This window comes from Piscinibacter defluvii (assembly GCF_004011805.1).
GTDB classification, from domain to species: domain Bacteria; phylum Pseudomonadota; class Gammaproteobacteria; order Burkholderiales; family Burkholderiaceae_C; genus Piscinibacter; species Piscinibacter defluvii.
The window spans coordinates 283606-339231 of the sequence record NZ_ML137197.1 but is presented as its reverse complement, the minus strand read 5'-3'; the positions used below and the strand labels follow the sequence as shown (position 1 = coordinate 339231).

The following is a 55626-nucleotide window of genomic DNA, read 5'->3' as shown; positions in this document are numbered from 1 at the left end:
GAGTCGGTCAGCGTGTAGTACTGGCCGTAGGCGTCGTGGAAGGCGTCGCCGGTGCCGTCGCCGAACAGCAGCACGCTGCCGTCGGCGAAGCTGACGTTCTCGAAGTTGAGCTGGCCCCAGCTCAGGCCGTCCAGCCAGACGGTCTTGCCGGCGGCGGTCAGCGACAGGTTGCTGCCCGAGGCTGCCAGGCGCACCTCGCCGGCGCTGATCGACGGCGCGTCGAACTGGAGGACGTCGGCGTCCGGGTCGAAGTTCAGGTGCGTGCCGTCGGCCAGCGCGCTGAAGACGAAGTTGCTCATTCGGATCCCTCCTCCGGCGCCTCGCGCCGCTTGAGGAAGGTTGTACCCACGCCCGCGTTATGCCGGCGTTATGGCCGGCCCGGGGTCCCCCGCGCTCAGGGGAGGGGCGCGTCGTCCGGGCGCTGCCAGCGACCGTCCAGCAGCAGCTCGTGCGGGCCGAACTGCGCCTTGTAGGCCATCTTGTCGCTGCCGGCGATCCAGTAGCCGAGGTAGACATGCGGCAGCCGCAGCGCCCGGGTCTGTTCGATCTGCCACAGGATGTTGTAGGTGCCGTAGCTGGTGCGCGGCTCCGGCTCGAAGAAGGTGTAGACGGCCGACAGCCCGTCGTTGAGGATGTCCAGGATCGAGACCATCTTCAGCGCGCCGGGGCCCTGGGCCGAGGGCTCGCGGAACTCGACCAGGCGCGAGTTGACCCGGCTCTGCAGCAGGAACTGGGTGTACTGGTCGATCGAGTCGTGGTCCATGCCGCCGCCGCTGTGGCGGCCGGCCTGGTAGCGCAGGTAGAGCTGGTAGTGCTCCGGCACGAAGCACAGGCGCAGCACGCGGGCCTGCAGCCCGGCATGCTGCTTCCAGGCGCGGCGCTGGCTGCGCGTGGGTTCGAAGCCGGCCACCGGCACGCGCAGCGGCACGCAGGCGCGGCAGCCGTCGCAATAGGGCCGGTAGGTGAACATGCCGCTGCGCCGGAAGCCGTTGGCCACCAGCCCCGAATAGGCGTCTGCGTGGATCAGGTGGCTGGGCGTGGCCACCTGCGAGCGGGCCATGCGCCCGGCCATGTAGCTGCACGGGTAGGGCGCAGTCGCGTAGAACTGGAGCGAGGCGAGCGGAAGCTCTTTCGGGTGCGTCACGGGCCGGGGTCCTGCGCGGCGGCGGGGCCGAGCCCCAGGTGCCGCCAGAGGGACACATGATAGGTCCAAGGGGTCACCTCACCGGCCCCCAGGGCATGGGACAGGCGGCGCTCGAACTCGGGGCGCGGCAGCTCGCGCCCGCCCAGCGAGGCCAGGTGCCCGGTGCGCTGCTGGCAGTCGATCATGCCGATGCCGTGCTCCCGGCAGAAGCACACCAGCGCGGCCAGCGCGATCTTGGAGGCGTCGGTGCGGTGCGAGAACATCGATTCGCCGAAGAACATGCGGCCGAGGCTGACGCCGTACAGCCCGCCGGCGAGTTCGCCGTCGATCCAGGTCTCGACGCTGTGCACCGCACCGAGCCGGTGCCAGCGCAGGTAGGCCTCGACCATCGCCGGCACGATCCAGGTGCCGTCCTGGCCCTCGCGCGGGGTGTGCGCGCAGGCCTGGATGACGCGCCGGAAGTCGTGGTCGATGCGGACCTCGCAGCCGGGCGTGCGGATGAACTTCGCGATCGTCTTGCGCAGAGAGCGCTTCAGGCGGAACTCGTCGGTCAGCAGCACCATGCGCGGGTCCGGCGACCACCACAGCACCGGCTGGCCCTCGCTGTACCAGGGGAACACGCCCTTCGCGTAGGCCTCGGCCAGGCGCTGCGGGGTCAGCTCACCGCCGGCGGCCAGCAGGCCCGGCGCGTCGGATCCGGCCGGCAGCGCGCGGCGCGTGTCGGGCAGGGTGTCGAGCGGGCTGCGCAGCCAGGCGATCACGTGGGCGGGACCGGAAAATGCTGTGGGGCCATGGTATCGCGCGACAATCGCGCCCGTCTCCCCAGCGAAGGAACGACCATGCAAGGTGACGCCAAGGTGCTCGAGTACCTGAACAAGCAGCTCAAGAACGAACTCACCGCCATCAACCAGTACTTCCTGCACTACCGCATGCTGAAGAACTGGGGCTTCGAGCGCATGGCCAAGCACGAGTACGAGGAGTCGATCGAGGAGATGAAGCATGCCGACAAGCTGGTCGACCGCATCCTGATGCTCGAGGGCCTGCCCAACCTGCAGGACCTGGGCAAGCTGCTGATCGGCGAGTCCGCGGTCGAGATCCTGTCCTGCGACCTGAAGCTCGAGCAGGGCTCGCAGGCGGTGCTGAAGGAGGCCATCGCGCACTGCGAGAGCGTGCGCGACTACGTGTCGCGCGAGATCCTCGAGCAGATCCTGGAGGACACCGAGGAGCACATCGACCACCTCGAGACGCAGATCGAGCTGGTGGCCAAGGTTGGCGAGCCGAACTGGCTGCAGTCGCAGATGGGCAGCGGCAGCTGAGGTTGCGCATTGGTGCGCGGCGCGCGCCGCGCTACAGTGTCGTCCGGCGCAGGCAGTATCGGTTGTCAGGATGTCCTGACAAAACCGTGGCCAGGGAGCAGGGCGATGGGCTGGACCTTTCCGTTCTCGGCGATCGTCGGGCAGGACGAGATGAAGCGCGCGATCCTCGTCGCGGCGATCGACGCGAGCGTCGGCGGCGTGCTGGTGTTCGGCGACCGCGGCACCGGCAAGTCCACCGCGGTGCGCGCGCTGGCGGCGCTGCTGCCGAAGATGAACGCGGTGGCCGGCTGCCCCTACCACTGCGACCCGCTCGGCAACCTGTGCAGCGACTGCGCCGCCCGGCGCGGCGCCGGCCGCGCGCCGAAGGCCGAGAAGGTCGGCGTGCCCGTGGTCGACCTGCCGCTCGGCGCGACCGAAGACCGCGTGGTCGGCGCGCTCGACCTGGAGCGCGCGCTTGCGCACGGCGTCAAGGCCTTCGAGCCCGGCCTGCTGGCGCGCGCCAACCGCGGCTTCCTCTACATCGACGAGGTCAACCTGCTGGAAGACCACCTGGTCGACCTGCTGATCGACGTGGCCGCTTCCGGCGAGAACGTGGTCGAGCGCGAGGGCCTGTCGGTGCGCCACCCGGCGCGCTTCGTGCTCGTGGGCAGCGGCAACCCGGAGGAAGGCGAGCTGCGCCCGCAGCTGCTCGACCGCTTCGGCCTCTCGGTCGAGGTGCGCACGCCCACCGACCTGCCCACGCGCATCGAGGTGGTGCGCCGGCGCGACCGCTTCGAGCGTGATCCCGCAGGCTTCGTCGCACAGTGGCAGAAGGAGGAGGACAAGCTGCGCCGCCGCATCGTCAAGGCGCGCGAGCGGGTCGGCGGCATCGACACGCCCGACGCGGTGCTCGAGGCGGCCTCCAAGCTGTGCCTGGCGGTCGGCACCGACGGCCTGCGCGGCGAGCTCACGCTGATCCGCGCCGCGCGCGCGCTGGCCGCCTTCGACGGCGACGCCGCGGTCGACGCGGGCCACCTGCGCCGCATCGCGCCTTCGGCGCTGCGCCACCGCCTGCGCCGCGACCCGCTCGACGAAGCCGGCTCGACCTCGCGCGTGGAGCGCGTGCTGGCGGAGCAGTTGCCCGCATGAACATCGCGCCCGGCTGGGCCCTGGCGCAGCACGCGGCGGCGCTGCTGGCGGTCGATCCGGCCGGCCTGGGCGGCGCGCTGCTGCGCGGGCTCTCGCCCGACCTGCGCGAGCGCTGGGAGGCCCTGCTGCGCGGCCTGCTGCCGCCCGATACGCCGTGGCGCACGCTGCCGCCGCACATCGGTGACGAGCGCCTGCTCGGCGGCCTGGACCTCGGCGCCACGCTGCGCCAGGCGCGCCCGGTGGCGCAGCGCGGCCTGCTGGCCGAGTGCGACGGCGGCCTGCTGCGGGTGCCGCAGGCGCAGCAGCTCGGCGCGGCGCTGGCGGCGCGCCTGGCCGCCGTGCTGGACGACGGCGAGGTGCGGCTCGCGCGCGAGGGCTTCGCGCGCTGCGATCCCGCCCGGCTCGCCCTGCTGGCCTACGACGACGGGGTCGAGGGCAACGACCCGCCGCCCGCCGCGCTGGCCGACCGGCTGGCGCTGCAGCTGGACCTGAGCGGCCTGGCCTGGCGCGACGCCGGGCCGTCCGCACCATGGACGGCCGAGGCCGTCGCCGCGGCGCGCGAACGCCTGCCGCGGCTGCGCACCGACGAGGCCGCGCTGGACGCCCTGTGCGCCGCGGCCGAGGCGCTCGGCATCGCCTCGAGCCGCGCACCCTGGTTCGCGTTGCGGGTGGCGCGCGCCGCCGCGGCGCTGGACGGGCGCCTGACGGTTGCGCAGGCCGATGCCGAGCTCGCCGCCCGCCTGGTGCTCGCGCCGCGGGCCATGCGGCTGCCGCCGGGCCCGCCGCCCGACGAGGCGCCGCCGCCCGAGCGGTCCGAGGCGCCCGAGCGCGAGAACGCTGGCGACCAGACGGTCGAGGCCGGCACGCTGGAAGACCGCCTGATCGAGGCGGCGCGTTCATCGATCGACCCGCGCCTGCTTGCACAGCTGCAGATCGCGCGCCTGGGTGGCGCGCCGCGCGGCGGGGCCGGCAAACGCGGCGCGCTGCAGCGTTCCCTGCTGCGCGGCCGGCCGATCGGCACGCTGGCCGGCGAGCCGCGTCGCGGCGCGCGGCTGAACCTGATCGACACGCTGCGCGCCGCGGCGCCGTGGCAACCGCTGCGCCGGCGCGAGGCACGCTGCGCCGCCGCGGTGCAGGTGCGGCGCGAGGATTTCCGTGTCACGCGGCACCAGATGCATCGGCGCACGACGGCCGTGTTCGCGGTCGACGCCTCGGGCTCGGCCGCGCTGCACCGGCTGGCCGAGGCCAAGGGCGCGGTCGAGCTGCTGCTGGCCGACTGTTATGTGCGGCGCGACCAGGTGGCGGTGCTCGGCTTTCGCGGCGCCGGCGCCGAACTGCTGCTGCCGCCCACCCGCTCGCTGCCGCGTGCCAAGCGCGCGCTCGCCGGCCTGCCCGGCGGCGGCGGCACGCCGCTGGCGGCCGGGCTGGACGCGGCCTGGGTCGTCGCCGACGCGGCGCGCCGGCGCGGCGACACCCCCCTGGTCGTGCTGCTGACCGACGGCCGCGCCAACATCGCGCGCGACGGCTCACCCGACCGCGCGCGCGCCGAGCAGGACGCACTGGCCAGCGCCGCCCGCTGGCGCGGTGCCGGCATCGCCGCGCTGTTGGTCGACACCTCGCCGCGCCCCGACCCACGCGCCCGCGCGCTGGCCGAGCGCATGCAGGCGCGCTACCTGCCTCTGCCGATGGCCGAGGCGGCGACGCTGTCGGCCGCCGTGCGCCAGGCGAGCGCCGTGCTTGTGCGCGGCTGAGGGCATGGGGCGCCCGCTGGACTGGGCGCGCGACGGGCCCGGCTGGCCGCACCACGCGGCCAGCCGTTTCGTCGCGCTGCCGGGCCTGCGCTGGCACGTGCAGCAGATCGCCGCGCCGCCCGGCGCGCCGACGCTGCTGCTGCTGCACGGCACCGGCGCCTCGACCCATTCCTGGCGCGGCGTGATGACGGCGCTGGCAGGCCGCCTGGGTCTCGTCGCGGTCGATCTGCCCGGGCACGCCTTCACCGGCGCGCCGGCGGACCCCGAACGGCTCAGCCTGCCCGGCATGGCCTCGGCGCTGGCTGACCTGCTGCGCGAGCTGCGCTGCGCACCGGAGCTGGTGGTGGGCCACTCCGCCGGCGCCGCGGTGGGCGCGCAGCTGTGCCTGGACGGCGCGCTGCAGCCCGCCGCGCTGGTGTCGGTCAACGGGGCGCTGCTGCCGCTCCCGGGCCTGGCGGGCAGCGTCTTTTCGCCGGTGGCGCGGCTGCTGGCGCGCAGCACGCTGGTGCCGCGGCTGTTCTCCTGGCGCGCCAGCGACCCGGTGGTGTGCCGCCGCCTGCTCGACGGCACCGGCTCGCGCATCGACGAGGACGGTGCCGCCTGCTACCGCCGCCTGCTGCAGGACCCCCGGCACGTGTCCGGTGCGCTGGGCATGATGGCGCGCTGGGACCTGCAGACCTTCGCGCGTGCGCTGCCGCGCCTGGCCGTGCCGCTGCACCTGCTGGTGGCCGAGCGCGACCTGACCCTGCCACGCGACCATGCGCGCCGACTGCACGAGCACCTGCCGCGCGCGAGCCTGCTGCGCCTGCCCGGGCTCGGCCACCTCGCGCACGAGGAAGACCCGGCCCAGGTGGCGGCCATCCTTGAGAACTTGACGAAACTTATTGTCAAGTCAAGTTGACATGTCTAGGATGCGCCGCATGTGGAGCGACGAACGATCCGTGCCGCCGCCCGTGGGCGGTCCGCGCACCGGCACGCCGGGGCGTGCCCATGCGGTGGTGATCGGCAGCGGTTTCGGCGGCCTGGCCGCGGCGCTGCGCCTGGGAGCGCGCGGTTACCGCGTCACCGTGCTGGAGCGGCTCGATGCCCCCGGCGGCCGCGCCTGCGTGCACCGGCAGGACGGCTACACCTTCGATGCCGGGCCGACCGTCGTCACCGCGCCCTGGCTGTTCGAGGAGCTGTGGGCGCTGTGCGGCCGCCGTCTCGCCGACGACGTCGAGCTGCGCCCGGTCGACCCGTTCTACCGCGTGCGCTTCGACGACGGCATGTCGATCGACTACCGCGGCGACGCCCAGGCCATGCGCGAGGCCGTCGCCCGCCTCGCGCCGGGCGACCTGGCCGGCTACGAACGTTTCCTCGCCGCCAGCGAGGCGATCTTCAAGGTCGGCTTCGAGCAGCTCGGCGACCAGCCCTTCGACCGATGGGCCGACATGGCGCGCTGCCTGCCCGACCTGATGCGCCTGCAGAGCTGGCGCACCGTCTGGGGCATGGCCTGCAAGCACGTCAAGGACGAGAAGCTGCGCGTGCTGCTCACGTTCCAGTCGCTGCTGGTCGGCGGCAACCCGTTCACCACCACCTCGGTCTACTGCCTGATCGCCTTCCTCGAGCGGCGCTGGGGCGTGCACTTCGCGATGGGCGGCACCGGTGCGCTGGTGGCCGGCCTGGTCAAGCTGATCCGCGAGCAGGGCCATGCGCTGCGCCTGAACGCCCCGGTGGCGCAGATCCTGGTGGAGCAGGGGCGCGCCTGCGGCGTGCGCCTGGACAGCGGCGAGACGATCCGCGCCGACGTGGTGGTCTCCAACGCCGACTCGGCCTGGACCTACCGCCACCTGCTCGCCCCCGAGCACCGCCGGCGCTGGACCGACCGGCGCCTGGCGCGCGCGCGCTACTCGATGAGCCTGTTCGTCTGGTACTTCGGTACCCGCCGGCGCTACGAGGACGTGGCGCACCACAGCATCCTGCTCGGGCCGCGCTACCGCGGGCTGCTGGACGACATCTTCCGCCGCAAGCACCTGGCCGAGGACTTCAGCCTCTACCTGCACCGGCCCACCGCCACCGACCCGTCGCTCGCGCCGCCGGGCTGCGACGCGTTCTATGTGCTCTCGCCGGTGCCGCACCTGGGCAGCGGCACCGACTGGGTGGAGCAGGCCGAGCCCTACCGCCGCGCCATCCAGGCGCGCCTGGAGGCCACCGTGCTGCCCGGCCTGGGCGAGAGCCTGGCCAGCTCGCGCGTGATGACGCCGCTGGACTTCCGCGACCGGCTCTGCTCGGTCCACGGCGCGGCCTTCGGCCTCGAGCCGGTGCTGACGCAGAGCGCCTGGTTCCGCCCGCACAACCGCAGCGAGGAGGTCGAGCGGCTCTACCTGGTCGGCGCGGGCACGCACCCCGGTGCCGGGCTGCCGGGTGTGCTGTCTTCCGCCAGGGTGCTCGACCGCGTGGTGCCGCATGCCGACGAACTGGTCTGAGGCCGCCGGGGTCGCCGAGGTCGATCTCGCCGCCTGCCGCGCGCAGCTGGCCAACGGCTCGCGCACCTTCCTCGCCGCGTCGCTGCTGCTGCCGCGGGCGGTGCGCGGGCCGGCCTGCGCGCTGTACGCGTTCTGCCGCCTGGCCGACGACGCGGTCGACGGCGGCGACGATCCGCATGCCGCGGCGCAGATGCTGCGCGGCCGCCTCGACCGGCTCTACCGCGGCGACGCCTGGCCGGTGCCGGCCGACCGCGCGCTCGCCGCGGTGGTGGCGCGCTTCGGCATCCCGCAGGCCCTGCCGGCCGCGCTGATCGACGGCTTCGAGTGGGACGCCGCCGGGCGGCGCTACGACACGCTTGCCGAGCTGGAGGACTACGCCGCGCGCGTGGCCGGCACGGTGGGCGCGATGATGTCGCTGCTGATGGGCACACGCGACGCGGCCGCGCTGGCGCGCGCCTGCGACCTGGGCGTGGCGATGCAGCTGTCCAACATCGCGCGCGACGTCGGCGAGGACGCGCTGGCCGGGCGGCTCTACCTGCCGCGCCGCTGGCTGCAGGAGGCCGGCATCGACCCCGAGGCCTGGCTGGCCGCGCCGCGCTTCGACGAGCGCCTGGCCGGCGTGCTGGAGCGCCTGCTCGCGCACGCGGACATGTTGTACGCACGTGCCGGTGCCGGCGTGGCGCGCCTGCCGCTGGCCTGCCGGCCGAGCATCAACGCGGCGCGTTTCCTGTACGCCGCGATCGGCCACGAGGTGGCGCGGCGCGGCTACGACTCGGTGTCCACGCGCGCCGTGGTGCCGCGGCGCCGCAAGCTGGCGGGCCTGGCGCGCGCCCTCGTCACCTGGTGGCCCGACCCCGAGGCAGCGCGCGAGCCGCCGCTGGCCGCGACGCGTTACCTCGTCGACGCGGCCGCCGACCGCCACGCCCCGCCGCGTGGCCTGGCGGAGAAGGCGCTCTGGGTGCTCGACCTGTTCGAGCGCCTCGAGCGGCGCGACCGGCTGCAGCGTGCCGCCTGAGCGTGCCGGTCGAGCGTGCCGTGAGCAGCCACTGGTTCGGCCTGATCGAACTGTCGATGTTCCTCGGCCTGCCGCTCGTCTGGGGCGTGTGGGAACTGGTCAAGCTGCGCCGCGAGCAGCGGCGCGATCGCGCGCGTGAGCGCGAAGGCACCGCCGACGACTCGGAGTCTGCCGCGCAGACTCCTAGCCCCGCCGCGGCATGCGGAACGGCAGCAGTGCCTGCACCCAGCGCGCCGCGAAGCGGTCCAGCGACAGGCTCTCGTGCACCGCGGTGACCGGCTCGCCGCGCCAGCGCGTCTCCACCAGCGAGCGGGCGTAGAACGGCCCGTCCTCCAGGCGCCGCTGCAGCGCCGGCCGATGCCCTGCATCCGCGCGCACCATGCCGGGCATGCGCCAGCGCGAGGCCGGCAGCGCATGCGGCGGCGGGGCCTCGACGGACCCGATGGCACCGTCGTTCGCGATGTGCAGCGCGAGCCCCAGCGTCGAGCCGTCGCGGCGCTGCACGTCGTAGTGCACGCCGGTCGCGCCGCCGGGCAGCGCGGCGCGCGACCAGTCCCAGCGCACGAAGTCCTGCTCGAGCGGCCGCGCGCCGTGGTTGCCGTCCAGGTAGGCCTGGCCGCGCCAGCGCCAGCCGGGCCGGTCGAGCTCGACCTCGATGCGTGCCGACGGCGCCAGCGGTGTCCAGCGGTGCCGCCCGGCGGCATCGAGCGGGAAGTCCGCGCCGGTGCTGGACAGCGGCTCGAGCAGCAGGCGACCGCGCACTCGGGCGGGCCAGGGCACGGCCCATTCGTCGAGCTCGACCTGCAGCCGGCCGTCGTGCCAGGCCAGCGTGCTCGGGCCGATGCACAGCGTGCGCGCATCGCGCTGCAGCCGGTCGGCGCCGCGTTCGGTCATGGTCCAGCGGTGCAGGCCGGGGCCGTACAGCGCGACGTTGATCGCCACGTGGCGGCGCGGGTCGGCGTCCGCCACGCTGCGCCGGCGTGCCGCCGCGTACCAGGGCGAGAACACACTGCCGACGAAGGCGATCAGCGCCAGCGCATGGCGGCCATCGTCGCTCAGGGCGTCGAGATACTACCAGGCATAGCCGCCGGGCGGGACAGCGAGATCGAAACGCGCTGCGCCCGCCACTGGCGCCGCAGTTCCGCGGCCGCCAGCCGGCCCGACAGCGCGGCCATCGGCACGCCGGGCCCCGGGTGGGTCGTGCCGCCCGCCAGCACCAGCCCCGGGATCGGCGTGCGCTGCGTCGGACGCCGGAACGAGGCCTGCCAGCCGTGCGACGCCTCCCCGTACAGCGCCCCCGCCGAGCCCGGGAACATGCGCGCGAAGTCCATCGGCGTCGTGCGGGCCGTCGTGCCCTCGATCGCGCGCAGGCTCAGCCCGCAGCGTGCCAGGTGTCGGAAGGTTTGCTGCTCGCATTCGTCGATCTCCTCGTCCGACAGGTTGCGCCCGGCCGGCGCGTTGACCAGGCAGAACAGGCGCTGCGCCGCGGCGGCTCCGCCGGCATCGGGGGCGCACACGTAGGTGGTCGGCACGCCCGGCAGGCGGGCGTGGCGGAACAACGCGTCGAACTCGTCGGCATACGACGGCCCGAAGAACACGTTGTGGTGGGCCAGCGGCAGGCCTTCGGTGCATGCCGCCAGGTTCCAGGTCAGCGCCGACAGCGAGCGCTGGCGCGGCGGCGGCGCGGCCTGGCGCAGCGCGGGCCCGAGCAGCCCGGCGGCCAGCGCCGCGCTGTCGCCGGCCCACACCACGGCGTCGGCGGCCAGATGCTCTCCGCTGCCGAGCTCGACCCCCGCGATGCGGCCGCGCGCCAGGTGCAGCCGCCGCACGTCGGCGCCGCAGCGCAGCAGCGCGCCGCGCCGGGCCAGCAGGCGCTCGAGGTGGCGGACGATGCCGTGCATGCCGCCCTCGACGCGCCAGACGCCGGCGCGCTCCACGTGCGCCACCAGCATCAGCGTGGCCGGGCAGGCGTAGGGCGAGGCGCCGCAGTAGGTGGCGTAGCGGCCGAACAGCTGGCGCAGCCGCGCGTCTCGGAAATGCGTGCCGAGCGAGGACCACAGCGTCGCGAACGGCGCGATGCGCAGCAGCCCGGGCAGTCCGCGCCAGCCGCCGCGCAGCAGCAGCGACAGCGGATTGGGCCGGGTGGCGCGCAGGAACGGGCCTTCCAGCGCCGCGTAGACCGCCTGCGCGCGCGCGGAGAAGTCGCGGTAGCCGCGGGCCTCGGCCGCACCGGCGAAGCGGCCGATCGCGTCGGTGCTGTGCTCCAGGTCGGCATGCAGGTCCAGCACGCTGCCGTCGGCCCAGGCGTGGCGCGCCAGCAGCGGCAGCGGCGCGAGCGGCAGGCCCTCGGACTCGTCGAGCGCCTCGAACAGCTCGTCGAACACCCAGCGCATCGTGAACACGGTCGGGCCGGCGTCGCCGCGGCTCGCGCCGTCGCCCGCCTCGCGCAGCTTGCCGCCGGCCTGCGCGGCGCGCTCCAGCACCGTTACCGCCGCGCCGTGCTGGGCCAACTCGGCTGCGGCCACCAGCCCGCCCATCCCCGCGCCCACCACGAGCACCCGGGGTGCGGCCCTGCAGTTGTGTTGACTGGACACTTGCATGTGTCTATTCTAGTTGACACATGCGACCGATCGGGTGGGTCGCCGCGGCCACTGGAGGGCGTGATGGGTGCGATGCCACGGATCGAGCGGGCCCTGGAGAGCGCGCTGCAGTCGGCCGATTCGGCCGGTGCGCCGCCGACGCTGGCGGCGGCGATGCGGCACGCGGTGTTCCCCGGCGGAGCACGCATCCGGCCGCAGCTGCTGCTGGCGGTGGCGCGTGCCTGCGGCGACGGTGACCCGCTGCTCGCCGATGGCGCGGCCGCCGCCGTCGAGCTGCTCCACTGTGCCTCGCTGGTGCACGACGACCTACCCTGCTTCGACGACGCGCTGACGCGCCGCGGCCGGCCCTCGGTGCACTGCGCCTACGGCGAGCGCATCGCCGTGCTGACCGGCGACGCACTGATCGTGCTCGCGTTCCAGCACCTCGGGGCCTGTGCGGAGACCTCGCCGCAGCGCCTGTCGCGCCTGCTGGCCACCTTGTCGGCCGGGGTCGGCATGCCCTGGGGCATTGCTGCCGGCCAGGCCTGGGAATGCGAGTCGCGCACCGTGCTGCGCGATTACCAGCGCGCCAAGACCGGCGCCCTGTTCGCCGCCGCCACCGCGGCCGGGGCCGAGGCGGCCGGCGCGGAGTCGGGCCGCTGGCGCACGCTGGGCGAGTGGCTCGGCGAGGCCTACCAGGTTGCCGACGACATCCGCGACGTGCTGGCCGATCCGCTGATACTCGGCAAGCCGGTCGGGCGCGATGTCGCGCTGGGCCGGCCGAGCGCTGCGCGCGAGCAGGGCCTGGGCGGCGCGCTCGACCGCTTCGACACCCTGGTGGAGCAGGCCGTCGAGGCCGTGCCGGCCTGCCGCGGCGCAGAGGGCCTGCGCATGCTCGTGCGCGCCGAGGCGCAGCGCCTCGTGCCGCGCCCGATGCGGGCCGAGTTGGTGATGTGATCCCCCCCCGGAGCGCCTCTGGCGCTCCCCCCCAGGGGGGCGCCGCGGGCGGACCGGCGGAGCCGGATCCGCCGCGGCTGCTCGGTCAATGGCGGGTGCTTGACTGGTGGCGTGGGTGGCGCGATCGGCGGCTGGTCGATCCGGGGTTCCGTTCGTGGGCGGAGCGCTTTCCGCTGACACGGCCGATCGCACGCCGGCGTGCGGCGCAGCTGTTCGACGTGGTCGCGGGGTTCGTCTACTCGCAGGTGCTGGCGGCCTGCGTACGCCTCGGGCTGTTCGAGCTGCTGGCCGACGGGCCTCTTTCGCTCGAGTGCATCGCGGCGCGTGTCACGTTGCCGCACGACGGGGCCCGGCGCCTGCTCGATGCGGCGGTGGCGGTGCGCCTGCTCGAGCGGCGCGCCGGCGAGCGCTACGGCCTCGGGCCGCTGGGTGCGCCATTGGTCGACAACCCCGGGCTGGTTGCCATGATCGAGCACCACGCGGCGCTGTACCGCGACCTGGCCGACCCGCTGGCCCTGCTGCGCGGCGGCCGGGCCGACGGGGCGCTCGCGCAGTACTGGCCGTATGCCACGGCTGCCGAGCGGCGCGGGCTCGATGCCGCGCCGCTGGCGCGCTACTCGGGCCTGATGTCGGCCTCGCTGCCGCTGGTGGCCGAGCAGGTGCTCGACGCCTATCCGGTGGCGCGCCACCGCTGCCTGCTCGACATCGGCGGCGGGGAAGGTGGGTTCCTGTGTGCGGCGGCTCGGCGCGCGCCCGGGCTGCGCCTGATGCTGGCCGACCTGCCCGGTGTCGCCGCGCGCGCGGCGGAGCGTTTCGCGCGCGAAGGACTCTCCAGCCGCGCCGAGGTGTTCGGTCTCGACTTCCATGCCGATGCCCTGCCGCGCGGTGCGGATCTGGTGTCGCTGGTGCGCGTGGTTCACGACCACGACGACGCCCAGGTCCGGGCGCTGCTGCGTGCCGCCCATGCGGCCCTGGGGCCCGGCGGCACCCTGCTGCTGGCCGAGCCGATGGCCGGCACCGGCGGCGCCCAGGCCGTGGGCGACGCCTACTTCGGCCTGTACCTGCTGGCGATGGGCTCGGGGCGCCCGCGCCGCGCCGACGAGCTCGCCACCCTGCTGCGGGCGGCCGGTTTCGCGGCGGTGCGCCGGCTGCCCACGCGCATGCCGCTGCAATGCGGACTCCTGATCGCACGCAGGCCGGCGCACCCTTCGGGTGTAAACAATGCTTGACACATACGCGTGTCCGCGTACGATGACAAAAAACGGGGCGGGCATCGGATGCCGAGCTCCGGACCGGAGGCTGACCATGGACACCACCGCCGTCGTGCTGGAACAGCCGGAGCAACTCCGGCTGGCGTGCCTGGCGCTGGACGCCGCGAAGGACGACGATGTCGTCGTCGCGGTCGACTGGAGCGGCATCAGCACGGGCACCGAACGCCTGCTGTGGACCGGCCGCATGCCGGCCTTCCCGGGCATGGGTTACCCGCTGGTGCCGGGCTACGAGTCGGTCGGCCACGTCCTTGCCGCCGGGCCGGCATCGGGTCATGCCGTGGGCACGCCGGTGTTCGTGCCGGGCGCCCGCTGCTTCGGCGAGGTGCGCGGCCTGTTCGGCGGTGCCGCCTCGCGCCTGGTGGTGCCCGGCAGCCGCGTGGTCGAACTCGACGGCGGGCTCGGCGAGCGCGGCGTGCTGCTGGCGCTCGCGGCCACGGCCTATCACGCGGTGGCCGGGGGCGGCAAGCGCGCCGACATCCATCCACCCGACCTGATCGTCGGCCACGGCGTGCTGGGCCGGCTGCTCGCGCGCATGACAGTGGTGGCCGGCTACCCGCCGCCCACGGTGTGGGAACGCGAGGCCTCGCGGCGCGACGGCGCGCTCGACTACCCGGTGCTCGACCCGGACGACGACCCGAAGCGCAACTACCGCGCGATCTACGACGTGAGCGGCGATGCCTCGGTGCTGGACACGCTGATCGCCCGCCTGGCGCCCGGCGGCGAGATCGTGCTGGCCGGTTTCTACAGCCAGCCGCTGCACTTCAACTTCGCCCCCGCGTTCATGCGCGAGGCGCAGATCCGCTGCGCGGCCGAATGGCAGCGCCCCGACCTGCTGGCGGTGCGCGAACTGGCCGAAGCCGGCCGGCTCTCGCTCGACGGCCTGATCACCCACCACGAGGACGCCACTGCGGCGGCCTCGGCCTACCGCACCGCCTTCGGTGACCTGCAATGTCTGAAGATGGTGCTCGACTGGAGAACGCTGCAATGAACGCGCCCACGTCTCCGGTCATCTTCATGAGAGATGAACGGCTTAAGGCCGAAGCCGCCATCGAGCCCGAGAGCGTCTCGACCGCGCCCGTCACCAAGGCCACGCAGATCATCGCGATCTACGGCAAGGGTGGCATCGGCAAGAGCTTCACCCTGGCCAACCTGAGCTACATGATGGCCCAACAGGGCAAGAAGGTGCTGCTGATCGGCTGCGACCCGAAGAGCGACACGACCAGCCTGCTGTTCGGCGGCAAGGCCTGCCCGACCATCATCGAGACCAGCTCGAGGAAGAAGCTCGCCGGCGAGGCGGTGGCGATCGGCGACGTCTGCTTCAAGCGCGACGGCGTGTTCGCGATGGAGCTCGGCGGCCCCGAGGTCGGCCGCGGCTGCGGCGGGCGCGGGATCATCCACGGCTTCGAGACGCTCGAGAAGCTCGGCTTTCACGACTGGGGTTTCGACTACGTGCTGCTCGACTTCCTCGGCGACGTGGTGTGCGGCGGCTTCGGCCTGCCGATCGCGCGCGACATGTGCCAGAAGGTCATCGTGGTCGGCAGCAACGACCTGCAGTCGCTGTACGTGGCCAACAACGTCTGCAACGCGGTCGAGTACTTCCGCAAGCTCGGCGGCAACGTCGGCGTGGCCGGCATGGTGATCAACAAGGACGACGGCACCGGCGAGGCGCAAGCGTTCGCCGCGAACGCCGGCATCCCGGTGCTGGCGGCGATCCCCGCCCACGAGGACATCCGCCGCAAGAGCGCCAGCTACGAGATCATCGGCCGGCCCGGCACGCCGTGGGCGCCGCTGTTCGAGGAACTCGCGCGCAACGTGGCCGAGGCGCCACCGCTGCGCCCGAAGCCGCAGACGCAGGACGAGCTGCTGGGCCTGTTCTCCAGCGACACGGTCGGGCGCAACGTCGTGCTCCAGCCCGCCAGCCTCGCCGACATGCTGGGCAGCGAGCAGCTCGTGAAGCCGACGCTCGAAGTCATCTACGACGCGGCCTGAGCCTCCCATGAGCGCCTGCCATTCCCATACCGATCACCAGCAGGCCGCGGCGGCGGCCGGCAAGGGCGAGGTGCTGACGCGCTACGCGGCGGACTACCCGAAGGGCCCGCACGACCAGCCGCAGAGCATGTGCCCGGCCTTCGGCTCGCTGCGCGTGGGCCTGCGCATGCGCCGCACCGCGACCATCCTGTCCGGCTCGGCCTGCTGCGTCTACGGACTCACCTTCACCTCGCACTTCTACGGCGCGCGGCGCAGCGTCGGCTACGTGCCGTTCAACAGCGAGACGCTGGTGACGGGCAAGCTGTTCGAGGACATCCGCGAGGCCGTCTACGCGCAGGCCAGGCCGGCCGAGGTGGATGCGGTCGTGATCATCAACCTGTGCGTGCCGACGGCCAGCGGCGTGCCGCTGCAGCTGCTGCCGAAGGCGATCGACGGCGTGCGCATCATCGGCATCGACGTGCCGGGCTTCGGCGTGCCCACGCACGCGGAGGCCAAGGACGTGCTGGCCGGCGCGATGCTGAAGTACGCGCGCGGCGAGGCCGAGCAGGGCCCGGTGGCGGCGCCGCGCGGCGGCGTGCGCAGCAAGCCGACGATCACCCTGCTGGGCGAGATGTTCCCGGCCGACCCGGTGGGCATCGGCATGATGCTCGAGCCCATGGGCCTGGCCGCCGGCCCCGTGGTGCCCACACGCGAGTGGCGCGAGCTGTATGCGGCGCTGGACTGCGCCGCGGTCGCCGCGATCCATCCCTTCTACACCGCCAGCGTGCGCGAGTTCCAGACCGCCGGCCGCAGCGTGCTCGGCTCGGGCCCGGTGGGCCACGACGGCACCGAGGCCTGGCTGCAGGCCGTCGGCGACGCAGCCAACGTGGGCCAGGCGCAGATCGATGCGGCCAAGAACCGCTTCCTGCCCGCGATCCGCGGCGCGCTGGCCGGCAGGCCGGTGAAGGGCCGCATCACCTTGTCCGGCTACGAGGGCTCGGAACTGCTCGTCGCGCGGCTGCTGGTCGAAAGCGGCGCCGACCTGCGCTACTGCGGCACCGCCTGCCCGCGCACGCCGTGGAGCGAGGCCGACCGGCAGTGGCTCGAGGCGCACGGCGTGAGGGTGCAGTACCGCGCCTCGCTCGAACAGGACCTGGCCGCGATGCGCGAGTTCGCGCCCGACCTCGTGATCGGCACCACGCCGGTGGTGCAGGCCGCCAAGCAGGCCTCGACGCCGGCGCTGTACTTCACCAACCTGATCTCCGCACGCCCGCTGATGGGCCCGGCCGGGGCGGGCTCGCTCGCACAGGTGGTCAACACCGCGATCGCCAACAAGGGCCGCTTCGACGCGATGAGCGAGTTCTTCGGCGAGACCGGCCTCGGCGACCGCGCCGGCGTCTGGGAGGGCGTGCCCGAGCTGCACCCCGAGTTCCGCGCCGACACGCGCCGCCAGGTCATCAAGATCCAGAAGCGGCTCAAGGCGGAGCAGATGGTATGAGCTTCGTCCTCGACCACGATCGCGCCGGCGGCTACTGGGGCGCGGTGTACGTGTTCAGCGCGATCAAGGGCCTGCAGGTCATCATCGACGGACCGGTGGGCTGCGAGAACCTGCCGGTGACGAGCGTGCTGCACTACACCGACGCGCTGCCGCCGCACGAGCTGCCGATCGTCGTCACCGGGCTGGCCGAAGAGCAGCTCGGCCGCGAAGGCACCGAAGGCAACCTGCGCCGCGCGCACGCCACGCTCGACCCGGACCTGCCGAGCGTCGTCGTCACCGGCTCGATCGCCGAGATGATCGGCGGCGGCGTCACGCCCGAGGGCACGACGATCCAGCGCTTCCTGCCGCGCACCATCGACGAGGACCAGTGGCAGAGCGCCAACCGCGCGCTGCTGTGGCTGTGGCAGCAGTACGGCCTGCGCAAGGTGCCCGAACGCGTGCGCAAGGAGGGTGAGCGGCCGCGCGTCAACCTCATCGGCCCGGCCTACGGCATGTTCAACGGGCCGAGCGACCTGGCCGAGATCCGCCGCCTGGTGCAGGGCATCGGCTGCGAGGTGAACCTGGTGTTCCCGCTCGGCAGCCACCTCGCCGAGGTGTCGCGCCTCGTGGAGGCGGACGTCAACATCTGCCTGTACCGCGAGTACGGCCGGCTGCTGTGCGAAGCGCTCGAGCGGCCCTACCTGCAGGCGCCGATCGGCTTGCACAGCACCACGGCCTTCCTGCGCACGCTGGGCGAGCTCACCGGGCTGGATCCGGAACCCTTCATCGAGCGCGAGAAGCACACCACCATCAAGCCGATCTGGGACCTGTGGCGCTCGGTCACGCAGGACTTCTTCGGCACCGCGAGCTTCGCGGTCGTGGCCAACGAGACCTACACGCGCGGGCTGCGCCACTTCCTGGAAGACGAACTCGGCCTGCCGTGCCGCTTCGCGGTGCCGCGCGTGGCCGCCGCGAAGACCGACAACGCGGCCGTGCGCGCGCTCGTGCACGAGCAGACGCCACTCGTGATGTTCGGCAGCTTCAACGAACGCATGTACCTCGCCGAGACGGGGGCGAAGATGGGCATGAGGCCGAGCTTCATCCCGGCCTCCTTCCCCGGCGCGATCATCCGCCGCGCCACCGGCACGCCCTTCATGGGCTATGCCGGCGCCACCTACGTGGTGCAGGAGGTGTGCAACGCGCTGTTCGACGCGCTGTTCCACATCCTGCCGCTGGCCGCCGACCTGGACCGCGTCGACCCGACGCCGGCGCGCACCCACGTCGAGCTGCCCTGGGACGACGCCGCGAGCGCCTTGCTCGAGGAACTGCTCGAGGCCCAGCCGGTGCTGGTGCGCATCTCCGCGGCCAAGCGCCTGCGCGACCGCGCCGAGCGCGCGGCGCGCCGGGCCGGCGAGGCGCGTGTGAGCGCGGAACGACTGACGCGTGTCCACGAGGGCTCGCCCGAGGAGGAGCCCGCATGAGCCGGCGCCTCCGCACCCCTGTCCGCGGCGGCCTCTCGCCGCGGGAGTCCCTGCCGCGCGGGAGCTGCGCGGTGACGACGGTCGAAAGGCCGAGTTGAAGGAGCCAATCCATGGCTGACAAGAGAGAGGGCTCGCTGTCCGGATTGACGGAGAACGAGGCGAAGGAGTTCCACGGTGTGTTCATGAGCAGTTTCATCGGCTTCACCGTGGTCGCCATCGTCGCGCACATCCTAGTCTGGGCCTGGCGTCCCTGGCTGTAACCCCCGGAGGGCAAGGACATGCCTCATCACATCGCCCGAGAGGCGGCGGCTCAGGTCCTGAAGAGCGAGTCCAAGGCGTTCTTCACGATCTTCGTCGTCGCGTTCACCTTCTTCCTCGCGATCGCACTGGTCGCGCAGCTGCTCACGTGGCAGTGGCGCAACTGGCTGCCGGGCGCCGAGGGCGGGAAGTCGCTCGTGGGCGGCGTGAAGTCGGCCGTCTACACCTTCATGTCGCACCTTACCTAGGAGAGAGCAAACATGTGGAGAATCTGGCTGCTGTTCGACCCGCGCCGCGCGCTGGTCGCACTGTTCACCTTCCTCTTCGTGCTGGCACTGCTGATCCACTTCATCCTGCTCAGCACGGCACGTTTCAACTGGCTCGACGGCGGCAAGAGCGCCCAGGCCGCAGCTGCCGCCGTACCGGCGGCCGCACCGAAGTAGCGGAGAACCACCACCGCTCGCACGACGGGCGAGCGCGGGGGTTCCCGCGCGCGCGCCCGTCCCGAATACGAAAGTCGCTGCGCAACGACGCGGCGCGTGAGGGGCTACCATGTCCATGCTGAGTTTCGAACGCAAGTACCGGGTACGCGGCGGCACGCTGATCGGCGGGGACCTGTTCGACTTCTGGGTGGGGCCGTTCTATGTCGGCTTCTTCGGGGTCACGACGGCGTTCTTCTCGCTGCTGGGCACCCTCCTGATCATCTGGGCCGCCTCGCAGGGGCCGACCTGGAACCTCTGGCAGATCTCGATTGCGCCGCCGGACCTGAAATACGGCCTCGGCCTCGCGCCGCTGATGGAAGGCGGCATCTGGCAGATCGTCACCATCTGCGCGGTCGGCGCCTTCGTGTCGTGGGCGCTGCGCGAGGTGGAGATCTGCCGCAAGCTCGGCATGGGCTACCACGTGCCCTTCGCCTTCGCCTTCGCGATCCTGGCCTACGTGACGCTGGTGGTGTTCCGCCCGCTGCTGATCGGTGCCTGGGGCCACGGCTTCCCGTACGGGATCATGAGCCACCTCGACTGGGTCTCGAACACCGGCTACCAGTACCTGCACTTCCACTACAACCCGGCGCACATGCTCGGGGTGAGCTTCTTCTTCGCCACCTGCTTCGCGCTGGCGCTGCACGGCTCGCTGATCCTCTCGTGCACCAACCCCGCGAAGGGTGAGCCGGTGAAGCAGGCGGAACACGAGAACACCTTCTTCCGCGACGCGATCGGCTACTCGATCGGCGCGCTGGGCATCCACCGGCTGGGCCTGTTCCTCGCGCTCTCGGCGGTGTTCTGGAGCGCGGTGTGCATCATCATCAGCGGGCCGTTCTGGACACGCGGCTGGCCCGAGTGGTGGAACTGGTGGCTCAACCTCCCCGTGTGGAAGTAGCACCCCATCAAGGAGAGCCAAATGGCCGAATACCAGAACATCTTCACCCGGGTGCAGACGGTCTACACGCCGCACCACGGCGTGCCGCTGGCCGTCAACGCGCGCGAACGCGGCGAGCCCGGCGGCCTGTGGCACCTGCTGGGCCGCTTCGGCGACGCGCAGATCGGCCCGATCTACCTCGGCGGGCTGGGCATCGCCTCGCTGATCTTCGGTTTCCTCGCCATCGAGATCATCGGCCTGAACATGTGGGCCTCGGTCGGCTGGGACCCGGTGCAGTTCGTGCGCCAGCTGCCCTGGCTCGCGCTCGAGCCGCCGCCGCCGGAATACGGGCTGACACTGCCGCCGCTGAACCAGGGCGGCTGGTGGCTGCTGGCGGGTTTCTGCCTGACCACCGCGATCCTGCTGTGGTGGGCGCGCATGTACCGCCGCGCCCGTGCGCTGGGCATGGGCACGCACGTGGCCTGGGCCTTCGCCGCGGCGATCTGGCTCTACCTGGTGCTGGGCTTCATCCGCCCGCTGCTGATGGGCAGCTGGAGCGAGGCGGTGCCCTTCGGCATCTTCCCGCACCTGGACTGGACGGCCGCGTTCTCGCTGCGCTACGGCAACCTGTTCTACAACCCCTTCCACATGCTGTCGATCGCGTTCCTGTACGGCTCGGCGCTGCTGTTCGCGATGCACGGCGCCACCGTGCTGGCGGTCAGCCGCTTCGGCGGCGAGCGCGAGCTGGAGCAGATCGTCGACCGCGGCACCGCGAGTGAACGCGCGGCGCTGTTCTGGCGCTGGACGATGGGCTTCAACGCGACGATGGAATCGATCCACCGCTGGGCCTGGTGGTTCGCGGTGCTGTGCCCGCTCACCGGCGGCATCGGCATCCTGCTCACGGGCACGGTGGTCGACAACTGGTACCTGTGGGCCGTCAAGCACGGCGTGGCGCCGTCGTACCCGGCGGTGTTCCCGACCGTCACCGACCCGGCGCTGCTGCAAGGAGTGAAGCCATGAGACGCCTCTCCACACTGCTGGTCGCCGCCGCGGCGCTGCTCGCGGGCTGCGAGCGTCCGCCGGTCACGATGGTGCAGCACGGCTACCGCGGCACCGGCATGGACCAGGTCTACAACCCGCGCACGCTGGCCACGCAGGCGGCCTTGAACACGGCGCCGGAGGCCACGCCGCCGGTGCCGGCCGACGGGCCCAAGGCCTCCGAGACCTTCAAGAACGTCAAGGTGCTGGGCGACCTGAGCGCCGGCCAGTTCACGCGCCTGATGGTCGCCATCACGCAATGGGTCGCGCCGCCGGAGCAGGGCTGCAACTACTGCCACAACCCGAACGACCTGGCCGACGACAGCGTCTACGCCAAGGGGGTGGCGCGGCGCATGATCCAGATGACGCAGCACATCAATGCGGACTGGAAGTCGCACGTGGCCGAGACCGGCGTCACCTGCTACACCTGCCACCGCGGCAAGCCGGTGCCGGCGCAGGTGTGGTTCCGGCCGGCGCCGGCCAAGAAGGGCGGCGACTTCGCCGGCTGGCGTGCCGGGCAGAACGTGCCGGCGATGAACGTCGGCCTGACCTCGCTGCCGGTCGATCCGTTCTCGGCCTACCTCGCGGGCGACGCGCCGATCCGCGTCGCGGGCACGCAGGCGCTGCCGGCCGGCAATCGCAGCTCGATCGCCGCCACCGAGGGCAGCTACGCGCTGATGATGCACATGTCCCAGGGCCTGGGCGTGAACTGCACCTACTGCCACAACACGCAGAACTTCGGCAACTGGAACGAGAGCACGCCGCAGCGCGTGACGGCCTGGCACGGCATCCGGATGGTGCGCGACCTGAACAACGCCTACCTCGAGCCGCTGAAGAGCGCCTACCCGGCCAATCGCCTGGGCCCGACGGGCGATGCGCCCAAGGCCAACTGCGCCACCTGCCACCAGGGGGCCTACAAGCCGCTGTACGGCGCGGCGATGGCCAAGGACTACCCGGAGCTGCAGGGCGTGAAGGTGGCGCTGGCCCCGGCCGACGGCCTGCCGCCGACCGAGGGCTCGCCCACCGGGGCGATCCTCTACTTCGCCGTCGGCTCGGCCGATCTGGCCGGCGACGCCGTGCCGGGCATGGCGCAGCTGGTCGCCTCGCTGAAGGCCAACACGCAGGCGCAGGCGGTCATCTCCGGTTTCCACTCGGCCTCGGGCGACCCGGCGGCCAACGAGGAGCTGGCCAAGCGGCGGGCCTTCGCGGTGCGCGACGCGCTCAAGGCCGCGGGCATCGAGGAGGTGCGCGTGCTGCTGGAGAAGCCGCAGGTCACCGCCGGCAACGTCGCCGGCGAGGACCCGAAGGCGCGCCGCGTCGAAGTGGCAATGAAGTGATCCGGATCACTTGATCAGACCACCGGTGGTCGATGCGGGGAGGTGCCCAGAGCCCGCTGGACGAACGCATCGACCATCCGGTTGCACGCCTTGTCGAACAGCGCACTGCGGCGCACCTGCATCGCGCCGGGCTCACAGCGGGGCGACGCGGCCTTCCGCCACCAGCGGGCGGTACAGCGCATCGTCGGCCGCGACGCGGTCGCGCACGGCCTGCGGTGTCGACGGCGTGATCTCGAAGCCGGCCTGCGCGGCACGCGCGCCCACCTCGGCGCTGTGCAGCGCGGCCAGCAGGTCACGCTGCAGGCGATCGAGCAGCGGCGCCGGCGTCGCCGCCGGCGCGATCAACGCGGCCCAGGGGTGCATCTCCACCGGCGGGCCGCCGGCCTCGACCAGCGTCGGGATGTCCGGGTGGTCGCGCAGCCGATCGCGCGCCGCCACCGCGAGCGGGCGCAGCTTGCCGGCCTGGTACAGCCCGGTCACCGTGTTGACGCCGAAGGCGGTGACGTCCACCTCGCCGGCCACCAGCGCCGCCATCAGCGCGCCGGCCTCTTTGAAGGGCACGTGCAGCAGGCGCAGGTCCGCGGCGCGTGCCAGGCTCTCCAGCGCGACATGGCTGGCATGGCCGTGGCCCAGCGTCGCGTAGCTGACGCGTCCCGGCGCACGGCGCGCAGCCTCGAGCAGCGCCGCGAGGTCGGCATGGCGGCCCTTGGCGCCGGTCCACAGCACGAAGGTGGCGCGGAACAGCAGGCTCAGCGGTGCGATGTCGCGCACCGGGTGGTAGGGCAGGCTGGCGTGCAGCAACGGGTTGACCGCGAGCGTCGCGGTGTCGGCGAGGAACAGCGTGTGGCCGTCGGGGGCCACGCTGCGCAGCTCGGAGAAGGCCACGATGCCCGAGGCCCCGGGCTTGTTGTCAACCAGCACCGGCTGCGACCAGGCACGCGACAGCTGGTCGGCGACGCTGCGCGCCACCACGTCCGGGCCGACACCCACCGAATAGGGCACGACGATGCGCACCGCGCGGGCCGGAAAGCCGGCCGCCCGCAGCGGGCGCGCCAGCGGTGCGGCGGCCAGTGCGCCCAGCGCCGCGAGCAGGGGACGTCGTGCCAGGCTCACGCGACCATCCTCCCCAGCAGCGCGCCCAGCGAGAGCAGTGCCGCGAACCACAGCTCGAGCTGGAAGGTGCGGAACAGCACCTCGTTGAGGGCGGTGCCGCGCGGGCAGTGCACGAAGTCGTGGCGCAGCCGCAGCGCCGCCGGCAGCAGGGCCAGCGGCAGCAGCAGCCCCGCGCTCGGCCCGAGCCAGGCCATCGGCGGCAACAGTGCGAAGGGCACGAGCAGCAGCAGCGTGTACAGGCGGCGCGAGGCGTGCTCGCCGAAGTGCACGGCGAAGGTACAACGGCCGACCAGCCGGTCGTGCGCGATGTCGCGGTGGTTGTTCACCGCCAGCGCGGCGGCAGCGAGGGCGCCGATCGCCAGCGCGGCCACCAGCGTCACCGCGCCGACGCTGCCGGTCAGCACCCAGTCGGTGCCGAGCACCGCGACCAGGCCGAAGAACACGAACACCGTCAGCTCGCCGAACGGCGTGTACGCGATCGGCCGCGGCCCGCCCATGTAGGCCAGCGCCGCCAGCAGCGAGGCCCCTCCGATCGCCAGCACCGGCCAGCCGCGCCAGGCCACCAGCGCCACGCCGATCGCCGTGGCCAGCAGGGCCGCCAGCACGATGCCGGCGCGCACGTGGCGCACGCTCAGCCAGCCGTTGGCGGTGGCACGCGGCAGCCCGGTGCGCGTGCCGCTGCTGTCGCCGCCGCGCACCGTGTAGCCGACGTCGTTCTGCATGTTCGTCACCACCTGCATCAGCAAGGCCGCGGCCAGCACCAGCGCGGCGGCCAGCCCGTCGAGCTGGCCGCTGCGCGCGAAGCCGAGCGTCGCGCCGACGAGCACCGGGCTGATCGCCACCGGCAGGCTGCGCGGCCGCACCGCCACGGCCCAGGCCGCCAGCGAGCCGCGCGGCACGGCCTGCGCGTCGTCCTGGTGGCCGCGGTCGATGAGTCTCATGCGTGGATTCTGTGAGCGGGGGGGCGGGGTCGGTTGCGTGGCGTCAAGCGGTGGGCCTGTCGGGCCCGGCGGGCGTCGTGTGCCGAGGGCATGCGGCAAGGCCGGTGCGGGGCCCGGGCCGTCCGCATCCGTGGGCCGGCGCGTTGAGTGCACTCAACGGGGCCTCGGTGCCGCGATCGCAGACTGGTTCCGCAGGGGCCGGAATTCCCGTCGGGGAGTTGCACTTCGATCCACCCAAGGAGCATGACATGGGCATTCGCAGGAGTCAGACCCGCGCGCTCGTCGCGACAGAACAGGCACTCGGACATGCGTTGATGGCGGTGCGGCGCGCCTGGGCGGCCGGGATCGCCGACCTGCAGGATTTCGGCGCGGCGGAGTTCGACCCGGAGCCGCTCACGCTCTACGACCTGAACGGCGAACCGCTCTTTCACGAGTTCCGCTGCCTCGCCGGCACGCGCGAGGTCGGCCGTGTGAAGGCGGCGGCGTCGCGGCTGGTCGGCTCGCCGGTGGTGAGCATCGAGCGTGGCCCACGCTCGTGGGATGCGGCACGCGCCGTCGAGATGGCCGTCGCGGCGGCGAAGAAGGCCTATCCGCGCCAGGCGGTGGCGGCCAAGGAGCTGGTCTGCTACAGCTATCCGAAGATCGGCGTGCGCGTGCAGATCGGCGGCGACAAGGGCGCCAGCGCGATCTTCGACGTGGCCGATGGCTCGCAGGTCGAGCAGTTCGGCGCCGATGCGGCGGACGGGCAGTGCAGCTGGTCCTTTCTCGACACGATCGGCGTGCCAGCACTGGAGGACCGGCTGCGCCGCTTCGACGAACACGACAAGGAGATGGAGGCCGCGCGCGCCAGCACGCCGGAGATGTTCGCGAAAGCCTACACGGCCCGGGAGCTGGTCGCGGTGCGCGCCAAGCTGATCCTGCCCAGCGACTACATCAAGATCCCGTTCTATTCGTCCAAGGTGCTCAGCTTCGGCCCGCGCTGCAGTCCGCACGACTGCTTCGAGCTGTATGCCCAGCAGACGAACGTCTACTGCGCGGTCGCCACCGGGCAGATGATCCTCGACTTCTACCGCTACCCGTTCGAGCAGACGGCGATCGCCGCCGCCATGGGAACCGGCGCGACCGGCACCTCCTTTGCCGGACAGGAGACCGGCTACGAGACGCTCAGCAACGGCTGCCTCGATGCGGGGCACGACTTCAGCGCCGACTGGACCGAGGCCAAGGCCGAGATCGACGCCAACCGGCCGCTGAAGAGCGGCATTCCCGGGCACGCACGAGCCTGCGCGGGCTGGAAGCGGCAGAACATCTCGCTGGTCGGCGTGCCCCCGAAACGCTGGCTGCAGATCTACGATCCGTGGCCATGGAATGCCGACCTCTGCAGCGGCGGTGCCGTGTACTGGGAAGACTGGGATGCGGTGACGCACACCAACTTCTGCTACGTGCGCCACGCGAGCAGCGCACACGCCTAGGCGGTGCCCGGGGAGGCGCGCCGTGATCACGGCGGCACGGGCGCGCGCGGTGGCCGATGACGGACTGCGCGCCTTGCGGGGCGAGGGCGACGCGCTGCTGGCGCCCTGGCCCGACGCCGCCATGGGTGATGCGGTGCTCGTCCATGCGCTGGACGGCGCGCCGTCCTACTGGCTGGTGCCGATGGTCGTGCGAGGCCGGGCGGTTGGCTTCGCGCGCGTCGGTGCTGATGCGCAGCTCATCGCCATCGGCGTCACCTGCCGGTCGGCGCAGGCGCTGGACGCGTGCCCGGCCGACGTTACCGGCCTGTCGGCCGACGAAGCCCTCGAGCGGGTTCGGGCCCAGGGCCATCTGGCCGTCGGCGAGGTGCCGGGAGCGGTGCGCTACGTGCACGACGGCCCGGTCGGCCGCGAGGCCTGGCTGGTGGAGACGAGGCGCGGCGGCGCGGCGTGCCGCTGGTTCTTCGTCACGCCGGCAGGGCACTACGACCGTCCGGCAGGCCGTCTGGCGGGCGGCACCGGCGTCGAGTGATCAGGCGGCCGACAGCGTGGAAGCAGGAAGCCGAGGGGCGTGGTCGTCCCGCATCGCCGGCAGCTGCTCCGCGCTGCCGGGCCGACGCCCGCTGATCACCCCGCGCCGACCTCGAACTCGCCCACGAACACGCGCTCCTTCGGTTCGGCCAGCCGCAGCGTGATGCGCTGGTCGCGCTGATGCGGCGTGCCGAAGCCCGTGGAGAGCCAGAGCGAGATCGTCGTCGCGCTCGAGACGACCTGCTGCGTGTGGCCGTAGAACTGCGCCTCCACCCGGTAGCGCCCGGCCTTGGCGCGCCGCAGCGAGAATTCCTCCGGTCCGTAGCCGCCGGTCGCGTCGCGCGACATGCGGCCGCCCTGGTGCGTCAGCGGTCGGGCGTAGTGCGCCGCATCGCCGTTCGGGTCGGTGACCCACAGGTCGATGTCGGTGTTGTCGCTGTCCCAGGCGAGCACGACGCGCAGGTCCAGCGGCAGGTTGCGCAGCAGGCGGCGGTCGATGCGCGAGGTGTCGACGCGCGCGCCGGCCGCGGCGGCGATGGCGTTCAGCTCGGCCAGCGCGATCAGCTCGATCTCCGGGAAACGCGGCCAGGGCTGCTGCGCCACCTCGTGCAGCGCGTCGATCGCGGCCTGGGCCTGGCCATCGGCGGCCAGCGCCAGGCCGAGGTCGCGGTGGCTCTGCGGCTCGTGCGGCGCCAGCTCGCGCACCCGCTGCAGCAGCGGGATCGCGAGCTTCGCCTCCCCGGCCTGCAGCAGGCGCTGCGCCAGGATGCGCAGCACGTGGCGGTTCTCCAGTTCCATCTCCGCCAGGTTGGACAGCACGCGCAGCGCGAGCGCGTGCTGGCGGCGCTCGAACAGCAGCTGCGCCGCGTCGAGGAAGAAGGCGGTGCTGCGCAGCTGCCCGGGGCGCTCGTCGAGGTAGACGCGGTACAGCTGCTCGGGCCGTGCCGCGCGCAGCCGGCGCGCCCAGGCGGCGTCGGGCACGGCCGGCTGCAGGCGGATGACGGTGCGCTCGGCGGCCTGCGCCGGCCCCGCCGCAGACTTGGCCTGGCGTGCCGGTGGCGCGGCCGCGCCGGCCGCCAGCGCCTGCGACTCGCGCATCAGCGGTGCCATCGAGCGCAGCGGTGCGGGCGCGGCCGGCGGCTGTCCGGGCACGGCGTCGTGCAACTCGAGTGCCGACTCGGCCTCGTCGCGCGGCGCGCGCTTGCGCCGCTCCTGCGGGAACTCGCGCTCCCACCATTGCTGCTTGGCCGCGAAGGCGCGCACCACCTGCTCGAGCTGCGCGCTGCGGCTGGCTGCGCGGCGCTGCTGTGCCTGCGCGCGCAAGGCGGCAACGGCCTGCGCCAGCTCGGGCGGCGCGGGGATGTCGTGGCGCACGTAGTCTTCCGGCCGGTCCAGGATCAGCAGCGAGGTCTCGGGGCCGACGATCGAGAAGGCCTGCGACAGGCGCCGGATCTCGGCCCGGTTCAGCGCCGCGTCGGCCTGCAGCGCGGCGATCTGCAGGCGCGCCCAGGCCAGCGGTGCGAGTGCGCCGTCGCCCTCGGCCAGCGGCAGCTCGAGGTCCTCGCGCGAGCCGTCCGGGTGCTCGAGCACCACGCGCAGGCGGCCCTGCGCCTCGCTCAGCTCGCCGGCCACGGTGAGCCAGCCGTCGTCGGGCCAGGGCGAGTCGGCCACCAGCCGCGTGGCCGCGTTGCTGCTCAGGCGCAGCAGCCGCGTGCTGCGCTCGAGCAGCCGGGCGCGGGCCTCCTCGGGCCGCAGCGCGAGCAGTTCGAGGTGGCGGCCACCGCTGCGTTCGGCCAGGCCGCGCAGCCGCGCCGGGTCGCTGCGCAGCGCGGCGCACACCGTGTAGACCGGCCCGGGCAGCGCAGGCATCTCCACGCCACCGTAGTTGGCCAGGCCGTCGGAGAACAGCAGCCATTCGCCGACGCCGGGCAGCGCGGGCAGGGCGCCGACGTTCGTCGCGCCGTCGTACACCGTCGCCTCGAGCGCCCGGCGCAGGCCGTCCCACCGGCCGCCCTCGACGCGCAAGCGCTGCACCGGCTCGGCCGCATCGCGCAGCAGCACCAGGCGCACGTCGATGTCGACGGCGGCAGCGAAGTAGGCGTCCAGCAGCGCGAACTCGCGGCCATGGTCGCGTTCGGCCCCCGAGCCGGAGGCGTCCCAGACCAGCGCCACGCTCTTCGGCAGCGGGCGCGGCCGGCGCTGCACCGCCACCGGCACCTGCGCAACGACATAGGCACGCCCGTCGCGCCGCCCGCTGGCCACGGCCGGCTCGCGCGGCGTGTCGAGTTCCAGCGCCAGCAGCGGCAGTGCCACCACGTCCTGCAGCGACCAGTCGAACGCGTGGCCGTTGCCGCGCTTTTCGAAGCCGGGCAGCGGCAGGCCGCGGGCGCTCGCGCGCGGCGCGGCGCCGCCGCCCTCGATGCGCAGCGAGACCACGAGCTGCTCGAGCCGCTCGCCGAAGTCCAGCGGCAGCCGCCAGTGCAGGCTGCCGCTGCGCGGCTCGAGCGCCTGGGCGTGGCGGATCACGACCCGCTTGCGGCCCTGCGCCGGCAGCGGGTACACGCGCAGCTTGTGGTTGCCGCCCTGGGTGGCCGAGAGCAGCGCCGGGTCGATGCGGGTGCGCGTCACGTCCTCGAACACCTGCTCGCCGCGCGCCTTCTCCACCGGCACCGCCTCGCGCAGCGCACCGTCGATCTCCATCGCCATGCCCACCACCGTCTGGCCCTCGAGCAGCGGGAACTCCAGCTCGCCCTCGAGCACACGCGGGTTCGGGTTGACGAACTCGAACTCGATGCGCGTGAGCGCCGTGCGGGCCGCGATCTCGGTGTCGATGCGCACGCTGCGCAGCCGCACCGGCTGCTCCGCGCCGGCCACGCGCAGGCGCGGCGGGCGCGGGGCGATGTTGGTGTCGTTGGCCGACTGCGCGGCCAGCGGCGCGCTCAGGCCGAGCAGGGCGGCGCCGGCACCGGCATGCAGCATCGAACGGCGGCTCAGGTTCATCGTCAGGGCTCCCGGAGGGTGGTCGGACCGGCCCGTCGCCGATCGCTGAGCCCTGATACGGCCGGCGTGGCCGACCGGGGTGAATCAGTCGCGTGTCCTCACAAGCTGCGCCAGCAGCGCGCCCAGCGCCAACCCGGCCGCGATGCCGGCGAAGGCCACCTCCTCGCCCCAGGCCGCGGCGACGAAGCCGAGGTACAGCGGCGTGGGCAGGCGGATCAGCCCGGCCACCAGCGAGGCGGTGCCGAGCGCGGCCGAGGCGCGCTCGGGGTCGCGGGCCAGCAGCGCGAAGCAGCAGGGCACCACGCAGGCCGTGCCGAAGCCCACCAGCGCGAAGCCGAACACGCCCGCCGCGAAGCCCGGCACACCGGCCACCAGGGCATAGCCGGCCACGCCGATCAGCAGCGAGCCGGTGATCACGCGGCGGTCGCCGAAGGCATCGCGCAGCCGGTCGCCGACCAGCCGGGTGAGCGCCTGGCAGCCGGCGAAGAAGGCCGCGCCGGCACCGGCAAACGCCGCCAGCTCGCGCGCCTGGCGCTCCAGGAAGCTGGCCGACCACATCTGCGCCGCGATCTCGGCGCCGATGCACAGGCCCAGCAGCAGCCCGATCAGCCCGACGTCGCGCCCGCGCTCGACGCGCCGCGGCCGCGCGGCCACCGCCAGCGGTGCCGGCTCGGGCGCCGGCGGCAGGCGCGCCAGCCACCACGCCACCGGCGCGAACACGGCCCACACCGGCAGCACCAGCCACAGCGGCCCGGCCTGCGTGGCCACCAGGCTGCCGCCGAAGGCGCCGAGCGCAAAGGCCAGCGAGGCGGCGGCATGCATCGACAGCAGGATCGGCCGGCCGAGGCGGCGCTCGAGTGCCGTGCCCTCGGTGTTCATGGCCAGGTCGAGCAGCCCGCCGCTCGCGCCGGTGCCCATCAGCGCCAGCGTCAGCATGAGCGGCGAACCGGCCGCATACAGCAGCGGGAAGGCGAGGGCGACCAGGCCGAGCGCGGCCAGCACCAGCCGGCGCGGCGCGATGCGGCGCGCCAGCTGGCCGCCGGCGGCCATCGCGCCGATGTAGGCCGCGGTGTGCAGCGTGAGCGCGATGCCGAGCTGGCGGCCGTCGCTGCCCGACTGGCGCAGCAGCGCCGGGATGGCGCCGGCCCACAGCCCGATCGGCAGCGCGAAGGCGAAGAAGACCGCGGTGATCGCGGCCCGCGCTCCCGGCATCAGAAGCCGAACTCGAAACGCTGGCCGCGGAACTCCAGCACCAGCGAACGCTGGCGGATCTGGCGCAAGGTCAGCTCCGGGTTCACCGGGTCGTTCTCGCGCAGCAGCTGCCCGTTCAGGATCACGAAGCGGCTGGCCGCGTTGGCCGACCAGGTCGAGCCGCCGACGTTCAGCGGCGGGATCTGCCGGCGCAGGTCCTCGGGCAGCTCGCGCAGCGCCGGGATGCGCGGCTCGGCGGCGGGTGCGCTGGCGGCCGCGCGGGGTGCCGCGGGCTCGGCCTTGGCGGCTGGGGCACGCGCCACCGGCACCGGCGTGGGTGGGGGCAGGGCGGGCAGGGTCGTGGCCGGCGGCACGACCGGTGCCGGCGCCGGGGCAGGCGGCGCGGCCGGCTCGGCCGCCACGACGGGGGCGGCCACGGGTGCCGGCGGCGGCACGACCGGCAGCACGTTGGGCGCCGGTTCCGGCACTGGCGTCGTCGGCGCGAAGCCCAGCCACAGCAGCACCACCAGCAAGGTCAGGCCGAGGGCGATCGCGATGCCGGCCCAGGGCGCGGCGCCGTGCCGGCGCGGCTCGTCGGCCGTGTCGCCGCCCTGCGCCTGCGCGTGCAGGCCCGGCACGCCGCCGCGCGAGCGTTCGGCGTCGGCGCGGCGCAGCGCGTCGAGGATGTAGGACATGCGCTACCTCGGGGTCTGCAGCCGGGGCTCGTCGACCCCGGCCAGGCGGTTCAGTTGCATCAGGGTCACCGGGCCGGCGCGGCCATCGGGCAGCAGGCCCTGCGTGGTCTGGAAGGCGCGGATGCGCGCCGTCAGGCTGCGCCCGGTCGAGGCCGGCAGCAGGCCCGCGGGCAGCGCGGCCATGCGCTCGGCCAGCCAGTCGGCCGCCGGTCCGCTGCTGTCGGCGTCGATCGTGCCGGCGTAACCCGGCGGCGTGCGCCAGAAGGTGGCGAACTCGCCGCGCCAGGCCTGCTCCAGCGCCACCAGCGACATGCTGCGCTCCTGCTTGCCCACACGCAGCAGCGCCTGCACCGGCCCGAGGGCACTCAGCACTGCATAACCGGGGCGGCCGGAGGTGTCGCGCAACAGCAGCAGCACCGGCCGGTCGAGCTGGCGCAGCAGCGTCAGGCTGGCGCCGGTGCCGCGGTAACACTGCAGCTGCTGGCGCTGCGCGGCCACGCAGGTGTCGCCGTCGTCGGGGGCGAGGTTCCAGCGCTCGGCGAGCGCGCGCCAGCCGGCCGCCTCGTCGCTGCCGAGCGTGGCGAAATCGGCCGGCAGGTCGAGCGGCGCCGGCGGCGGGGCGGGCGGCGCGCTCGCGGCGGGGGCCGCCGCGGCGAGCGACAGGGCCGAGGCCGCCGGCGCCGCCGGCAGCGGAGCCGAGGCGGCGGCCGAGGCGAGCTTCGCCGGCACCGCCGCGCCGGCCTCGGCGGCCGGCCCGCGCCGCTGCGTCATCGCCAGCACCGCGAGCACCGCAACGAGCCCGGCCACGCCCGCGGCCGCACCCCAGGCCACCAGGCGCCGGCGCGGCACACGCGCCGGGGTGTCGAACACCTCCTGCGCGGCCTTCTCGACGATCTCGCGGTCGACGCGCGGGCGGCCGAGCGCGTAGGCGCCGAGCATGGCCCGGTCGCACAGCAGGTTGATGCGCCGCGGCACGCCGCGGGTCAGCGCATGGATGCGCTGCAGCGCGCTGCGCTCGAACGGGTTGGCGCCCTTCATGCCGGCCACGACGAGCCGGTGCTTGACGTACAGCGCGGTCTCCTTCTCGGTCAGCGCGTCGAGGTGGAAACGCGCGATCACGCGCTGGCCGAGCTGCTCCAGCTCCGGCCGGGCCAGCATGGTGCGCAGCTCGGGCTGGCCGATCAGGATGATCTGCAGCAGCTTGCGCTCGCTGGTCTCCAGGTTGGTCAGCAGGCGCAGCTGCTCCAGCACGTCGGCCGACAGGTTCTGCGCCTCGTCGATGATCAGCACGTTGTTCTGGCCGACCGCGTGCGTCTGCAGCAGGAAGTGGTTCAGCGCGTCGACGTAGTCCTTCACGGTCGGCGCGCCCGGTCCCTCGTGGCCGAACGGGATGCGGAACTCGTCGCAGATGGTGCGCAGCAGCTCCAGCACCGTCAGCTTCGGGTTGAAAACGTAGGCGACGTTGCAGCGCTTGGGGATCTGCTCGAGGAAGCAGCGGCACACGGTGGTCTTGCCGGCGCCGATCTCGCCAGTCAGCAGCACGAAGCCGCCGCCGCCCTTCACGCCGTACAGCAGGTGCGCCAGCGCCTCGCGGTGGCGCTCGCTCATGTAGAGGTAGCGCGGGTCCGGCGCGATGGAGAACGGCGGCTGCTTCAGGCCGAAGAAGGACGCGTACATGGGTGCGTGAGGATAGCCGCCCCGCGGCTTCACCGATCTTTACCGGCCGGCGTGCTTGAAACCGGCGTGCCGGGGGCCACCATCGTGCGCCATGGGCCGACTGCACACGCGCGTTCTCGTTGTCTCGTTGCTGCTGCACGCCTGGCTGGCCTGGCGCCTGGTGCCGCCGCTCGCCCCCTGGCCGGCCGCCGCCGCCGCGCTGGCGGCGCTGCTGCTGGCCGGCGCGCTGCTGCTGCCGGCGGGCCTGCGCCGCACGGCCGACCGGCGCACCCTGGCCGGGCTGGTGGCGCTGGGCCTGTTCTCGACCTTGTTCGTGCTGAGCCTGCTGCGCGACGTGGGGCTGCTGCTGGCGGGGCTGGCCGCGCTTGCCTGGCCGGCGCTGCAGGTCACGCCGGGCTTCGAGGCCGGCAGCGCCGCCGCGGTGCTGCTGGGGGCGCTGCTGGCCACGCTGTGGGGCGCCTGGAACGCCCGTCGCACCGCCGCGGTGGTGGACGTGGAGGTGCCGATCGCCGGCCTGCCCGAGTCGCTGCACGGCTTCACGATCGCCCAGATCAGCGACGTGCACGTCGGTCCGACCATCCGCGCGGACTATGTCGAGGCGATCGTCGAGCGGGTCAACGGCCTCGGCGCCGACCTGGTGGCGGTGACCGGCGACCTGGTCGACGGCCGCGTCGAGGAACTGGCCGAGCACGTGGCGCCGCTGGCGCGGCTGCGTTCGCGCCACGGCAGCTTCTTCGTCACCGGCAACCACGAGTACTACTCGGGCGCGCACGGCTGGATCGCCGAGCTGCACCGTCTCGGCCTGCGCGTGCTGCTCAACGAGCATGTGGTGCTGGCGCATGCGCAGGCCACGCTGGTGGTGGCGGGCGTGGCCGACCATGGCGCGCACCACTTCGACCCGCGCCACCGCAGCGACCCGGTTGCCGCGCTGGCCGGCGCCCCGGCCGACGCCGCGCTGCGCCTGCTGCTGGCGCACCAGCCGCGCAGCGCACCGGCGGCGGCCGCGGCGGGCTTCCACCTGCAGCTCTCCGGCCACACCCACGGCGGCCAGTTCTGGCCCTGGAACCACTTCGTGCGCCTGCAGCAGCCGTTCACCGCCGGGCTGCACCGGCTGGCCGACCTGTGGGTCTACGTCAGCCGCGGCACCGGCTACTGGGGGCCGCCCAAGCGCCTGGGCGCACCCTCGGAGATCACCCGGCTGCGCCTGGTGCCGGCCGTGGCGGAGCGCGCGCGCGGCGCCGCGCCCTGACGGCACCGCGTCGGCCGGCGTGATCCAGCTCAAGCACCGCCGTGCGGCGCTCGGGCACAAGAGGGTATGAGCGGACACCCGGCTGGCACCGAGCCCTCGCCGATGGCCGAGGCCGCGCTGGCCTGTGCGGCGCGCGGCTGGTCGGTGATCCCGATGCAGCCGCGCGGCAAGCGGCCCATCGTCGCCTGGCGCGCCTTCGAGCAGCAGGCTGCAGGCGCCGGCGACATCACGCGCTGGTTCACGCGCTGGCCCGAGGCCAACCTGGGCCTGGTCACCGGGCGGGTGTCGGGCCTCGTCGTGGTCGACGTCGACCCGCGCCACGGCGGCGCCGAGAGCCTGGTGGCGGCCGAGACCGAGCACGGCCCGTTGCCGCGCAGCGTCGAGGCGGCCACCGGCGGCGGCGGGCGCCACCTGTACTACGCGCACCCGGGCGGTGTGGTCGCGAACCGGGTCGCGCTGCGGCCGGGCATCGACCTGCGCGGCGATGGCGGTTGCGTCGTCGCGCCGCCCTCGGTGCACCCGAACGGCCGGCGCTACGAGTGGGTGGCGGGCCGCGCGCCCGGGCAGATCGCGCTGGCGCCGCTGCCGCCGCACTTCGGCGGCCCGCGGCGGCCGATCGGCCATTCGCGCCTGCACTGGCGCCGCCTGGTGCGCGAGGGGGTCGACGAAGGGGCGCGCAACAACACCATCGCCTCGCTGGCGGGCCACCTGATGCAGCGCGGCGTGGAACCCGAGGTGGTCGCCGAGCTGCTGCTGGCATGGAACCATCGCCACTGCCACCCGCCGCTTGCGGAGGCCGAGGTGCTGCGCACCGTCGACAGCATCGCGCGGCTGCACGAGGCCGGCGACGAAGCCTGAGCCGCCATGCCCTGGACCGAGTACCACTTCCCGCCGGCCATGAACCACCTGGACGAGCCGGTGCGCGCCAAGGCGATCGCCATCGCCAACGCCTTGCTGGCCGAGGGCCACGACGAGGGCATGGCGATCCGCGTGGGCATCGCCAAGGCGAAGGCGTGGGCCGCGCGCCGCGGCCAGGACGACGGGTACGGCGAGGTGCCGCTCAACCCGCCGTGGCCGCCGCCACTTCCTTGACCCGCGCGGCCGCGGCGTCGTCGCCCTCGGGCGGAATGCAGCGCACCAGCGCCTCGACGAGTTGCCGGCCGTCCGGCGTCGATTCGACCTGGATCGTCGTGACCGGCAGCGCGGCCTGCGCGGCGAGGCCGAGCGCGGAGCGCACCGCGGCCAGGTCGGTGCCCTGGCTGACGATGAACACGGTGCGCGCGAGCGCCCCGAGCTCGCGCAGCAGGCCCAGCTCGTAGGCGGTGCCCTGGCGCTCGGCGCTGAACTCGCTCAGGTCCACCACCACCGCGTGGCTGGCGTCGAGCAGGCGGCGCACCGCCTCCTTCCACAGGTCGTCGAAGCAGAGGAACTCGTTGACGCGGTAGCGCCCGTCGGGGTCCGGCGCCTCGTCCATCGCGACGACACGCTTGTTCAGCTCGTGCACGTTCGGCACGAACACGTACTTCATGCGCCCGCGCAGGTAGTTGGCGGCCTTGGCGGGGTCGATGGTGCGCTCGGCCACGTCGGCGCCGCCGATCAGCACGATCGGCCCGATGAAGCGCCAGCGGTACTCCAGCTCGTCGAGCAGGCGCTCGCCGCGGCGCTCGCGCGAGAACACGCGCAGCACGAGCAGGCGCTTGTTGCTGTCGAGCGGCTTCAGGCCGAACCGCGTCACGGCCCAGTAGACCACCAGGGCGAGCAGCGTGGCCCCCAGCAGCATCAGGTTCAGCGGGTCGTTGAGGTGGCGCGAGTCGTCCACCAGCGTGGTGACGCTCACCACCGCGCCGGCAACGCTGAACATCCAGCAGAAGACCTGGAACTGCGCGTCGCTGAAGACCTTCTGCGCATAGGCCAGGCCGATCCAGCTCAGCACGAACTGACGTGCCAGCCAGCCCAGGCCGACGGCCCCGGCCAGCAAGGCGAGGCTGGCCACCAGCTCGGGCGTGCCGGCCAGCTTTTCCACGGGGTCGGCGGAGATCTCCAGCAGCCCGAGCGCGGCGGCCAGCGCGGCGAAGTAGCCGGCCGCGAGCATCGGCGCGACGATGCGCCGCACGCGGTCGACCAGCGTGACGTAGCACAGGCCGATCGCCAGGGCGCCGACGACGCAGCCGAGGAACACGTGGGTGAACTCCTTGTCCGGCGCCAGCCCGGCGAACAGCACCAGCCCGGCCAGGCCGGCGAGCGTGAACAGCACGATGGACAGGACCCGGTGCTGCAGGCGCCAGGCCTGGAACGCGAGGCGACGCTGCAGCGGCACGCCGTGGCGCAGCGCCACGCCGGCGAGCGTGAGCGCGAGCACGATCAGCAGCGCGCGTGTCACGTGCACCAGCTGCTCGTCGGCCTCGACGTTGGCCACCATCGTCTGCATCGCGACCGCGGCGAAGGTCGCCGGCGCGAACCAGGTCCAAAACAGCCGGCCGAAGTTCGCCGCCGACACGCCGAGCAGCACCACCGGCCCGCTGAAGGAGGCGAACATCAGGAAGGACACCGCCAGCGAGAGCCCGGTGAACGCGGTCGAACGCGAGCCGCTGCCGAAGCCGATCAGCACCAGCGCTGCCGCCAGCGAGTAGACGATCACCACGCCGACCAGCACCACGAGCACGGCACGCCGGCGCGACTCCAGGCCCGCGAGCAGCGATGCGGCGTCCCAGCGCTGGGCGCTGGCCGGGCCGAACACGGCCAGCGAGGCCGCGCCCATCAGGCCGAGCAGGCTCTTCTGGTAGCGCCGCACGACGCGCCCGGCGCGCAGCTGGGCCGCGATCACGCACAGCAGGCCGATGGCCTTGAGCGCATCGCCGAGCGTGCCCGCCGCACCCGCGGTCACGCCGGAGGCGGCCGCCGACGCCGCCGATGCCGCTTCCGCCACGCCAGCCGCCGTGTCGGCGGTCTCGCCCGCGGCCTGCGCGAATGCACTGCACACGCCGACCAGGCAGGAGATGTCCATCGCGCCCTCCACCCCCGGCCGGTCCGGCCGGCCTGTGGCCTATTCTGCAGCGGCGCGGCTGCGCAGGCCCCAGCGCCACAGCCACTGCGAGGGCAGCGGCAGCATCATCAGCACGTGCTCGACGACGGCCAGCGTGCTCAGCATGGCCACCATGGTGGTGGAGATCGCGCCGAAGTGGCTGGTGCTCGGGGCCAGCGCGTGCTCCCACAGCGCCAGCGCGAGCGCGGCCGCGGCCAGCAGCGAGACCGGGAAGAAGCGGTTCATGTTGCGCTGGCGGAAGTAGCTGCCCAGGTGGCGCACCGGCTCGGGCAGGAACTCCTCGTTCAGGTTGCGCACGCCGAGGAAGACGTTCAGCTTGGCCGACAGCCGCATGACCCACAGGGTGGCGAAGGTGCAGGCGGCCACCGGGTTGCGTCCGCCCCAGGTGAGCGCGAGCACGGCGGCGAACAGCGCGAGCAGCGCCAGCTCGTGCCAGAGGATCGCCGCCAGCGCATGGCCCGCACGCGCCCAGCCGCGTGCACCCGGCGGGCAGGCCGTGCGGCGCGGGCCGGTGACGTAGCCCATCAGGAAGGCGAGCTCCTTCCAGGCCCAGATCAGGATCGTGCCGGTGAAGGCGAGGTAGGCGCCGGTGCTGCGCGTGTCGTCCGCGGTGACGGTGATGCCCACCAGCGCGATGGCCAGCAGGACCGTCGCCCACAGCATGGTCCACGGATGTGTCCAGCGCGGCAGCCCGTCGAGGAACAGGATCACGCCCGTGCCGGCCCACCACACGAACACCGTGTAGAGCGCCGGCAGCAGGTACTCGACGAGCATGCCGCTCACCAGGCCGGGGCCATGCGTGCGTGCCGGGGCAGCACGTTCGGGATCACCGGCAGGACATACAAGCGCGTGAAGGTGGCCAGCCCGGCGGCGGCCCACCAGCCGCGCGCCAGCGTGCCGAGCAGCCCGCCGCGCGCCTTGGCCGCGGCCGACTTGCGCGCGATCGCGTGGAGCCGCTCCATGCCGGCGCGGAAGGCCGGGGCGTCGATGTCCAGCGTGAACGGGAACACCTGCTTGCTGATCTCGTTGGTGATGCGGAACACGGTGTAGTCGTACTCGCTCGACTCCAGCCCCATCGCCGCGTGCAGCTGCGGGCGCATGTGGTCGCGCACGTACATCGTGGCGTAGACGGCCAGCAGGAAGAAGCGGATCCAGAGCTTGTTGCCGCCTTCGAGCAGCTGCGGGTGCGCGCGCATCAGCAGCGCGAACGATTCGCCGTGCCGGAATTCGTCGTTGCACCAGCGCTCGAACCAGCGAAAGATCGGGTGGAAGCGCTTGTCCGGGTGCCGCTCGAGCTGGCGGTAGATCGTGATGTAGCGCGCGTAGCCGATCTTCTCGGACAGATAGGTCGCGTAGTAGATGTACTTGGGCTTGAAGTAGGTGTAGCGCTTGGTGCGCTTGAGGCCGCCGAGGTCCACGCCGAGCCCGAAGTCCTTCAGCGACTGGTTGATGAAGCCGGCGTGGCGCGACTCGTCGCGCGCCATGTAGCGCATCAGCGCCTTGATGTCCGGGTTCTCGACGTGTTTCTGGATCTCGTTGTAGAGCACGCAGCCGGAGAACTCCGAGGTGATCGAGCTGATCAGGAAGTCGATGAACTCCTGGTGCAGCTCCGGCGGCAACTGCTTCAGCTCGGCGGCGAAGGCCTCGTCGCGCTGGAAGTGGTCGTGGTTGTTGTCGCCTTCGTACTCGGCCATCATCGCGTCCCACTGCTCGCGGATCGGCGAGACGTCGAGCCGGTCGAGCGCGGCGAAGTCGGTGGTGTAGAAGCGCGGTGCGAGCAGCGAGTCGGCGCGCGCGCGGTCGGTGGCCTGCTGGGAAAGCGCCTTGGTCGCCACGTCCGGGGTGGTCTGTTCGAGCATGCGTGTCTCCGTCGTCAGGGGGTGGGCAGCAGGCGCGCGAACACGGCTGCGTTGGTGGCACCGAAGGACTCGAGGTCGATGCGCCGGCCGGTGGCCGGGTCCTCGAGCGTCAGGCGCCCGTCGGCGCGCGCGCTGAGCCGGAACGGCGCGTCGGCGCCCACGCCCTGGCGCTTGCGCTCGCGCACCAGGCCGCGCACCGCGCTGCGCAGGAAGCCGTTGGTGCCGGGTTCGGCCCCGGCGATGGTGCGGCCGTCGCGGGCGTCGACGATCGCGATGCCGCCGTCGGTGCGGTCCTCGAAGCGCAGCTCGCGTGTGGAAACCGTGGGCGCGTCGTCCTGGTGGGCGGTGCCCCAGCCGGTCAGGCGCGCGGTGCCGGCCAGCAGCAGCGTGGCCAGCGCGAAGCCGGCCAGCGCCAGCAGCAGGCCGCGCGGCAGGGTCTCGTGCGCGTGGTCGTGCATGGTGTTCAGGCCGCCAGCGGCCGGGCCGTGGGCAAGGGGTGGTCGCCGGGCGCCGCGGCGGCCGGTGCGGCGCTCACCGTGCTGCTCGCCTGCGCGGCCGAGGCGGCCAGCGCGTCGGCGATGGTCTGCGCCACCATGCGCGCCTGCGGCAGCGCACGCAGCAGCGGCTGCGGCCGGCGCAGCTGCCAGGCGCGGGCATGCGGCCACAGGTGCAGCCAGGCGATGCGGTCGCGGCCCGACAGCGCCAGTGCGATGTCGCCGTGGCCGTCGCGCCGCAGGCGCAGTGCGGCCGACGCGATGGTCGAGTAAGGCAGGTTGAAGCTGACACTGAGCACCACGCCGATGCGCATCACGACGCGCCGGTCGGTGACGGTGTAGACCGTGGTGCGCGCCACCAGCCAGGCGAAGCCCGCCAGCAGCGCCAGCGCCGCGAGCGCCAGCGGCAGCACACCGGCCGCCGTCCACAGCGCACCGGGGAGGCTCGCGCCGGCCTGCAGCGCATCCGCACCGCGCCAGGCCAGCAGCACCACGAAGTACAGCGCGAACTTGCGCAGGTGCAGCGCCTCGACCGCGAGCACGCGCCAGGCCGGCGCACCCTGCCAGAGCAGGCGCTCGCCCGCGGGCAGCGGCTCCGGCAGGCCGCGCACCGCCTCGTGGTCGTGCTCGCTGACGTTCACAGCAGCGGCTCCGCCCGCTCGGCCGTCGCGTACAGCGTGCCGGCGCCGTAGTACGCGCCGATCTTCTCTTCCTCGTACAGCGTCACGGTGTTCGGCTGGCGCGGGGCCGGCGCGCCATCGAACTGGCTGCCGAGGATCGAGGCGACCATCACGCCGCGCTCGGTGATGCGCGAGAAGTTGATCGGCAGCAGCACGTTGCGGCCGCTCGTGGTGCTGACCTCGAGGTAGCGGAACACCGCCTCGGAGCGGTCGACCCACAGGTCACGCACCGTGCCGCCGCGCACGCCGTCGGCGCCCCAGACCGGCTTGCCGCGCGGATCCGGGTCCTGCGCGGCGACGCCGTAGTCCGGCGCATCGCGCAGCGGCACGATCTTCGGATCGCCGCCGTAGGTGACGTCCGGCACGTCGGCGCGGCGCGTGTACGAGCCGGGGCCGACGTTGTCGAGGAACGGGTTGCCGGTGGGCACCAGCGGTGCGCCGGGGAAGTTGCCCGCGGTGCGCGCGGCGATCGGCTCGCGGCCGATGCCGTCCTTGGGCACCGTGACCGTCTTGCCGCCGGGCAGCAGGAAGGTCTTGGGCGGCGGCACGGCCGGGAAGCCCTGCACGGTGATGCGGCCGGAGCGATCCGACTCGAGCGGGTAGCCCTCGCGCTTGTTCTCGCGGTGCAGGTACCAGACCAGCCCCGCGAAGAAGATCCAGAAACCGTACAGCGTGAGCTGCGCGACGTCGATGTAGGCAGTGATGGCACCGGTGGTCATATGCGACTCCTTGTCGACCGGAAGAACTCAGCCAGGAAACTCGGCCAGGCCGAAAGGCCGTGCCGGCGCGGACGTGTCCCGCGGCACGGCGCGCGCCGTGCACAGCGGGCCGAGCACGACCAGCGTGGCGAACAGCAACAGGATCTCGAGGTGGTACACGACGCTGTAGCCCACCGCGGGCTGGCTCAGCGCCTCGCCGAGCGCGCCGCTCGTGGCGAGGTGGCCCACGCCGTCGCGCAGCGCGCCGCCGGCGGCGGTGGCGATGCCGATGCAGCTGGCCTGCACCGCGCCCCAGGCGCCGATGGCCAGGCCGACGTGGCCGCCTTCGTCCAGCGCCATCGCGGCGGACAGCAAGGCGACCGAGAACAGCCCGCCGCCGAAGCCGATGCCGGTGGCGCCGGCGCGGAACAGCAGGGCCGAGCCGAGCGGCGCGGCGAAGATCACCGCGGCAAAGGACAGGATGCCCACCAGCACGCCGAGCGCCGCCAGGCGATGCGGGTCGGCACCGCGCGACAGGCGCCGCGCGGCCAGCGCAAACGCGGCCAGCGAACCGAGCGCGAGCAGCCCGGTCAGCAGCGAGGTGGCGCCCACCGGCAGCTGCAGCACCTCGCCGCCATAGGGCTCGAGCACGATGTCCTGCATGCTGAAGGCCGCGCTGCCCAGGCCGACGGCGACCAGGAAGCGCCGGGTCCGCCCGATGCGTACGAAGCTGCGCCAAGCGGCGCGGAAGTCCTCGGCCGGGCGGTCGTGGCGCGTGGCCTGCGGGTTGCGTGCCTCCTGCTTCCACAGCGCCACCAGGTTCAGCACCATCGTCGCCACCGCCGCGCCCTGCACCACCTGCACCAGGCGCAGCGGCGTGAAGGGCGTGAGCAGCAGGCCGAAGGCGAGGCTCGAGGCGGCCATGCCCACCAGCAGCATCACGAACATCAGCGCCACCACGCGCGGGCGCTGCGCCGGCGCGGCGAGGTCGGTGGCCAGCGCCAGCCCGGCGGTCTGCGTGGTGTGCAGTCCGGCGCCGGTGAGCAGGAAGGCCAACGCCGCGCCGACCAGGCCGATCCAGGCCGGACCGTGGCCACCGCCGCTGAGCACCAGCAGCGCGAACGGCATGATCGCGAGGCCACCGAACTGCAGCAGCGTGCCGAACCACAGGTAGGGCACGCGCTTCCAGCCGAGGTGGCTGCGGTGCGTGTCGGAGCGGAAGCCGATCAGCGAGCGCAGCGGCGCGAACAGCACCGGCAGCGCGACCATCGCCGCCACCAGCCAGGCCGGCACGCCGAGTTCGACGATCATCACCCGGTTCAGCGTGCCCACCAGCAGCGCCAGCGCCATGCCCACCGACACCTGGAACAGCGCCAGCCGCAGCAGCCGCGCCAGCGGCAGCTCCGCGCTCGCCACGTCGGCGAACGGCAGGAACTGCGGGCCGACGTGCAGCCACGCGCGGGCGAGGCGCTGGTTCACGCTCATGTCGTTCGCAGCTCCATGGCCTGCGAGGTGTAGAAGCCGCTGGCCACGCGGGCGCTGCGCGCGGCGTGCCACTGCGGCAGCGACTGCGCCAGTTCGCGGCGCAATGCACCCTCGGCCACCGGCTCGATCGCCGGCGCGCGGTCGCCGCGCGGGAACCAGCGGCCGACCGCGTGCATCGCGGCCAGCGCCGGTGTGCGCGGCGCGAAGGTGAACAGCATCGAACCCCGGACCCGCGGCGCCCAGGCGGAGAGCGCGCGCACGGCATCGGCGGTCTCGTAATGGATCAGCGAGTCCATCGCGACCACGTGGTCGAACGTGCCGAGCTCGGCCGACAGCATGTCGCCGGCGCGGAACTCGATGTGGCCGCCGTTGCCGAACACGTCAAGGTGCTGCGCCAGGCGCTGCCAGGCCAGCTCGACGAGCGTGGCCGACAGGTCGATCGCCAGCACGCTCGCGCCGCGCCGCGCCGCCGCGACGGCGAAGGCACCGGTGCCGCAGCCGGCGTCGAGGATGCGCGCGCCGTGCAGGTCTTCGGGCAGCCAGTCGAGCAGGGTGGCGCGCATGCGCTCGCGGCCGGCGCGTACCGTGGCGCGGATGCGGCCGACCGGCGCATCGGACGTGAGCCGCGCCCAGGCCTGCACCGCGGTGCGGTCGAAGTAGTGCTCGATCTCGCCTCTCCGGTGGGTGTAGCTCTGGTGTTCCATCAGTCGAATCCCAGCAGGTCGAAGATGTCGCGGTCCTTCATCGGCACCGCGGAAAGCGGATCGCTGCCGGCCCACAGCGCGGCGGCGAGACGCAGGTATTCCTTCTGCACCGCCTCCAGTTCCGGCGACGGGTCCATCTCGAACAGCGTGGCCTTCTTCAGCCGGCTGCGTCGGATCACGTCCAGGTCAGGGAAGTGCGCCATCGTCTTCAGGCCGATGCGCTCGTTGAACTTGTCGATCTGGTCGGTGGCCGCGCTGCGGTTGGCGATCACGCCGCCCAGGCGCACCTGGTAGTTCTTCGCCTTCGCGCCGATCGCCTGCACGATGCGGTTCATCGCGAAGATCGAGTCGAAGTCGTTCGCGGTGACGATCAGCGCGCGGTCGGCGTGCTGCAGCGGCGCGGCGAAGCCGCCGCAGACCACGTCGCCCAGCACGTCGAAGATCACCACGTCGGTGTCGTCGAGCAGGTGGTGCTCCTTGAGCAGCTTGACGGTCTGGCCCACCACGTAGCCGCCGCAGCCGGTGCCGGCCGGCGGGCCGCCGGCCTCGACGCACATCACGCCGTTGTAGCCGGGGAAGACGAAGTCCTCGGCGCGCAGTTCCTCGGCGTGGAAGTCGACGCTCTCGAGCACGTCGATCACCGTGGGCATCAGCTTCTTGGTGAGCGTGAAGGTCGAGTCGTGCTTGGGGTCGCAGCCGATCTGCAGCACGCGCTTGCCGAGCTTGCTGAAGGCGACGCTCAGGTTCGACGAGGTGGTGCTCTTGCCGATGCCGCCCTTGCCGTAGATGGCGAACACCTTGGCGGTGCCGATCTTCAGGGCCGGGTCGAGCTGGACCTGCACGCTGCCTTCGCCGTCCGGGCGCGGGCCGCGGCGGATCGCTCCGACGGGAATGGTGGCGGTTTCGGTCATGCGGCGGCCCTCTGGGTGGTCGGTGTGAAGACGCCCTCGAGCCGGTCTTCCAGCTCCTCGCCGGCGCGCCGCAGCGCGTCCAGCATCTGGGCGTCGGGTTGCCAGTACTGGCGGTCGCAGGCCTCGAGCAGGCGGTTGGCCACCTTGGCCGAGGCGGTGGGGTTCAGCGCGGCGAGGCGCTCGCGCATCGCCGGGTCGAGCATGAAGGTCTCGGTCAGCTCGCGGTAGACCCAGGGTGCGACCTGGCCGGTGGTGGCCGACCAGCCCATGGTGTTGGTGACGTGCAGCTCGATCTGCCGCACGCCTTCGTAGCCGTGGGCGAGCAGGCCTTCGTACCACTTCGGGTTCAGCACGCGGGTGCGGGTTTCGAGCGCCACCTGCTCGGCCAGCGTGCGCACGGTGCCGCTGCCGGCATCGCGGGTCTGGTCGCCGATGTAGACCGGGGTGTCGCTGCCGCCGCCCTTCGCTCTCTGCACCGCGCGGTGGATGCCGCCCAGCGTGTCGAAGTAGGTGTCGATGGTCGTCACGCCGAGCTCGACCGAATCGAGGTTCTGGTAGGCCAGCTCGACGCTCGCCAGCACGCTCTTGAGCAGCGCGGCGCGCTGTACCGGCCGGCCGCTGCGGCCGTAGGCGAAGCCCTTGCGGCGCGTGAAGGTCTCGGCCAGCTCGTCGCCGTCATCCCAGCGGCTGCTGTCGATCAGGTGGTTGACGTTCGCGCCGTACGCCCCCTCGGCGTTGCCGAACACCCGCAGCGCGGCGGTCTCGAGGTCGCAGCCCTGCTCGCGCTGGTGGGCGAGGGCGTGCTTGCGCACGAAGTTCTGCGCCTCGGGTTCGTCGGCCGCGGCGGCGAGGTAGGCGGCTTCGGCCAGCAGCTTGATCTGCAGCGGCAGCAGGTCGCGGAAGATGCCCGAGAGGGTGACCATCACGTCGATGCGCGGGCGCGCCAGTTCGGCCAGCGGGATCAGCTCGGCGCCGGCGAGGCGGCCGTAGGCGTCGAAGCGCGGCTTCGCGCCCATCAGTGCGAGTGCCTGGGCGATCGGCGCACCTTCGGTCTTCAGGTTGTCGGTGCCCCACAGCACCAGCGCGACGGACTCCGGCAGCGCATGGCCGTCGGCCACATGGCGCTCGAGCAGGCGCTCGGCCTGGCGCGCGCCGTCCTGCACCGCGTAGGCGCTCGGCAGGCGGAAGGGGTCGAAGCCGTGCAGGTTGCGCCCGGTGGGCAGCACCTGCGGGTTGCGCAGCAGGTCGCCGCCCGGGGCCGGGCGCACGAAGCGGCCGTCGAGCGCGCGCAGGATGCCGGCGAGTTCGTGGTCCTGCTTCAGAAGGTGATCGGTCTCGGCGAGCTGCTGCTCGAGCGGCGTGGCCGGCGCGCGGCCGGCGACCAGCGATTCGATCGTCGCGCGCGCGGGGTGCTCGCCGTGGCTCGCCTCGGCGACGGCGAGCAGCAGGTCGACGCGCTGCGCCGCGTCCGGCGTGCGGCCGACGACGTGTAGGCCGTGCGGGATCAGCGTGACCTCGAGCTCGAGCACGGCGTTCTGCAACTGCTCGATCTGCGCGGTGGCGTCGGCCCAGGCCGGCTCGGCGGCGCACAGCTCGAGTGCGGTGGCCTGCGACTGCACCAGCACCGCGAGGGCGTCGCGTTCGTGCCGGGCCTCCGGCGGCAGCGCGCGCCAGCGCTCCAGGCTCGCCTTCAGGTCCGCGAGGCCGCGGTACAGCCCGGCCTGCGTGACCGGCGGCGTCAGGTAGCTGATCAGCGTGGCGCCGGCGCGGCGTTTGGCGATCGTGCCCTCGCTCGGGTTGTTCGAGGCGTACAGGTAGAAGTTGGGCAGGTCGCCGATCAGGCGGTCGGGCCAGCAGTCGCCGGAGAGCCCCGTCTGCTTGCCGGGCATGAACTCGAGCGCGCCGTGGGTGCCGAAGTGCAGCACCGCGTCGGCGCCGAAATCCTCGCGCAGCCAGCGGTAGAAGGCGCTGAAGGCATGTGTGGGCGCGAAGCCGCGCTCGAACAGCAGCCGCATCGGGTCGCCCTCGTAGCCCATGCCCGGCTGGATGCCGACGAACACGTTGCCGAAGCGCTCGCCCAGCACCCAGATGGAGCGGCCGTCGGCCAGCTGCTTGCCCGGCGCCGGGCCCCATTGCGCCTCGATCGCCTTCAGCCAGCGCTCGCGGCGCACGTGCTCGTCCACCGGGATGCGCGCGTGCACGTTGGCCGGCGCGCCGAAGCGCTGCGCGTTGCCGCTGATCAGGCGCTCGCGCAGGTCGTCCACCGAGGCCGGCAGCTCGACGGTGTAGCCCTCGCGCTGCAGCGCCTGCAGCGTGTTGAAGAGCGACTCGAACACGCCGAGGTGCGCGGCCGTGCCGGTGTTGCCGGCATTGGGCGGGAAGTTGAACAGCACCGCGGCGACCTTGCGCGTCGCGCGCTCGCCGCGACGCAGGTCGACCAGCCGCGCCACGCGGGCCGCGAGCGCATCGGCGCGCTCGCTGCACACCTGCATGTCGTGGCCGTCGTCGTCGTGCTCGAAGCGGCAGTGCCGCGCGCAGCCCTGGCACTCGGCATGGCCGGTGTCGGTGCGGCCGCCGAACACCATCGTGCCGGTGGAGCCGTCGAGCTCGGGGATCGCGACCATCATGGTCGATTCGACCGGCATCAACCCGCGCTCCGAGCCGCCCCATTGCTGCAGGGTCTGGAACTCGACCGGGGTGACCGAGAGGCAGGGCACGTCCAGTTCGGCCAGCACCTGCTCGGCCGCGCCGGCATCGTTGTAGGCCGGGCCGCCGACCAGCGAGAAGCCGGTCAGCGAGACCACCGCGTCGACCACGCTGCGGCCGTCGCGCCGGAAGTAGCGCTCGATCGCCGGGCGCGCGTCCAGGCCGCTCGCGAAGGCGGGCAGTACACGCAGGCCGCGGGCCTCGAGCGCGGTGATCACGCCGTCGTAGTGGGCGCTGTTGCCCGCCAGCAGGTACGAGCGCATCAGCAGCAGGCCGACGCTGCCGCGCTGGCCGCTGACGGCCACGCGCGGCAGGGCGGCCGGATCCTCGGTCAGGCGCGGATCCATGCGCGGGTGGTACAGCCCCACCTCGGGGTACTCGATCGGCGCGCCCGGCTTGGACAGTCCGCGCAGCCCGCGCCGCGGGCCCTCGGCGTAGCGGTCCACCAGCGTGTGCACCAGGTGCGCCAGGTTCTCCTCGGAGCCGGCCAGCCAGTACTGCAGCACCAGGAAGTAGACCCGCACGTCCTGCGCGGTGCCGGGGATGAAGCGCAGCAGCTGCGGCAGGCGGCGCAGCATCGCCATCTGGCGCGCGCCGGCACTGGCCGCCTTGTCCTGGCCCTCGCTGCTCTTGCCGCGCAGGCGCTTGAGCAGCGCGAGCATCGGGCTGGCCGGGGCGGACATGTCGAACTTGCCCAGCCGCGTGAGCCGCGCCACCTCGCCGGCGCACATCGCGCAGACCATCGCGTCGCACTGCTCGCGGCGCGCCTTCAGCGCCGCCAGCACGGGCACGAAATGCTCCTCCATGAAGAGCATGGTCACGATGACGATGTCGCCGGCAGCGATGTCGTCGAGGCAATGCTGCAGGCGCCGCGGGTCCTCGCCCCATTCGGCCGCGGCGTGCACCGCGAGCTGCAGGCCGGGCAGCACCCTGGCCAGGCGCCGGCGCGCGGCGGCAGCGGCCGTCAGCAGGTGGCTGTCCATCGTGACGAGCACGACGCGCATCGGCGTGCCCCTGGGTTCAGCGGCTGAAGTGGGCCTTGGCTTCATACAAGGTCTCCAGCGTGATCGTGGCCAGCCCGCGATCGCTCGCGTAGCGCTCGGTGTTGCGGCGGGCCTTGCCGCGCACGAAGAACGGGATCTTGCGCAGCTCGTGCTCGGCGTCGGTGGTCCACCGGGTCGTCGACGGCACGGCCGGCACGGGGTCGGCCGAGGCGCTCTGCTCGACCGGCAGCGCGGCGCGGCCGAGGTGCGAGGGCGCGGCGCCTTCGTGGAACTCGAAGTCGTCTCGGAACATGCGCAGCAGGTGTTCCTCCAGGCCCATCATCAGCGGGGCGACCCAGGTGTCGAACAGCACGTTCGCACCCTCGAAGCCCATCTGCGGCGAGTGGCGCGCCGGGAAGTCCTGCACGTGCACCGGGGCGGAGATCACCGCGCAGGGCAGCCCGAGCCGCTTGGCGACGTGGCGCTCCATCTGCGTGCCCAGCACCAGCTCGGGCTGCGCGGCGGCGATGGCAGCCTCGACCTCGAGGTAGTCGTCGCTAATCAGCGGCTCGACACCGTAACCCTTGGCCGCCTCGCGCAGCTCGCGTGCGAACTCGCGGCTGTAGGTGCCCAGGCCCACGACCTGCAGCCCGAGCTCGGACGAGGCCACGCGCGCCGCGGCGACGGCATGCGTCGCGTCGCCGAACACGAACACGCGCTTGTTGGTGAGGTAGGTGGAGTCGACCGAGCGGCTGTACCAGGTGGCGCGGGCTTCTTCCTCGGCCAGCAGCGCCGTCGCGTCGACCTGCGCGAGCCCGGCCACCTCGGCGATGAAGGCGCGCGTGGCCTGCACGCCGATCGGCACCGTGCGGGTGAAGGGCTGGCCGTGCTGGCGCTGCAGGAACTGCGCCGCGGTGGCGGCGATCTCGGGGTAGAGCACGACGTTGAAGTCGGCCTCGGGCAGGCGCGCCAGGTCGGCCGGGCTCGCGCCCCAGGGCGCGACCACGTTCACCGCGATGCCAAGCCGGCCGAGCAGGCCGCGGATCTCCTGCAGGTCGTCGCGGTGGCGGAAGCCGAGCGCGGTGGGGCCGAGGATGTTGCAGCGTGGCGCCCGTCCTTCGGTCTTCGGCGCCGGCGGCGCGGCCAGCGCCCGCACCAGCCGGTAGAAGGTCTCGGCCGCGCCCCAGTTCTCCTTGCGCTGGTAGGCCGGCAGCTCGAGCGGGATCACCGGGATGCTCAGGTTCAGCGCGGCGGCCAGGCCACCCGGGTCGTCCTGGATCAGCTCGGCGGTGCACGAGGCGCCCACCAGCAGTGCCTGCGGCGCGAAGCGCTCGACGGCCTCGCGCGCCGCGGTCTTGAACAGCTCGGCGGTGTCGCCGCCGAGGTCACGCGCCTGGAAGGTGGTGTAGGTCACCGGCGGCCGGCGCGGCAGCCGCTCGATCATCGTGAACAGCAGGTCGGCGTAGGTGTCGCCCTGCGGTGCGTGCAGCACGTAGTGCAGTTCGCGCATCGCGGTGGCGACCCGCATCGCGCCGACGTGCGGCGGGCCTTCGTAGGTCCAGAGGGTGAGCTGCATGTCAGGCCGCCGCGTTCGCGAGCTTTTCCTTGCGCACCAGCGGGCGGGCGAACAGCTCCGCCAGGTCGCCGGCCTGCTCGTAGCCGTGCACCGGGCTGAACACCAGCTCGATGGACCACTTGGTCGTCAGGCCCTCGGCCTCCAGCGTGTTCGCGAGGCCGAGCCCGCAGACCACGAGGTCGGGCCGGGCAGCGCGGCAGCGGTCGAGCTGGCGTTCCACGTCCTGGCCCTCGGACAGCGTGACGCCCTCGGGCAGCAGCGGCAGCTCGTGCGCCAGGTGGGCGCGGTGCAGGTAGGGCGTGCCGACCTCGACCAGCTGCATGCCGAGCTCGCGCGCCAGGAAGCGCGCCAGCGGCACCTCGAGCTGCGAATCCGGGAACAGGAACACACGCTTGCCGGCCAGCCGCGCGTGGTGCGCCGCGAGTGCCGTGCGGGCGCGCTCGCGGCCGGGCCGCGTGACGGCGTCGAACAGCGCCGGCGGAATCTCGAAGGCGGCGGCCGCGGCGCGCAGCCAGCCGGTCGTGCCTTCCTCGCCGAACGGGAAGGGCGCCGCCAGGTGCACCGCGCCGCGCTCCTCGAGCAGCCGCGCGGTCTCGGCCAGGAAGGGCTGGGCGAGCAGGAAACGCGTGCCCGGGCCGACCGCCGGCAGCTCGGTCGAGCGGCGCGGCGGGAAGAAGCGCACCGGGATGCCGAGCGCGCCGAACAGCCGCGCGAACTGGTCCTCCACCACGTCGGGCAGCGAGCCCACCACCAGCAGCGGCGCGGCGCCCTCGCGCGGCAGGCGCGGCACCCAGGCCGCGAGGCAGGCGTCCTCGCCCTGCGTGAAGGTGGTCTCGATGCCGCTGCCCGAGTAGTTGAGCACGCGCACCTGCGGCGCATGCACGCCGTCGAGCCGCTGCGCGGCGCGCGCCAGGTCGAGCTTGATCACCTCCGACGGGCAGGAGCCGACCAGGAACAGCGTGCGGATCTCGGGCCGGCGCGCGAGCAGCCGGGCGACCACGCGGTCGAGTTCGTCGTGGCAATCGGCCAGACCGGCCAGGTCGCGCTCGTCGATGATCGCGGTGGCGAAGCGCGGCTCGGCGAAGATCATCACGCCGGCGGCGCTCTGGACCAGGTGCGCGCAGGTGCGCGAGCCGACCACCAGGAAGAACGCGTCCTGCACCTTGCGGTGCAGCCAGACGATGCCGGTCAACCCGCAGAACACCTCGCGCTGGCCGCGTTCGCGCAGCGGGATCACGCGGTTCATGCGGCGGCTCCCTGGGCCAGCGGTCCGCGCTGCTGCTGCAGCCGCGCCGCGCGCAGCTTGAGCAGGAACTGCGTCGCGTTGATCACGTAGGCGGCGTAGGCGGCCAGCGCCAGCCAGGCGAGGCCGCGGCCGTCGAGCCAGTGGCCGGCGAGCGCGGCCAGGTAGGCCGTGTGCAGCGCCAGCACCAGCATGCTGAACATGTCTTCCCAGTAGAAGGCGGGGGCGAACAGCCAGCGGCCGAACACCACCTTCTCCCAGATGCTGCCGGTCACCATGATCAGGTACAGCAGCGCGGTCTTGACCAGCACCGAGACGGTGGCCGCCTGCTCGCCCGCGCCGGTGGCCAGGTAGCGCAGCAGCAGCACCAGGCTCAGCGCAAAGGCGAGGAACTGCAGCGGCGCCAGCACACCCTGCACCACGGTCCAGGCACTGGCGTCGCGGCGGGCGCGTTCTTCGGCGGTGTACAGCGGCACGGGGGCCGGGCGCGGAGACATCGTCACTCGTGGACTCGTCGTCTTGATGCCGGCCAGACTAGGCTTTTCCCCCCAGAGTGTCAATCAGAGTAGACGTAAACCATGCTTGACATGAACCCGCACGGCGCCGATCATGTCCCTCATGGAAGACCGAGGCGGCGGTGCATCACGCCGCGCAGGCCGACCATTTGACGCATGGCGGGTCGAGGAGTACAACCCATGCTCACCGACCGCGCCCCCCGTCTGCACCAGGAAGATCCGGCAAGAACGATCCGCCCGTCTGTCTCCCGAGCATTGGCGCAGCGCTGCAAAGACTCGCCCCTCCAAGGCCCTCGAGCAGTACATCCCGAGAAGTCCGCGAGACAAGAGCCAGGAGGGTTCGATGCAAGGTGGTCCGAAGGCAGAGGCATCGCCGACCGCCGCGCGGTCGGACGCGCGGCCTCAGCGGATGCGCGATGCATCCCCCGACATCTCCCCAGCGAGCGTCCCGGCGTCGCAGCGCATGGCCTTGCTGGCGCGTGCGCTCGAGCGCGACGTGATCCCCCGCCTGGCCGCCGCGCACCGGCTGGCCGATCACCCCGAGGCCTGCAACGATGCGCGCTCGGTGGCGCTGGCGCCGACGGACGTCGACGCCTTCGCGCGCCTGGTGGCCCGTGCGCCCGAAGCGCGCCTGACCGAGCGGCTCGACGAACTGCGCGCCCGGCCCCTGTCCGTCGAGACCATCCTGATCGACCTGTTCGCGCCGGTGGCGCGACGGCTGGGCGAGCTGTGGGCGAACGACGAGTGCGACTTCACCGCGGTGACGGTGGGCCTCGGGCGACTGCAGCGAATGATGCGAGAATTGAGCCCGGCCTTCGGGGTCGAGGTGGGTCATCCGCCCAACGGTCGCCGCGTCCTGCTGGTGCGCGCGCCGGGCGAGCAGCACACCTTCGGCCTGTCGATGGTCGCCGAGTTCTTTCGCCGAGCCGGATGGGAGGTCGTGGCCGGGGGCGCGGGAGCGGACACCGATCCGATCACGGCGGTGCGGCGCGAATGGTTCGACGCGGTCGGTTTCTCGGTGGGCAGCGAAGCGCGGCTCGACTGGTTGCCCGGCTGCATCGCCGCGGTGCGCAGCGCGTCGTGCAACCGGGGCTTGCCGATACTGGTCGGCGGGCCGGTGTTCTTCCTGAAGCCGCACCTGGCGCGCGAGGTGGGGGCCGATGCCTCCGCCCCGGATGGCAGCGAAGCACCCGCCGTGGCCGAAAGCAGTATCGCCGGCCGAGTGAAACGCTACTGATCCCTCGTCCGGTCCACGGACGGGCACTGTCATGAAAACATCGACCCGCGGCCCGATCGGGGCGGGCAGGCGCAGGCCGTCAGGGAAGGCAGCGCTCGGCGACCTGGAGGGAGCGGACGTGCAGCGCCTGGTGTCGGCGGCCAGCGACGTCGCGCTGATGCTCGACGCGGACGGCGTGATCCGCGACGTGATCGTCGGCAGCGAGGCGGCCGCGGCCGAGAACACCGGGCAGTGGGTCGGTCGCTCCTGGATCGACACGGTCACCGTCGAGAGCCGGGCCAAGGTCGAGGCGCTGCTGCGCGACGCGGCCCAGGCACCACGCTGGCGCCAGGTCAACCATCCTTCGCCCAGCGGCAGCGACTGGCCGGTGCTCTACTCCGCGGTGCAACTCGGCAGCGCCCATGGCGGCGCCGTGCGCACCGTGGTGATCGGGCGCGACCTGCGCGCCACCGAGGCGCTGCAGCTGCGCCTGATCGAGGCGCAGCAGGCGATGGAGCGCGACTACTGGCGCTTCCGCCAGGCGGAGACACGGTACCGCCACCTGTTCCAGTCCTCGTCGGAGGCGGTGCTGATCGCCGACGCGGCGACGCTGAAGATCCTCGAGGCCAACCCGGCCGCCACGGCCTTGATCGGCGGCAGCAGCACGCGCCGGATCGCGGGCAGCTCGCTGACGGCGCTGTTCGAGCAGCCCGGGGCGCGCCCGCTGCAGGCCGCGCTGGCCGCGGCCCGCGCGGCGCGCAAGAGCGAGGCGGTGCGCGCCACGCTGGCCGACGGCGGCGAGCGTGTCAGCGTGGCCCTGTCCAGCTTCCGGCAGGACGATGCCTCGCTGCTGCTGGTGCGCCTGACGCGCTTCGGCGCCGAGCCGCGCGCGGCGGCGTCCGGCGAGGGCGACAGCCTGCTGCTCGGCTTCGTGCGCAGCGCGCCCGACGGCCTCGTGTTCACCGACAGCGACGGGCGCATCCTGCTGGCCAATGCGGCCTTCCTGGCGATGGCCCAGCTCGGCAGCGAGGAGCAGGCGCGCGGCGAACTGCTCGACCGCTGGCTCGGCCGCACCGGCGTGGAGCTCGGCGTGCTGCTGCAGAACGTGCGCCAGAACGGCGCGGTGCGCCTGTTCTCGACCCTGCTGCGCGGCGAGGACGGTGCCAGCACCGAGGTCGAGATCTCGGCCTCGGCGGCCGAGCAGGGCGGGCGCAGCGCGCTCGCCTTCGCGGTGCGCGACGTCGGCCGGCGCCTGTCGGCCGAGCCGCGCGCGGCCGGCGAGCTGCCGCGCTCCGCCGGCGAGCTGGCCGAGCTGGTGGGACGCGTGCCGCTGAAGGACATCGTCGGCGAGACCACCGACCTGATCGAGCAGCTGTGCATCGAGGCGGCGCTCAAGCTGACCGGCGACAACCGCGCCTCGGCCGCGCAGATGCTCGGCCTCTCGCGCCAGAGCCTGTACGTCAAGCTGCGCCGCTACGGGCTCGGCGACCTCGGCGAGAGCGAATCCTGACGCGACACGTGTAAATCTGGATTGACACTCCAGGGTGTCGCTTCCAGAATGAGCCGATGGCCCTCCCCGCGCCGTCGGCCGTTGCCGAGCTGTTCAAGCCGATCACCTGGTTCCCGCCCATGTGGGCCTTCGGCTGCGGGGCGGTCGCCTCCGGCGTGGCGCTGTCCGAGCGCTGGGCGCTGGTGCTGCTGGGGCTGCTGCTGGCCGGGCCGATGGTCTGCGCCACCAGCCAGGCGGTGAACGACTGGTTCGACCGCCATGTCGACGCGATCAACGAGCCGCAGCGCCCGATCCCCTCGGGCCGCATGCCGGGCCGCTGGGGTCTCTACATCGCCACGCTGTGGACGCTGGTGTCGCTGGCGGTGGGCCTCGCGCTCGGGCCCTGGGGATTCGCGGCGGCGGCCCTCGGGCTGGCGCTCGCCTGGGCCTACAGCGCGCCGCCGCTGCGCCTGAAGCGCAACGGCTGGTGGGGCAATGCGGCCTGCGGGCTGTGCTACGAGGGCCTGGCCTGGGCCACCGGCGCGGCGGTGATGGCCGGCGGCGCGCTGCCCGACGCCCGCTCCCTCGCGCTCGCGGCGCTCTACAGCCTCGGGGCCCACGGCATCATGACCTTGAACGACTTCAAGTCGGTCGAGGGCGACCGGCGCATGGGCATCGGCTCGCTGCCGGTGCGCCTGGGCATCGATGCCGCGGCACGCGTGGCCTGCTGGACCATGGCACTGCCGCAGGCCGGCGTGATCGCACTGCTGCTGTGGTGGGGCGCGCCGTGGCACGCGGCCGGTGTCGCCGCGCTGCTGGCGGTGCAATTGGTGCTGATGCGCCGCTTCGTCGCCGATCCTCTCGCCCGCGCCACCTGGTACAGCGCGCTCGGCATCAACTTCTTCGTTGCCGGCATGCTGGTCAGCGCCTTCGCGTTGCGCTCGGCCCTCGCATCGTGAACTGGCTGGGTGTGTTCCGCCTCGGCCTGGTGCAGATGGCGCTGGGCGCGATCGTCGTGCTGACCACCTCGACGCTGAACCGCGTGATGGTGGTCGAGCTGGCGCTGCCGGCGCTGGTGCCGGGGCTGCTGGTCGCGCTGCACCATGCGGTGCAACTCGCGCGGCCGCGCCTGGGCTTCGGCGCCGACGTCGGCGGACGCTGCACGCCGTGGATCATCGGCGGCATGGCCGTGCTCGGTGCGGGCGGTGCGCTGGCCGCGCTCGGCGTGGCCTGGGCCGGCACCGACCGCCCGGCCGGGCTGGCGCTGGTCACGCTGGCCTATGCGCTGGTCGGGCTCGGCGTGGCGGGCAGCGGCACCGCCTTGCTGGTGCTGCTGGCCAAGCGCGTGCCCGAGGGGCGCCGTGCCGGCGCGGCCACCGTGGTGTGGATGATGATGATCGCCGGCTTCGCGATCACCGCCGGCCTGGCCGGCCGCTGGCTCGACCCGTACTCGCCCGCACGGCTCGTGGCCGTCAGCAGCGCCGTCTCGCTGCTCGCCTGGCTGGTGACGCTGCTGGCGGTGTGGGGTGTCGAGAAGGCCTCGGCCGCAGCGCAGCCCGCGGCGCCGGCGCGGAAGGAACACCCCGAGTTCCGCGCCGCGCTGCGCGAGGTCTGGAGCGA

Annotated in this window: 51 protein-coding genes (2 of these 51 cut by a window edge); 27 read left to right on the top strand and 24 right to left on the bottom strand. The window is 73.2% G+C overall.

Annotated elements, in window-relative coordinates:
- The 3 genes from D9C15_RS05270 to aat form a co-directional block, all read right to left on the bottom strand.
- On the bottom strand, positions 1 to 299 hold the 5' portion of the coding sequence (locus D9C15_RS05270) for a beta strand repeat-containing protein (protein ID WP_127996391.1). 2818 nt of this gene lie to the left of the window's left edge; 299 of the gene's 3117 nt are visible here — the first part of the coding sequence; the start codon lies at positions 297 to 299; its stop codon lies off the left edge, out of view.
- A gap of 95 nt (positions 300 to 394) precedes the next feature.
- The gene (locus D9C15_RS05265) at positions 395 to 1144 is read right to left on the bottom strand and encodes an arginyltransferase (RefSeq protein ID WP_127996390.1); all 750 of its coding nucleotides are present in this window, start codon (positions 1142 to 1144) and stop codon (positions 395 to 397) included.
- Entirely contained in the window at positions 1141 to 1905 is a 765-nt protein-coding gene (gene aat, locus D9C15_RS05260) for a leucyl/phenylalanyl-tRNA--protein transferase (protein WP_127996389.1), read from the bottom strand. The genes D9C15_RS05265 and aat overlap by 4 nt, the downstream gene beginning before the upstream one ends.
- A 78-nt stretch (positions 1906 to 1983) precedes the next feature.
- On the opposite strand from aat, the gene bfr reads away from it, so the two are divergent.
- From bfr to D9C15_RS05230, 6 genes are all read left to right on the top strand, one after another.
- Positions 1984 to 2460 (top strand): bacterioferritin, encoded by a 477-nt coding sequence (gene bfr, locus D9C15_RS05255; RefSeq protein WP_127996388.1) that lies wholly within the window; start codon positions 1984 to 1986, stop codon positions 2458 to 2460.
- 105 nt (positions 2461 to 2565) lie between these two features.
- Complete coding sequence (gene bchI / locus D9C15_RS05250) at positions 2566 to 3588, top strand: magnesium chelatase ATPase subunit I (protein WP_127996387.1); 1023 nt, start codon at positions 2566 to 2568, stop codon at positions 3586 to 3588.
- Positions 3585 to 5339, top strand: coding sequence for a magnesium chelatase subunit D (locus tag D9C15_RS05245; protein ID WP_127996386.1), 1755 nt, complete (start codon positions 3585 to 3587; stop codon positions 5337 to 5339). The genes bchI and D9C15_RS05245 overlap by 4 nt, the downstream gene beginning before the upstream one ends.
- A gap of 4 nt (positions 5340 to 5343) precedes the next feature.
- Positions 5344 to 6240 (top strand): alpha/beta fold hydrolase BchO, encoded by an 897-nt coding sequence (bchO, locus tag D9C15_RS05240; RefSeq protein ID WP_127996385.1) that lies wholly within the window; start codon positions 5344 to 5346, stop codon positions 6238 to 6240.
- Positions 6241 to 6259: 19 nt separating this feature from the next.
- Entirely contained in the window at positions 6260 to 7804 is a 1545-nt protein-coding gene (locus tag D9C15_RS05235) for a phytoene desaturase (RefSeq protein ID WP_127996384.1), read from the top strand.
- Positions 7785 to 8819, top strand: a complete 1035-nt coding sequence (locus D9C15_RS05230; protein WP_127996383.1) for a phytoene/squalene synthase family protein — start codon at positions 7785 to 7787, stop codon at positions 8817 to 8819. The genes D9C15_RS05235 and D9C15_RS05230 overlap by 20 nt, the downstream gene beginning before the upstream one ends.
- 183 nt (positions 8820 to 9002) lie before the next feature.
- On the opposite strand, the gene D9C15_RS05225 is transcribed toward D9C15_RS05230, so the two are convergent.
- On the bottom strand, positions 9003 to 9845 hold the full coding sequence (locus D9C15_RS05225; RefSeq protein ID WP_510630230.1) for a carotenoid 1,2-hydratase family protein: 843 nt from the start codon (positions 9843 to 9845) through the stop codon (positions 9003 to 9005).
- 29 nt (positions 9846 to 9874) lie between these two features.
- Entirely contained in the window at positions 9875 to 11419 is a 1545-nt protein-coding gene (gene crtD, locus D9C15_RS05220; protein ID WP_127996381.1) for a 1-hydroxycarotenoid 3,4-desaturase CrtD, read from the bottom strand.
- 63 nt (positions 11420 to 11482) lie between these two features.
- On the opposite strand from crtD, the gene D9C15_RS05215 reads away from it, so the two are divergent.
- The 12 genes from D9C15_RS05215 to pufC all read left to right on the top strand — a co-directional run bounded on the left by D9C15_RS05215 (position 11483) and on the right by pufC (position 22541).
- Positions 11483 to 12355, top strand: a complete 873-nt coding sequence (locus D9C15_RS05215; RefSeq protein ID WP_127996380.1) for a polyprenyl synthetase family protein — start codon at positions 11483 to 11485, stop codon at positions 12353 to 12355.
- A 95-nt stretch (positions 12356 to 12450) separates the two neighbouring features.
- A complete protein-coding gene (locus tag D9C15_RS05210) occupies positions 12451 to 13584 on the top strand; it encodes a methyltransferase (RefSeq protein ID WP_240668295.1) in 1134 nt (377 codons plus the stop codon).
- A 76-nt stretch (positions 13585 to 13660) separates the two neighbouring features.
- Complete coding sequence (gene bchC, locus D9C15_RS05205; protein ID WP_127996379.1) at positions 13661 to 14614, top strand: chlorophyll synthesis pathway protein BchC; 954 nt, start codon at positions 13661 to 13663, stop codon at positions 14612 to 14614.
- Complete coding sequence (locus D9C15_RS05200) at positions 14611 to 15615, top strand: chlorophyllide a reductase iron protein subunit X (protein WP_127996378.1); 1005 nt, start codon at positions 14611 to 14613, stop codon at positions 15613 to 15615. The genes bchC and D9C15_RS05200 overlap by 4 nt, the downstream gene beginning before the upstream one ends.
- Positions 15616 to 15622: 7 nt before the next feature.
- Positions 15623 to 17092, top strand: a complete 1470-nt coding sequence (bchY, locus tag D9C15_RS05195; protein ID WP_127996377.1) for a chlorophyllide a reductase subunit Y — start codon at positions 15623 to 15625, stop codon at positions 17090 to 17092.
- Positions 17089 to 18552 (top strand): chlorophyllide a reductase subunit Z, encoded by a 1464-nt coding sequence (bchZ, locus tag D9C15_RS05190; RefSeq protein WP_127996376.1) that lies wholly within the window; start codon positions 17089 to 17091, stop codon positions 18550 to 18552. The genes bchY and bchZ overlap by 4 nt, the downstream gene beginning before the upstream one ends.
- Before the next feature lie 110 nt (positions 18553 to 18662).
- Positions 18663 to 18812, top strand: coding sequence for a light-harvesting antenna LH1, beta subunit (gene pufB, locus D9C15_RS05185; RefSeq protein WP_112187007.1), 150 nt, complete (start codon positions 18663 to 18665; stop codon positions 18810 to 18812).
- A gap of 18 nt (positions 18813 to 18830) precedes the next feature.
- Positions 18831 to 19058: a light-harvesting protein gene (locus D9C15_RS05180; protein ID WP_127996375.1), complete on the top strand. Its 228-nt coding sequence runs from the start codon at positions 18831 to 18833 to the stop codon at positions 19056 to 19058.
- A gap of 12 nt (positions 19059 to 19070) precedes the next feature.
- A complete protein-coding gene (pufA, locus tag D9C15_RS05175; protein ID WP_127996374.1) occupies positions 19071 to 19253 on the top strand; it encodes a light-harvesting antenna LH1, alpha subunit in 183 nt (60 codons plus the stop codon).
- Positions 19254 to 19362: 109 nt separating this feature from the next.
- The gene (pufL, locus tag D9C15_RS05170) at positions 19363 to 20187 is read left to right on the top strand and encodes a photosynthetic reaction center subunit L (RefSeq protein WP_127996373.1); all 825 of its coding nucleotides are present in this window, start codon (positions 19363 to 19365) and stop codon (positions 20185 to 20187) included.
- A gap of 21 nt (positions 20188 to 20208) precedes the next feature.
- Positions 20209 to 21186, top strand: a complete 978-nt coding sequence (gene pufM, locus D9C15_RS05165; protein WP_127996372.1) for a photosynthetic reaction center subunit M — start codon at positions 20209 to 20211, stop codon at positions 21184 to 21186.
- Complete coding sequence (gene pufC, locus D9C15_RS05160; RefSeq protein ID WP_127996371.1) at positions 21183 to 22541, top strand: photosynthetic reaction center cytochrome PufC; 1359 nt, start codon at positions 21183 to 21185, stop codon at positions 22539 to 22541. The genes pufM and pufC overlap by 4 nt, the downstream gene beginning before the upstream one ends.
- Positions 22542 to 22673: 132 nt before the next feature.
- Here the strand turns inward: pufC and D9C15_RS05155 are convergent, their stop codons facing one another.
- Both D9C15_RS05155 and menA read right to left on the bottom strand, forming a co-directional pair.
- A complete protein-coding gene (locus D9C15_RS05155) occupies positions 22674 to 23654 on the bottom strand; it encodes a Bug family tripartite tricarboxylate transporter substrate binding protein (RefSeq protein ID WP_164886651.1) in 981 nt (326 codons plus the stop codon).
- The gene (menA, locus tag D9C15_RS05150; RefSeq protein WP_164886650.1) at positions 23651 to 24595 is read right to left on the bottom strand and encodes a 1,4-dihydroxy-2-naphthoate octaprenyltransferase; all 945 of its coding nucleotides are present in this window, start codon (positions 24593 to 24595) and stop codon (positions 23651 to 23653) included. The genes D9C15_RS05155 and menA overlap by 4 nt, the downstream gene beginning before the upstream one ends.
- A 50-nt stretch (positions 24596 to 24645) precedes the next feature.
- Between menA and D9C15_RS05145 the strand changes: the two genes are divergently transcribed.
- Entirely contained in the window at positions 24646 to 26064 is a 1419-nt protein-coding gene (locus D9C15_RS05145; protein WP_127996369.1) for a C39 family peptidase, read from the top strand.
- Between the two features lie 22 nt (positions 26065 to 26086).
- Positions 26087 to 26593, top strand: a complete 507-nt coding sequence (locus tag D9C15_RS05140) for a hypothetical protein (RefSeq protein ID WP_127996368.1) — start codon at positions 26087 to 26089, stop codon at positions 26591 to 26593.
- Positions 26594 to 26688: 95 nt separating this feature from the next.
- On the opposite strand, the gene D9C15_RS05135 is transcribed toward D9C15_RS05140, so the two are convergent.
- From D9C15_RS05135 to D9C15_RS05120, 4 genes are all read right to left on the bottom strand, one after another.
- Entirely contained in the window at positions 26689 to 29592 is a 2904-nt protein-coding gene (locus D9C15_RS05135) for a DUF2135 domain-containing protein (protein ID WP_127996367.1), read from the bottom strand.
- 84 nt (positions 29593 to 29676) lie between these two features.
- Positions 29677 to 30804 carry an MFS transporter gene (locus D9C15_RS05130; RefSeq protein WP_127996366.1) on the bottom strand — a complete coding sequence of 376 codons (1128 nt, stop codon included), beginning with the start codon at positions 30802 to 30804 and terminating at the stop codon, positions 29677 to 29679.
- On the bottom strand, positions 30804 to 31478 hold the full coding sequence (locus D9C15_RS05125) for a general secretion pathway protein GspB (protein ID WP_127996365.1): 675 nt from the start codon (positions 31476 to 31478) through the stop codon (positions 30804 to 30806). Before D9C15_RS05125 ends, D9C15_RS05130 begins: the two co-directional genes overlap by 1 nt.
- Before the next feature lie 3 nt (positions 31479 to 31481).
- Entirely contained in the window at positions 31482 to 33155 is a 1674-nt protein-coding gene (locus tag D9C15_RS05120; protein WP_127996364.1) for an ExeA family protein, read from the bottom strand.
- A gap of 91 nt (positions 33156 to 33246) precedes the next feature.
- Here D9C15_RS05120 and D9C15_RS05115 point away from each other — a divergent pair, with 91 nt between their 5' ends.
- From D9C15_RS05115 to D9C15_RS05105, 3 genes are all read left to right on the top strand, one after another.
- On the top strand, positions 33247 to 34404 hold the full coding sequence (locus D9C15_RS05115; protein WP_127996363.1) for a metallophosphoesterase: 1158 nt from the start codon (positions 33247 to 33249) through the stop codon (positions 34402 to 34404).
- A gap of 66 nt (positions 34405 to 34470) precedes the next feature.
- Entirely contained in the window at positions 34471 to 35262 is a 792-nt protein-coding gene (locus D9C15_RS05110; protein ID WP_127996362.1) for a bifunctional DNA primase/polymerase, read from the top strand.
- Positions 35263 to 35268: 6 nt separating this feature from the next.
- On the top strand, positions 35269 to 35496 hold the full coding sequence (locus D9C15_RS05105) for a DUF2188 domain-containing protein (RefSeq protein WP_127996361.1): 228 nt from the start codon (positions 35269 to 35271) through the stop codon (positions 35494 to 35496).
- On the opposite strand, the gene D9C15_RS05100 is transcribed toward D9C15_RS05105, so the two are convergent.
- The 13 genes from D9C15_RS05100 to bchF are packed head-to-tail and all read right to left on the bottom strand — an operon-like array spanning position 35465 to position 51283.
- Entirely contained in the window at positions 35465 to 37408 is a 1944-nt protein-coding gene (locus tag D9C15_RS05100) for a TIR domain-containing protein (RefSeq protein WP_127996360.1), read from the bottom strand. The genes D9C15_RS05105 and D9C15_RS05100 overlap by 32 nt on opposite strands.
- Before the next feature lie 39 nt (positions 37409 to 37447).
- The gene (gene puhE, locus D9C15_RS05095) at positions 37448 to 38221 is read right to left on the bottom strand and encodes a putative photosynthetic complex assembly protein PuhE (protein ID WP_240668297.1); all 774 of its coding nucleotides are present in this window, start codon (positions 38219 to 38221) and stop codon (positions 37448 to 37450) included.
- A 5-nt stretch (positions 38222 to 38226) separates the two neighbouring features.
- Positions 38227 to 39306 (bottom strand): magnesium-protoporphyrin IX monomethyl ester (oxidative) cyclase, encoded by a 1080-nt coding sequence (gene acsF / locus D9C15_RS05090; protein ID WP_127996358.1) that lies wholly within the window; start codon positions 39304 to 39306, stop codon positions 38227 to 38229.
- 14 nt (positions 39307 to 39320) lie between these two features.
- Positions 39321 to 39764, bottom strand: a complete 444-nt coding sequence (puhC, locus tag D9C15_RS05085; protein WP_127996357.1) for a photosynthetic complex assembly protein PuhC — start codon at positions 39762 to 39764, stop codon at positions 39321 to 39323.
- Between the two features lie 5 nt (positions 39765 to 39769).
- Complete coding sequence (gene puhB / locus D9C15_RS05080; RefSeq protein ID WP_127996356.1) at positions 39770 to 40441, bottom strand: photosynthetic complex putative assembly protein PuhB; 672 nt, start codon at positions 40439 to 40441, stop codon at positions 39770 to 39772.
- Positions 40438 to 41199, bottom strand: a complete 762-nt coding sequence (puhA, locus tag D9C15_RS05075) for a photosynthetic reaction center subunit H (RefSeq protein WP_127996355.1) — start codon at positions 41197 to 41199, stop codon at positions 40438 to 40440. The genes puhB and puhA overlap by 4 nt, the downstream gene beginning before the upstream one ends.
- A 27-nt stretch (positions 41200 to 41226) precedes the next feature.
- The gene (locus D9C15_RS05070; RefSeq protein WP_127996354.1) at positions 41227 to 42663 is read right to left on the bottom strand and encodes a BCD family MFS transporter; all 1437 of its coding nucleotides are present in this window, start codon (positions 42661 to 42663) and stop codon (positions 41227 to 41229) included.
- Positions 42660 to 43367 (bottom strand): magnesium protoporphyrin IX methyltransferase, encoded by a 708-nt coding sequence (gene bchM / locus D9C15_RS05065; RefSeq protein WP_127996353.1) that lies wholly within the window; start codon positions 43365 to 43367, stop codon positions 42660 to 42662. The genes D9C15_RS05070 and bchM overlap by 4 nt, the downstream gene beginning before the upstream one ends.
- Positions 43367 to 44278 carry a ferredoxin:protochlorophyllide reductase (ATP-dependent) iron-sulfur ATP-binding protein gene (gene bchL, locus D9C15_RS05060; protein ID WP_127996352.1) on the bottom strand — a complete coding sequence of 304 codons (912 nt, stop codon included), beginning with the start codon at positions 44276 to 44278 and terminating at the stop codon, positions 43367 to 43369. Before bchL ends, bchM begins: the two co-directional genes overlap by 1 nt.
- Complete coding sequence (locus D9C15_RS05055; RefSeq protein ID WP_127996351.1) at positions 44275 to 48033, bottom strand: magnesium chelatase subunit H; 3759 nt, start codon at positions 48031 to 48033, stop codon at positions 44275 to 44277. Before D9C15_RS05055 ends, bchL begins: the two co-directional genes overlap by 4 nt.
- Positions 48005 to 49543, bottom strand: a complete 1539-nt coding sequence (gene bchB, locus D9C15_RS05050; RefSeq protein ID WP_127996350.1) for a ferredoxin:protochlorophyllide reductase (ATP-dependent) subunit B — start codon at positions 49541 to 49543, stop codon at positions 48005 to 48007. The genes D9C15_RS05055 and bchB overlap by 29 nt, the downstream gene beginning before the upstream one ends.
- Before the next feature lies 1 nt (position 49544).
- Positions 49545 to 50789 carry a ferredoxin:protochlorophyllide reductase (ATP-dependent) subunit N gene (locus tag D9C15_RS05045; RefSeq protein ID WP_127996349.1) on the bottom strand — a complete coding sequence of 415 codons (1245 nt, stop codon included), beginning with the start codon at positions 50787 to 50789 and terminating at the stop codon, positions 49545 to 49547.
- Complete coding sequence (gene bchF / locus D9C15_RS05040) at positions 50786 to 51283, bottom strand: 2-vinyl bacteriochlorophyllide hydratase (RefSeq protein WP_127996348.1); 498 nt, start codon at positions 51281 to 51283, stop codon at positions 50786 to 50788. Before bchF ends, D9C15_RS05045 begins: the two co-directional genes overlap by 4 nt.
- A gap of 481 nt (positions 51284 to 51764) precedes the next feature.
- On the opposite strand from bchF, the gene D9C15_RS05035 reads away from it, so the two are divergent.
- From D9C15_RS05035 to D9C15_RS05020, 4 genes are all read left to right on the top strand, one after another.
- The gene (locus tag D9C15_RS05035; RefSeq protein WP_205854723.1) at positions 51765 to 52538 is read left to right on the top strand and encodes a cobalamin B12-binding domain-containing protein; all 774 of its coding nucleotides are present in this window, start codon (positions 51765 to 51767) and stop codon (positions 52536 to 52538) included.
- 118 nt (positions 52539 to 52656) lie between these two features.
- Complete coding sequence (gene ppsR / locus D9C15_RS05030; RefSeq protein ID WP_240668293.1) at positions 52657 to 54027, top strand: transcriptional regulator PpsR; 1371 nt, start codon at positions 52657 to 52659, stop codon at positions 54025 to 54027.
- 56 nt (positions 54028 to 54083) lie between these two features.
- Positions 54084 to 54965 (top strand): chlorophyll synthase ChlG, encoded by an 882-nt coding sequence (gene chlG / locus D9C15_RS05025; protein WP_127996345.1) that lies wholly within the window; start codon positions 54084 to 54086, stop codon positions 54963 to 54965.
- Positions 54962 to 55626, top strand: partial view of a BCD family MFS transporter gene (locus D9C15_RS05020; protein ID WP_240668292.1) — the 5' portion only. Its footprint extends 655 nt past the window's final position; only the first 665 of its 1320 coding nucleotides appear in the window; it begins with the start codon at positions 54962 to 54964; its stop codon lies off the right edge, out of view. Before chlG ends, D9C15_RS05020 begins: the two co-directional genes overlap by 4 nt.

Excerpts from the sequence above, each read along its gene's own strand:
- bfr (WP_127996388.1), top strand. The coding sequence starts at position 1,984 with ATGCAAGGTGACGCCAAGGTGCTCGAGTACCTGAACAAGCAGCTCAAG.
- bchI (WP_127996387.1), top strand. The coding sequence starts at position 2,566 with ATGGGCTGGACCTTTCCGTTCTCGGCGATCGTCGGGCAGGACGAGATG.
- D9C15_RS05245 (WP_127996386.1), top strand. The coding sequence starts at position 3,585 with ATGAACATCGCGCCCGGCTGGGCCCTGGCGCAGCACGCGGCGGCGCTG.
- bchO (WP_127996385.1), top strand. The coding sequence starts at position 5,344 with ATGGGGCGCCCGCTGGACTGGGCGCGCGACGGGCCCGGCTGGCCGCAC.
- D9C15_RS05235 (WP_127996384.1), top strand. The coding sequence starts at position 6,260 with ATGTGGAGCGACGAACGATCCGTGCCGCCGCCCGTGGGCGGTCCGCGC.
- D9C15_RS05230 (WP_127996383.1), top strand. The coding sequence starts at position 7,785 with ATGCCGACGAACTGGTCTGAGGCCGCCGGGGTCGCCGAGGTCGATCTC.
- crtD (WP_127996381.1), bottom strand. The coding sequence starts at position 11,419 with ATGCAAGTGTCCAGTCAACACAACTGCAGGGCCGCACCCCGGGTGCTC.
- D9C15_RS05215 (WP_127996380.1), top strand. The coding sequence starts at position 11,483 with ATGGGTGCGATGCCACGGATCGAGCGGGCCCTGGAGAGCGCGCTGCAG.
- bchC (WP_127996379.1), top strand. The coding sequence starts at position 13,661 with ATGGACACCACCGCCGTCGTGCTGGAACAGCCGGAGCAACTCCGGCTG.
- D9C15_RS05200 (WP_127996378.1), top strand. The coding sequence starts at position 14,611 with ATGAACGCGCCCACGTCTCCGGTCATCTTCATGAGAGATGAACGGCTT.
- bchY (WP_127996377.1), top strand. The coding sequence starts at position 15,623 with ATGAGCGCCTGCCATTCCCATACCGATCACCAGCAGGCCGCGGCGGCG.
- bchZ (WP_127996376.1), top strand. The coding sequence starts at position 17,089 with ATGAGCTTCGTCCTCGACCACGATCGCGCCGGCGGCTACTGGGGCGCG.
- pufB (WP_112187007.1), top strand. The coding sequence starts at position 18,663 with ATGGCTGACAAGAGAGAGGGCTCGCTGTCCGGATTGACGGAGAACGAG.
- D9C15_RS05180 (WP_127996375.1), top strand. The coding sequence starts at position 18,831 with ATGCCTCATCACATCGCCCGAGAGGCGGCGGCTCAGGTCCTGAAGAGC.
- pufA (WP_127996374.1), top strand. The coding sequence starts at position 19,071 with ATGTGGAGAATCTGGCTGCTGTTCGACCCGCGCCGCGCGCTGGTCGCA.
- pufL (WP_127996373.1), top strand. The coding sequence starts at position 19,363 with ATGTCCATGCTGAGTTTCGAACGCAAGTACCGGGTACGCGGCGGCACG.
- pufM (WP_127996372.1), top strand. The coding sequence starts at position 20,209 with ATGGCCGAATACCAGAACATCTTCACCCGGGTGCAGACGGTCTACACG.
- pufC (WP_127996371.1), top strand. The coding sequence starts at position 21,183 with ATGAGACGCCTCTCCACACTGCTGGTCGCCGCCGCGGCGCTGCTCGCG.
- menA (WP_164886650.1), bottom strand. The coding sequence starts at position 24,595 with ATGAGACTCATCGACCGCGGCCACCAGGACGACGCGCAGGCCGTGCCG.
- D9C15_RS05135 (WP_127996367.1), bottom strand. The coding sequence starts at position 29,592 with ATGAACCTGAGCCGCCGTTCGATGCTGCATGCCGGTGCCGGCGCCGCC.
- D9C15_RS05130 (WP_127996366.1), bottom strand. The coding sequence starts at position 30,804 with ATGCCGGGAGCGCGGGCCGCGATCACCGCGGTCTTCTTCGCCTTCGCG.
- D9C15_RS05125 (WP_127996365.1), bottom strand. The coding sequence starts at position 31,478 with ATGTCCTACATCCTCGACGCGCTGCGCCGCGCCGACGCCGAACGCTCG.
- D9C15_RS05120 (WP_127996364.1), bottom strand. The coding sequence starts at position 33,155 with ATGTACGCGTCCTTCTTCGGCCTGAAGCAGCCGCCGTTCTCCATCGCG.
- D9C15_RS05115 (WP_127996363.1), top strand. The coding sequence starts at position 33,247 with ATGGGCCGACTGCACACGCGCGTTCTCGTTGTCTCGTTGCTGCTGCAC.
- D9C15_RS05110 (WP_127996362.1), top strand. The coding sequence starts at position 34,471 with ATGAGCGGACACCCGGCTGGCACCGAGCCCTCGCCGATGGCCGAGGCC.
- D9C15_RS05105 (WP_127996361.1), top strand. The coding sequence starts at position 35,269 with ATGCCCTGGACCGAGTACCACTTCCCGCCGGCCATGAACCACCTGGAC.
- D9C15_RS05100 (WP_127996360.1), bottom strand. The coding sequence starts at position 37,408 with ATGGACATCTCCTGCCTGGTCGGCGTGTGCAGTGCATTCGCGCAGGCC.
- puhE (WP_240668297.1), bottom strand. The coding sequence starts at position 38,221 with ATGCTCGTCGAGTACCTGCTGCCGGCGCTCTACACGGTGTTCGTGTGG.
- acsF (WP_127996358.1), bottom strand. The coding sequence starts at position 39,306 with ATGCTCGAACAGACCACCCCGGACGTGGCGACCAAGGCGCTTTCCCAG.
- puhC (WP_127996357.1), bottom strand. The coding sequence starts at position 39,764 with ATGCACGACCACGCGCACGAGACCCTGCCGCGCGGCCTGCTGCTGGCG.
- puhA (WP_127996355.1), bottom strand. The coding sequence starts at position 41,199 with ATGACCACCGGTGCCATCACTGCCTACATCGACGTCGCGCAGCTCACG.
- D9C15_RS05070 (WP_127996354.1), bottom strand. The coding sequence starts at position 42,663 with ATGAGCGTGAACCAGCGCCTCGCCCGCGCGTGGCTGCACGTCGGCCCG.
- bchM (WP_127996353.1), bottom strand. The coding sequence starts at position 43,367 with ATGGAACACCAGAGCTACACCCACCGGAGAGGCGAGATCGAGCACTAC.
- bchL (WP_127996352.1), bottom strand. The coding sequence starts at position 44,278 with ATGACCGAAACCGCCACCATTCCCGTCGGAGCGATCCGCCGCGGCCCG.
- D9C15_RS05055 (WP_127996351.1), bottom strand. The coding sequence starts at position 48,033 with ATGAAGCCAAGGCCCACTTCAGCCGCTGAACCCAGGGGCACGCCGATG.
- bchB (WP_127996350.1), bottom strand. The coding sequence starts at position 49,543 with ATGCAGCTCACCCTCTGGACCTACGAAGGCCCGCCGCACGTCGGCGCG.
- D9C15_RS05045 (WP_127996349.1), bottom strand. The coding sequence starts at position 50,789 with ATGAACCGCGTGATCCCGCTGCGCGAACGCGGCCAGCGCGAGGTGTTC.
- bchF (WP_127996348.1), bottom strand. The coding sequence starts at position 51,283 with ATGTCTCCGCGCCCGGCCCCCGTGCCGCTGTACACCGCCGAAGAACGC.
- D9C15_RS05035 (WP_205854723.1), top strand. The coding sequence starts at position 51,765 with ATGGCCTTGCTGGCGCGTGCGCTCGAGCGCGACGTGATCCCCCGCCTG.
- chlG (WP_127996345.1), top strand. The coding sequence starts at position 54,084 with ATGGCCCTCCCCGCGCCGTCGGCCGTTGCCGAGCTGTTCAAGCCGATC.